At 62.0% G+C, this 43,559-nt stretch carries 36 protein-coding genes and 1 pseudogene; 14 read left to right on the top strand and 23 right to left on the bottom strand.

Annotated elements, in window-relative coordinates:
* Both ACMLHZ_RS10760 and ACMLHZ_RS10755 read left to right on the top strand, forming a co-directional pair.
* Positions 1-213, top strand: a pseudogene (locus ACMLHZ_RS10760) (3-deoxy-7-phosphoheptulonate synthase); the annotation flags it as partial.
* A gap of 232 nt (positions 214-445) precedes the next feature.
* Complete coding sequence (locus tag ACMLHZ_RS10755) at positions 446-1,822, top strand: SIR2 family protein (RefSeq protein WP_418667723.1); 1,377 nt, start codon at positions 446-448, stop codon at positions 1,820-1,822.
* Here the strand turns inward: ACMLHZ_RS10755 and ACMLHZ_RS10750 are convergent.
* The gene (locus tag ACMLHZ_RS10750; RefSeq protein ID WP_418667722.1) at positions 1,786-2,550 is read right to left on the bottom strand and encodes a toll/interleukin-1 receptor domain-containing protein; all 765 of its coding nucleotides are present in this window, start codon (positions 2,548-2,550) and stop codon (positions 1,786-1,788) included. The two genes, ACMLHZ_RS10755 and ACMLHZ_RS10750, sit on opposite strands and share 37 nt — an antisense overlap.
* A 374-nt stretch (positions 2,551-2,924) precedes the next feature.
* Here ACMLHZ_RS10750 and ACMLHZ_RS10745 point away from each other — a divergent pair, with 374 nt between their 5' ends.
* The 7 genes from ACMLHZ_RS10745 to ACMLHZ_RS10715 all read left to right on the top strand — a co-directional run bounded on the left by ACMLHZ_RS10745 (position 2,925) and on the right by ACMLHZ_RS10715 (position 10,704).
* On the top strand, positions 2,925-4,112 hold the full coding sequence (locus ACMLHZ_RS10745; RefSeq protein ID WP_418667721.1) for a GDSL-type esterase/lipase family protein: 1,188 nt from the start codon (positions 2,925-2,927) through the stop codon (positions 4,110-4,112).
* A complete protein-coding gene (locus ACMLHZ_RS10740) occupies positions 4,109-5,386 on the top strand; it encodes a hypothetical protein (RefSeq protein ID WP_418667720.1) in 1,278 nt (425 codons plus the stop codon). Before ACMLHZ_RS10745 ends, ACMLHZ_RS10740 begins: the two co-directional genes overlap by 4 nt.
* A complete protein-coding gene (locus ACMLHZ_RS10735; protein WP_418667719.1) occupies positions 5,373-6,032 on the top strand; it encodes a DUF6320 domain-containing protein in 660 nt (219 codons plus the stop codon). Before ACMLHZ_RS10740 ends, ACMLHZ_RS10735 begins: the two co-directional genes overlap by 14 nt.
* Before the next feature lie 146 nt (positions 6,033-6,178).
* Positions 6,179-6,586, top strand: a complete 408-nt coding sequence (locus tag ACMLHZ_RS10730) for a DUF3783 domain-containing protein (protein WP_418667718.1) — start codon at positions 6,179-6,181, stop codon at positions 6,584-6,586.
* A gap of 172 nt (positions 6,587-6,758) precedes the next feature.
* Positions 6,759-7,742 carry a hypothetical protein gene (locus ACMLHZ_RS10725; protein WP_418667717.1) on the top strand — a complete coding sequence of 328 codons (984 nt, stop codon included), beginning with the start codon at positions 6,759-6,761 and terminating at the stop codon, positions 7,740-7,742.
* 94 nt (positions 7,743-7,836) lie between these two features.
* Complete coding sequence (locus ACMLHZ_RS10720; RefSeq protein WP_418667716.1) at positions 7,837-8,919, top strand: FAD:protein FMN transferase; 1,083 nt, start codon at positions 7,837-7,839, stop codon at positions 8,917-8,919.
* Between the two features lie 63 nt (positions 8,920-8,982).
* Positions 8,983-10,704: a GGDEF domain-containing protein gene (locus ACMLHZ_RS10715; protein ID WP_418667715.1), complete on the top strand. Its 1,722-nt coding sequence runs from the start codon at positions 8,983-8,985 to the stop codon at positions 10,702-10,704.
* 49 nt (positions 10,705-10,753) lie between these two features.
* Here the strand turns inward: ACMLHZ_RS10715 and ACMLHZ_RS10710 are convergent, their stop codons facing one another.
* The 8 genes from ACMLHZ_RS10710 to ACMLHZ_RS10675 form a co-directional block, all read right to left on the bottom strand.
* Positions 10,754-11,560 carry an ABC transporter ATP-binding protein gene (locus ACMLHZ_RS10710; protein ID WP_418667714.1) on the bottom strand — a complete coding sequence of 269 codons (807 nt, stop codon included), beginning with the start codon at positions 11,558-11,560 and terminating at the stop codon, positions 10,754-10,756.
* The gene (locus ACMLHZ_RS10705) at positions 11,554-12,471 is read right to left on the bottom strand and encodes an ABC transporter permease (protein ID WP_418667713.1); all 918 of its coding nucleotides are present in this window, start codon (positions 12,469-12,471) and stop codon (positions 11,554-11,556) included. Before ACMLHZ_RS10705 ends, ACMLHZ_RS10710 begins: the two co-directional genes overlap by 7 nt.
* 87 nt (positions 12,472-12,558) lie before the next feature.
* Positions 12,559-13,581, bottom strand: a complete 1,023-nt coding sequence (locus ACMLHZ_RS10700; protein WP_418667712.1) for an ABC transporter substrate-binding protein — start codon at positions 13,579-13,581, stop codon at positions 12,559-12,561.
* A 529-nt stretch (positions 13,582-14,110) separates the two neighbouring features.
* A complete protein-coding gene (locus ACMLHZ_RS10695) occupies positions 14,111-14,440 on the bottom strand; it encodes a nucleotide pyrophosphohydrolase (RefSeq protein ID WP_418667711.1) in 330 nt (109 codons plus the stop codon).
* Between the two features lie 54 nt (positions 14,441-14,494).
* Positions 14,495-15,061: a hypothetical protein gene (locus ACMLHZ_RS10690; RefSeq protein WP_418667710.1), complete on the bottom strand. Its 567-nt coding sequence runs from the start codon at positions 15,059-15,061 to the stop codon at positions 14,495-14,497.
* Between the two features lie 41 nt (positions 15,062-15,102).
* A complete protein-coding gene (locus tag ACMLHZ_RS10685) occupies positions 15,103-15,657 on the bottom strand; it encodes a FumA C-terminus/TtdB family hydratase beta subunit (RefSeq protein ID WP_418667709.1) in 555 nt (184 codons plus the stop codon).
* A gap of 259 nt (positions 15,658-15,916) precedes the next feature.
* Positions 15,917-16,756 (bottom strand): fumarate hydratase, encoded by an 840-nt coding sequence (locus ACMLHZ_RS10680; protein ID WP_418667708.1) that lies wholly within the window; start codon positions 16,754-16,756, stop codon positions 15,917-15,919.
* The gene (locus tag ACMLHZ_RS10675) at positions 16,753-17,928 is read right to left on the bottom strand and encodes an NAD(P)-dependent malic enzyme (protein WP_418667707.1); all 1,176 of its coding nucleotides are present in this window, start codon (positions 17,926-17,928) and stop codon (positions 16,753-16,755) included. The genes ACMLHZ_RS10680 and ACMLHZ_RS10675 overlap by 4 nt, the downstream gene beginning before the upstream one ends.
* 250 nt (positions 17,929-18,178) lie before the next feature.
* Between ACMLHZ_RS10675 and ACMLHZ_RS10670 the strand changes: the two genes are divergently transcribed.
* On the top strand, positions 18,179-19,327 hold the full coding sequence (locus ACMLHZ_RS10670) for an FKBP-type peptidyl-prolyl cis-trans isomerase (RefSeq protein ID WP_418667706.1): 1,149 nt from the start codon (positions 18,179-18,181) through the stop codon (positions 19,325-19,327).
* Positions 19,328-19,433: 106 nt separating this feature from the next.
* Here ACMLHZ_RS10670 and metA read toward each other — a convergent pair whose 3' ends face one another.
* The gene (metA, locus tag ACMLHZ_RS10665; protein ID WP_418667705.1) at positions 19,434-20,366 is read right to left on the bottom strand and encodes a homoserine O-acetyltransferase MetA; all 933 of its coding nucleotides are present in this window, start codon (positions 20,364-20,366) and stop codon (positions 19,434-19,436) included.
* 46 nt (positions 20,367-20,412) lie between these two features.
* Positions 20,413-21,693, bottom strand: a complete 1,281-nt coding sequence (locus ACMLHZ_RS10660) for an O-acetylhomoserine aminocarboxypropyltransferase/cysteine synthase family protein (protein WP_418667704.1) — start codon at positions 21,691-21,693, stop codon at positions 20,413-20,415.
* Positions 21,694-22,104: 411 nt separating this feature from the next.
* Here ACMLHZ_RS10660 and clpB point away from each other — a divergent pair, with 411 nt between their 5' ends.
* Complete coding sequence (gene clpB, locus ACMLHZ_RS10655; protein ID WP_418667703.1) at positions 22,105-24,705, top strand: ATP-dependent chaperone ClpB; 2,601 nt, start codon at positions 22,105-22,107, stop codon at positions 24,703-24,705.
* 147 nt (positions 24,706-24,852) lie between these two features.
* Here the strand turns inward: clpB and ACMLHZ_RS10650 are convergent, their stop codons facing one another.
* The 9 genes from ACMLHZ_RS10650 to aguA all read right to left on the bottom strand — a co-directional run bounded on the left by ACMLHZ_RS10650 (position 24,853) and on the right by aguA (position 37,282).
* Positions 24,853-25,902, bottom strand: coding sequence for a galactose ABC transporter substrate-binding protein (locus tag ACMLHZ_RS10650; RefSeq protein WP_418667702.1), 1,050 nt, complete (start codon positions 25,900-25,902; stop codon positions 24,853-24,855).
* A 30-nt stretch (positions 25,903-25,932) separates the two neighbouring features.
* A complete protein-coding gene (locus ACMLHZ_RS10645) occupies positions 25,933-26,892 on the bottom strand; it encodes a substrate-binding domain-containing protein (RefSeq protein WP_418667701.1) in 960 nt (319 codons plus the stop codon).
* Positions 26,889-28,712 carry a sensor histidine kinase gene (locus ACMLHZ_RS10640; RefSeq protein WP_418667700.1) on the bottom strand — a complete coding sequence of 608 codons (1,824 nt, stop codon included), beginning with the start codon at positions 28,710-28,712 and terminating at the stop codon, positions 26,889-26,891. Before ACMLHZ_RS10640 ends, ACMLHZ_RS10645 begins: the two co-directional genes overlap by 4 nt.
* A 22-nt stretch (positions 28,713-28,734) precedes the next feature.
* On the bottom strand, positions 28,735-30,321 hold the full coding sequence (locus ACMLHZ_RS10635; protein WP_418667699.1) for a response regulator: 1,587 nt from the start codon (positions 30,319-30,321) through the stop codon (positions 28,735-28,737).
* A 104-nt stretch (positions 30,322-30,425) separates the two neighbouring features.
* Positions 30,426-31,475 carry a galactose/methyl galactoside ABC transporter permease MglC gene (locus ACMLHZ_RS10630; RefSeq protein WP_177564992.1) on the bottom strand — a complete coding sequence of 350 codons (1,050 nt, stop codon included), beginning with the start codon at positions 31,473-31,475 and terminating at the stop codon, positions 30,426-30,428.
* Positions 31,476-31,490: 15 nt separating this feature from the next.
* Complete coding sequence (locus tag ACMLHZ_RS10625) at positions 31,491-32,987, bottom strand: sugar ABC transporter ATP-binding protein (RefSeq protein WP_418667698.1); 1,497 nt, start codon at positions 32,985-32,987, stop codon at positions 31,491-31,493.
* Positions 32,988-33,185: 198 nt separating this feature from the next.
* A complete protein-coding gene (locus ACMLHZ_RS10620; RefSeq protein ID WP_418667697.1) occupies positions 33,186-34,334 on the bottom strand; it encodes a galactose ABC transporter substrate-binding protein in 1,149 nt (382 codons plus the stop codon).
* 353 nt (positions 34,335-34,687) lie between these two features.
* Positions 34,688-36,055, bottom strand: coding sequence for an APC family permease (locus ACMLHZ_RS10615; protein WP_418667696.1), 1,368 nt, complete (start codon positions 36,053-36,055; stop codon positions 34,688-34,690).
* A gap of 108 nt (positions 36,056-36,163) precedes the next feature.
* The gene (gene aguA, locus ACMLHZ_RS10610) at positions 36,164-37,282 is read right to left on the bottom strand and encodes an agmatine deiminase (RefSeq protein WP_418667695.1); all 1,119 of its coding nucleotides are present in this window, start codon (positions 37,280-37,282) and stop codon (positions 36,164-36,166) included.
* Positions 37,283-37,522: 240 nt separating this feature from the next.
* On the opposite strand from aguA, the gene ACMLHZ_RS10605 reads away from it, so the two are divergent.
* On the top strand, positions 37,523-38,314 hold the full coding sequence (locus ACMLHZ_RS10605; protein ID WP_418667694.1) for a helix-turn-helix transcriptional regulator: 792 nt from the start codon (positions 37,523-37,525) through the stop codon (positions 38,312-38,314).
* Positions 38,315-38,398: 84 nt separating this feature from the next.
* On the opposite strand, the gene ACMLHZ_RS10600 is transcribed toward ACMLHZ_RS10605, so the two are convergent.
* Positions 38,399-39,064, bottom strand: a complete 666-nt coding sequence (locus ACMLHZ_RS10600; RefSeq protein WP_418667693.1) for a YczE/YyaS/YitT family protein — start codon at positions 39,062-39,064, stop codon at positions 38,399-38,401.
* A 14-nt stretch (positions 39,065-39,078) separates the two neighbouring features.
* Positions 39,079-40,611 carry a hypothetical protein gene (locus tag ACMLHZ_RS10595; protein WP_418667692.1) on the bottom strand — a complete coding sequence of 511 codons (1,533 nt, stop codon included), beginning with the start codon at positions 40,609-40,611 and terminating at the stop codon, positions 39,079-39,081.
* A 228-nt stretch (positions 40,612-40,839) separates the two neighbouring features.
* Between ACMLHZ_RS10595 and ACMLHZ_RS10590 the strand changes: the two genes are divergently transcribed.
* A complete protein-coding gene (locus ACMLHZ_RS10590; RefSeq protein ID WP_418667691.1) occupies positions 40,840-42,183 on the top strand; it encodes an MATE family efflux transporter in 1,344 nt (447 codons plus the stop codon).
* 131 nt (positions 42,184-42,314) lie between these two features.
* Here the strand turns inward: ACMLHZ_RS10590 and ACMLHZ_RS10585 are convergent, their stop codons facing one another.
* A complete protein-coding gene (locus ACMLHZ_RS10585) occupies positions 42,315-42,662 on the bottom strand; it encodes a hypothetical protein (RefSeq protein ID WP_418667690.1) in 348 nt (115 codons plus the stop codon).
* A 230-nt stretch (positions 42,663-42,892) separates the two neighbouring features.
* Between ACMLHZ_RS10585 and ACMLHZ_RS10580 the strand changes: the two genes are divergently transcribed.
* Positions 42,893-43,559 (top strand): threonine/serine exporter family protein (locus tag ACMLHZ_RS10580; protein ID WP_418667689.1); only part of this gene is annotated, 667 nt, incomplete at its 3' end.

The raw sequence follows: 43,559 nt of genomic DNA, 5'->3' as shown, positions 1-43,559 counted from the left end.
GACCCCAGCCATGCTGCGGGCATCGCCTGGATGGTGGAGCCCCTGGCCCAGGCGGCGGTGGCCGCCGGCGCCGACGGCCTGATGATCGAAGTCCACAACGACCCCGCCCACGCCAAGTGCGACGGCGCCCAAAGCCTCACCCCGGACCAGTTCGCCGTTCTGATGGGCAAGATCGGCCCCGAGGCCGTATTTTTTGGCAAAACCTTAAATTAAACGAACCAGCAGCGTGGGCCCGGCAGTAAAATTACTGCCGGGCCCACGCTGCTGGTTCGTGCACTCCTTTCTTGCCTTCTTTGGAAAAATCGCTGTCCTTTTTTACAACATTTTGTGTACTATTTTTATAGAAAGCTTTGAGAAAATTTGATATCATTGTAAAAGAAACTGAGCGATAATATCTAATTATCTACGGTTTTTCTTTTTTAAACAGATTTAGGGGGTCAAAAGAATGCCCATTGATCAAAAGCAATTTATTTCACAGTTTGCGCAGCAGATCCTGGATGGTCGTACATCCCTTTTTCTTGGTGCTGGCGGCTCCCGTGATGCAGGTTATCCAGGATGGATGGATTTGTTTAAACCATTTGGAAAAGAACTTGATATTCCTGTTGATGAAAACACAGATTATTACAAGCTTGCACAGTATTATACCAACAACTTCGGCCAGGCGATGCTTCGGCAAAAAATCAACGAACGTATTAACCGAAACCAATTTAAAAGCCCTTTATTGGACGAACTCGCCGATATTGGTTTCAGCAATATATGGACTACGAACTTCGATAATGCAGTTGAACTTAATTATCAGAAACGCGGGGCTTTGATTAATAAAGTATTTAAGGATGTGGACTTTTCCAATGTTGACCTAAATAAACGTGTCAATATTTTCAAAATGAATGGCGATGTAACCAACTTGGACGGCATTATCGCCACACAAAGCGACTATGAAGCATATACCGACAGCCACCGTATCATGCTGATGTTTTTTAAGCGGGAACTTATCTCTAATACCTTTTTGTTTATTGGCTACAGTTTTAAAGATCACCTTGTTTTGGATTGCTTAAGCGAGATTTCAAGATATTTGGGCGGCACATCAAATTACCATTACACCATTATGAAAGACGATAAAGAAGACCCTTATTTCAGATATTTTGTAGACGATATAGAACAGCGCTATCACATCCGGGTGCTTTTGGTGGATAAGTTTGAGGATATTCCCGCGGTGTTGGCGAAATTAAATGAACGCGTCAGGGATAAACGCGTGTTTATCTCCGGAGCATTCAGTTCTTATGCAAAGAAAACGGAAGAATACTCTCATAATTTTTCTCGATATGCTACTTCGGCACTGCTTGGATTTGATTACCGTATCGTTAATGGGATCGGCAGACGGTTTGGAACACATCTCATTGGTTATGCCAATGAATATTTGGCTAAAGAAGGCGTGAAGGATATCGAGCGGCATTTGATCGTCAGACCTTTTGTGGGAAGAGAAGAGGGCTCGACTCAGAAGAAAAGGCTGGAACGGCAACGTATAATTGGTCAATGTGGTGCTGCAATTTTTCTTTTTGGTGAACATGGGGCGAATAAAAAGGCCCCAAAAAGCGGGGTAATGGAGGAGTTTGAAATTGCTCGCGATCAGCACAAAACCATTATCCCTATTGCTTATCCCGGCATGGTATCCGAGACCATATGGCGGCAAGTCAAGCAGAATTTAACGCAGTACCCTTATTTGGAAGGGAAAATAGATCTGCTTGTTTCTGACTACCCACTTGACAAACTCTCAAAGCTTCTTGTTCAAATACTGGATTCTGTATTATTGTCCAAGCAGTGACTTACCAAGATGCACATAACATTTTCCAACAACCAAAGTTCCCGGTAATCCACGCTAAGGTTCAACTGCGTTTCAGAAAACAGCCGTTCAAAAATTCGATGTACCAGCTCCATTACCGGGCTATGTGGCAGGACTGCTGAATGGATGATAGTAAGATAAGCAGCATAAAGCAGTGAAATTCTGCTGTTCAGATTGGCGCAGTCGACTTTCTGATAACTGCGCAAAATCGCATTGGCTGCCGATATAAAGACGGGTGTTGCCAGAACATCTGAAATTCGCTTACAGGAGCAATTTTCCAATAAATCCGAACTGATTTTGCAGGCAATGTGGTTGCATATTTCCCGGGTTCCTGAGCCTCTGTCCACTTCCTTGAAAATGATTTTTTTCACCCATTGCAGCTCCGTGGGTATCTCTTCCAGAGATAGTTCGTACAAAACAGGAAAAACCGTTACATCGCCACGCAAAAACCTATCTCTGATGATAAAAAATTCTTCCATGGCGCAAGGCGATGACGCAGTGTTTTTGCTAATTACGATACAGGCATATGCAGAAGATCCTGCACCTTCCTCCAAATTCTTTTTTCGTCGGTTATCGCCTAAAAGCAGAGCTTGCCGATCATACCAAGTATTTATACCATAATTTTTAAGATGGTACACAAGCGGCTCGGCAATTGTATAACGATCTTCTGCGGCAAAACCTACAAATAATTGGTGTGAACAACTTTTCACTGCCTTTTTGTTTCTCCTTATTTTAATTTACGGAAGTGAGGATAATTAGATATTATCCTCACTTCTATCTCCCACCCCTCGGCAGGGGCGTTCTTCCGTGAGCGCCCCTGCTTTCTTTATCCTCTGCTTCTAACTTTTTGGGGCCCTTCGAACTCCTCCCTGACCTTTTTCGCTGCTCCCCAAACCCAAAAACTCTTTTTCCTACGGCTCTGTTCACAATCCATGCCTTTTTCCCACCCAAAATCGTGGTATAATAACTGCAAAGCACCCATTTTGCCCCCCATGCCCTATTTCCCGGGCAACCCGGGCGCAATGCATCGCCACAGCATTTCCGATCGTTTATCCATTCCATTCATCGAGAGGAGGCGCATACCATGCCGCGCCGCGTATGCACGTTTGCCGTGGCTCACACCGATCTGTCGGGCCAGCCCTTCAACAATGCCGGGCGCACCCTGCGGGTGCTGGCCCCCAATAACCTGGGGGGCTGCGGGCTGTACGTGAAATTCAGCAACTATTACTCTGACCGGCCGGTCTGGGTAGGCAACGCCACCGTGGCCCTGGCGGACCCGCTGGGCAACCTTTTGCCCGGCACCCTGCGCCCTCTCACGGTGCACGGGGATTCCAGCTTTGCCCTGGTGCCCCGCCGCGACGTATACTCCGACCGGGTGGACCTTGCGGTAAAACCCGGCCAGACCATTGCCGTCAGCCTGTACTATCCCCTGCCGGACAGGGTGGTCTCGGGCAATTTTGTCAGCATCTTCGCCACCCGCTCGGTCAAGGGTGACTGGTGCGCCGAGCCGGAGCTCCCCAAAGCCCGCATCCTGAGCAGCCTTTCCCGCACCGTGCTCCCCTGGGATATTACCAGCGCCACCACCACCCTGTCCGAGATTCTGGTAGAGCAGCCAAGCGAGGCCGCCGCCCCCTGCGTGGTGGCCGCCTTCGGCGATTCCATCATGCAGCAGGGCGCCTGGCTCACCCCCTTCACCCAGCGGCTTTACAAGGCTTACCCCGGCCGGGTAAGCGTGTGCAATCTGGGCATCGGCGGCAACCGGCTGCTGCACGGCGCGCCCGCCGCCACTAAAGGCATGTACGGCCACGCGGGGGTCGAGCGCTTTCGCTACGACCTTTTGCCGGTGGAGGGGCTCACCCATGCCATTCTGGCGCTGGGCACCAACGACATCGGCCTGCCCGGCAAGGACGGCGCGCCCGAGGGCGAGCTCATCACGCTGATGGATTATCAGGCCGCCCTTGAGCCCATGGTGGATACGCTGCGCCGCCGGGGGATAAAGGTATTCGCGGGCCTTTTGCTTCCCCGCGAGATCAATCATATCTACACCGAACAGCGCGAGGGCCTGCGCCTTGCCATCAACCAATGGCTGGCGGGCTGCGGCCTGTTCGACGCAGTGCTGGACCTGGGCGCTCCCATCGCGGCGCCCGACGGCCCCGGCATGAAAAAGGAATACGCCCTGCCGGATGGGCTGCACCCCAATAAGCTCGGGGGGCAAAAGATCGCCCAGGGCATCGACCTTGGCCTGTTTGCACCGGGGGGTGACCGTTCTTGAGCCCTCCTTTTTCCTTTCGTTCCTGGCATAAGCTGGACAATACCGCCCATCTGTTCCCGGTGACCGCCAATCGCAAAACCCCCAATGTGTTCCGGCTCACGGCCATTCTGACCCAGCCGGTGGACCCTGCCCTTCTGCAGCGGGCCGCCGCCGAGGTGCTGCCTTATTTCCCCGCCTTTAATGTGCGGCTGCGCCACGGGCTGTTCTGGAATTACCTGGAAACCAACGACACGCCGGTCCCCGTGCGGCCCGAAACACAGAGCCCCTGCCGTTATCTGGACCCGCTGGAAACCGGGCGGTACCTGTTCCGCATCCTGTATTTCAAAAACCGGGTGCACCTGGAAACCTTTCATATTTTGACCGACGGTACCGGCGCCCTGCGCTTTTTAAAAGCCCTGTGCTACCGCTACTGGCAGCTGGCCCGCCCCGAGCTGGACGACGGGCGCCTGTACGGCCTGGAGGGCGCGGGCAACCTGCAGGACTGTTACCTCAAATACACCCGCCCCGCCGAAAAGAGCACGTATAGGGAACCCACCGCCTATCACCTGCACGCGCCCACGCGCACCGCGGGGGATGTAGGGGTGGTAACCCTGCTCATGCCGGCCTCCGGCCTCAAAGAGCTTTGCCGCGCCCAAAACGCCACGGTAGGCGTTTATCTCACCGCCGCGCTGCTGGCCGCCGCCCGCGAGGAATACATGTCCGCCGGGGGCTCCAAAAAGCCGCTGAACGCCTTTGTTCCGGTCAACCTGCGCCGCATTTTTGGGGGCGAAACCTCGCTGAACTTTTTCTCCGGCTTCACGGTGAGCGTTCCCTTTGGCCCAGGCCCCGCCGATTTCAGCGCCCTTTTGGCCGAGACCTCCCGCCAGTTTGCCGAAAAGTGCACCGAGGCCGCCTTTGCGGAAAAACTGGCCTATACCTCCCGTGGGCAGCTCAATCCCTTTGCCCGGGTGCTCCCTCTGCCGGTAAAGAACGCCGCGCTGCGGGCCATCTACGAGCGCTCGAATCACGGCGCCAGCTTTACCTTTTCAAATCTGGGGCCCGTGCCGGTGGACGCACCGTTTTCAGGTTGTTTTTCCGGCTTCCGCTTTTTGCTCTCGCCCGGCCGGGGCGAGCCGGTGAAATGCTCGGCCTGCACCTACGGCGGCACACTGGCTTTAAGCTTTACGGGCGTTTTGCAGGAAAACCGGCTGGCACGCCATGTGGCGCGTTTTTTGGCAGGCCAGGGTCTGCCGGTTACAGTGGAAAGCAATGGTGATGCTGATGAAACGATGTGAACAGTGCGGCGTGCAGGTAAACGGCCCTGGCAAGCTGTGCCCGCTGTGCGGCGCCCCTCTTTCGGGCGAGGGTGGGGGCCAAGCCGTCTATCCCGCCGTAGGGTTTGGCCGCGGTTACCACTTTGTCAAGCGGCTGCTGCTCTTTTTGTCCATCATGGCTGTGATTGTGTGCGCGGTGGTAAATCTTGCCACCATGCCGAACTTCTGGTGGTGGGCCATCGTGGCCACGGCGCTTGCCTACGCCTGGGCCGTGGGCAGCCACAGCCTGCGGCGGGGCGGCAACGGCGGAGGCAGGGTGCTGGTGCAGGTGGTGGCCGCCGCCGCGCTGGTGCTGCTGCTGGATTTCGAGACCGGCTGGCGCGGCTGGTCGGTGGATTTTGTGCTGCCTGCCATCTGTGGCGTGGGCATTGCGGCCATCCTGGTGCTCATCCTGTGCAATCTCACCAACTGGGCGCAGTATGTGCTGTATCAGGTGGCGCTCGCCTTGCTGGGCTTTGTGCCCATCGCGCTGTATTTTTTCCATGTCTCCCACGTGTTCTGGGCCGCCTCGATCCCTGCCGTTATGGCCCTGGCCAGCCTGGTGGCGCTGTTTTTGTTCGGTGACCGCAGCATCAAGAACGAATTTGTGCGCCGGCTGCATTTGTAAGCGGCGCGCCGGTCCATACTATATAAGGTATAAGGGGAACCGTTTTCTGTGCTCACCGCGGTCCGCCGGGCGCATTTGTATCTCCGGCCGGCGGCGCGGCGAGCCAGGCCCCGGCCACATTCCCTGCAACGAAAAGGAGTTCTGCCATGAAAGCCCGCATTCATCCCGCAGCCCCCGTCGCCCTGGTGTGGAATTTCACCCCCGAAACCTCTGGCTGGCCCGCGCTGGCCGCCGCCTGCAAGGAGGCCGGTCTCGAACTTAGGCAGGTGGGCAGCGCCGAGGCCGGGGTGAGCGTGGGCCGCCTGTGCGGCATCCCCGGTTCCCCCGACGCCGCCCTGCTTTTGCACCTGGATCCGGACGCCTATCCCCCCGCGCTGATTCTTTACGGCCTGGCCGAGCCTGCTCTCGACCGGCTGCTCGCCGCCCTGCGCGGGGGCGGGGTGCGCCTGCCGCTCAAGGCAGTGGTCACCCCCACCAACCAAAAGTGGCCGCTGTGCGAATTGCTGGCCGAGCTGACCGCCGAGCGGCAGGCGCTGGAAAAACCAGGCAGTTGACACCCGCCCGGCCGCGGCGGCTGGCCGTTTTGGGGCCTTTGGAACCAAAATGTCATATTTTATAGCCTTTTGAACATTGACAAACATCTATCATCTTTATATAATAATCATGCTGCCCGCCGTTTGAGAGCGGGCCGTGGATACGTGAAATGTTTGAGAGGAGTACGACACAATGAAAAAAGTTTTAGCATTGGTCATGGTCCTGGCTCTGGCTCTGAGCTTTGTCGCTTGCGGCGGCGGCTCTGCCACGGTCAAGACCGGTCTGGCTATCGTTTCCGGCACTTCCCCCAAAGACGCCACCGCCGATGAGGCAGGCCTCGCCCAGGTCGACAGCACCGTCGCCGCCGTCCTGGTGGACGCCAACGGCAAGATCGTTGCCTGCAAGCTGGACGTTGCCCAGAACAAGATCCCCGTGGCCGCCGACGGCACCTTCGACATGAACCTCACCTTCCAGTCCAAGCAGGAGCTGAAGGAAGGCTACAACATGAAGGGCGCCTCCCCCATCGGCAAAGAGTGGTACGAGCAGGCTGACGCCTTCGCCGCCTACGTGATCGGCAAGACCGCCGCTGAGGTGGAAGCCATTGCTGTGGCCGGCGATCACAGCGGCCCCGACGTGGCCGACCTGGCCGCCACCTGCACCATGAACGTGGTGGACTTCAAGGCCGCCATCGTGGAAGCCTGCAACAACGCGCAGGATCTGGGCGCCAAGGCCACCGATACCCTGGGCCTGGGCCTCTCCACCGAGATGAGCTCCTCCTCCAAGGCTCCTGATGCTGACGGCGACGGCCTGGTTCAGGCCGACACCACCTACGCCGCTGTGACCTACGGCAAGGACGGCAAGATCACCAGCGCCCGCGTGAACGCCACCCAGGCCAAGTTCGACGTCACCGCCGAGGGCAAAGTGACCGCCAAGGGCGAGATCGTGCCCAAGATGGAGCAGAAGGACGCCTACAACATGAAGGGCGCTTCCCCCATCGGCAAAGAGTGGTTCGAGCAGGCTGGCGCCTTCGAGGCTTACGCTGTGGGCAAGACCGCTGCCGAACTGGCCGCGCTGCCCGCTGGTGGCCACACCACCGAGCCCGCCGCCGACCTGGCTGCTACCTGCACCATGGACATTGCTGCGTTTACCGACGCGATCAGCCGCGCTGCTGCGTAAGTAAATTCCGCACGCGGATCACACCTGCATCAAAAAAGGGCTGGGCTTCGTGCCCGGCCCTTTTTTCTGATTCTCTCACAAAGGAGTTTTGCACATGGCAAAACGCATCGTCGCCGCCCTTCTCTGCCTGGGGCTGTGCCTCGGCCTTTTCACCGGGTGCGCCTCCGGGCAGGACCCCGCCATGAAAGGCTGGGAAAAGTACACCGCCTCCTGGTTTGATGTATTCGACACCGCCACCACCGTGATCGGCTACGCGGAGAGCCAGCAGGAGTGGGATCGCCAGATGAACGCCCTCCATGAGGATCTGCGCCAGTACCACCAGCTCTACGATATTTACAACCGCTATTCCGGCGTCACAAACCTGCGGGACGTAAACGAGCAGGCCGGTGCGGGGCCGGTCAGCGTGGACGCGCGCATCCTTTCCATGCTGGCGGAAGCCCAGGAGATGTACACGGTCACCCAGGGCAAGATGAACATCGCCTTCGGCTCCGTGCTGCGGCTGTGGCACAACTACCGCGAGGCGGCCGAGAGCGATCCCGCCGCGGCCCAGCTGCCGCCTATGGCCCAGCTGCAGGCCGCCGGTGAGCACTGCTCCATCAGCGATCTTATCCTCGACCAGGCGTCCGGCACCGTCGCCTTCGCCGACCCCGGGCTTCAGCTCGACGTGGGCAGCGTGGGCAAGGGCTACGCGGTGGAGATGGCCGCCCAGGCCGCCCAGGCCCGGGGGCTGAAAAGCGCCATCATCAGCGTGGGGGGCAACCTGCGCAGCATCGGTCATAAGCCGGACGGCAGCCTGTGGAGCGGCGGCATCCAAAACCCCTGGACCGCGGCCGACCTTCAGCTCGGGCAGGCGGACCCTTATCTCTGCGCGGTGGAACTGCAGGATATGTCGCTTGTCACCAGCGGCAATTATCAGCGCTATTACACGGTGGACGGCAAGCGCTATCATCACCTGATCGATCCCGACACCCTCATGCCCGCCGATCACTTCTCCGCCGTGGCCGTGCTGGGCCCGGACTCGGGCCTTGCCGACTGCCTCTCCACCGGGCTTTTCTGCATGGAGCTCGAAGAGGGCCGGGCCCTGGTGGAAAGCCTGGACGGGGTCGAGGCCATGTGGATGCTCCCGGACCAAAGCATCGTCTATTCCTCGGGCTTTGAACAGCATATAAAAAAATGACCGTCAGGGTTAGAGTTTCGACCTGCTTGTTCATACATTATATACAGAGAGGGGGCCTCGCCTTTGAAAAAACAAACGCCGCGCATGGCCCGGGGCCTCACGCTCGTTTTGTGCGTTCTGGCCGGTTTCTCCCTGCTGTTGATCCTCTGTCTTTTGATCATCAGCCCCGCCCGTTCCACCCTGCCCCAGGCAGGTCTCAACTTCGGCCAGGTAGAACCCCTCCCCCAGGGCTGGCAGCTCCTGGGGGAAGACGGGCAGTGGTCCGAACCGCGGGTCCTTCCTTCCCGGCTGCAAACCCGGCAGGGCGAGGCCGTGCTGCGCATCGCCCTGCCGCACGCCGTCCCTGCCGGAACAGTGCTCTCCCTCCACAACCAATACCAATCCGTGGAGGTGCTGGATCCTGCCGGCCGGCGGCTTTTCGAGTACGGGTTCACCGGCGCGCCGCCCTTCGGCCGGCTGCTGGCAAACCGCCTGTGCATGGTCGAGCTGCCCGCGCTGGAAGCGGGGCAGTCGGTCACCGTGCGCCTGGTGTCGCCCTACGGCGGCCGCGTCGCTCTATCTTCCATGGCGCTGGGTTCCAACGGCGCCCTGCTCATGGCCCAGCTCAGCGCCGGCCGGGGCACGCTTTTGGTCACGGCTGCACTGGTGCTGTTGAGCCTTTGCATGTTCACCGTCTTTTTCACGGATCGGCTGCGGGGCCGGGGGCGCCGCAACGGTGGCCTTTTGTGCCACGCCGGGCTCTTGTGCCTGCTCAGCGCGGTGTGGCTGTTCACCGATTCCTCCCTCAGCCAGCTGTTTTTTCATGACCCCGTGGTCATCTGCCTGCTCTCCTTCTTTTCTTTCATGCTGCTGCCTGTCTTTTTTCTGGGCTGTATCCACACGCTGTGCGGCAGCCATACCCGCCTGGTGCGCCTGCTTCAAGCGGCGCTGCTGGCAAATCTGGTGGGCCAGGGCCTTTTTCAGGCGGCGGGCGTGTTGGATCTGCCGCAGATGCTGCCCGCCACCCACGCCTTACTCGCCGTCAGCGTTCTCACCGGGCTGTACGTGTTGGTCGCCCGCCTCCGGCAGGTGCGCTCCCCCTTCCTGCTCTGGCTCACAGCCATTTATGGGCTCGTGGCGGTCGCGGGGCTCGCCGCGCTGGTGGACTTTTATCTGCGCCCCTATACCGACAACAGCCGCCTGTTCCGCGTGGGGCTGTACCTGGGGCTGGGTCTTTTGGCGCTCCTGGGGCTGCGGCAGCTGCTTTCCCTTGTGCGCACCAGCCGCCAGGCCCATATCTGGCACCGGCTGGCGCTGATAGATCCGCTCACCGGTCTCGGCAGCCGCGCCGCGCTGGAAGAAGCGCTGGACGCTCCCTTTCGCGGGCCGGGCCTTGTCTTCGTGATGGATCTGAACAACCTGAAGCTTGTAAACGACACCTTGGGGCATGCGGCGGGTGACGAGCTGCTGCGCGCGGCGGCCGGCTGTGTGCGCCAGACCTTCGAGCCCCTGGGGAAATGCTTCCGCATGGGGGGCGACGAGTTCGTCGCGCTGCTGCATGGCTGCCAGATCGACCCGCGGCGGCTGGATGAACAGCTTGCGGGCGTGCTGCAGGCCTACAATGCACAGCAGGTGTTGGCCGTCTCCCTGGCCCGGGGCTGGGCGGAATATCCCTCTCTGCCCCAAGGCGATGCGGATCTGCGGCAGGCCTTGCGGCTCGCCGACCAGGCCATGTACGCCGATAAGCAGCGTTACCGCCGGCACACCGCCGCTCTGGCGCGCCGGGCGCAGGAACCCCCGCAATAAAAGCAAACCGGCCGCCGGGCCTTTAAAAGCCCGGCGGCCGGTTTTTGCTTTATTCCACGGTGGAAAGCAGGATCCGGTCGTTGGTGAGCGCCTTGCCCGCCCCCTCCCGGAACTTGGCAAGCAGGTCCTCCACCGTCATCCCTTCCCGCTCGGGGCCCTTTACGTCCAGCACGATGCGCCCGGCATCCATCATCAGGGTGCGGTTGCCAAGGCTCAGGGCGCTCTGCATGTTGTGGGTGATCATCAGGCAGGTCAGGCCGTGCTCGGCCACGATCTCGGTGGTGAGCGCCAGCACCTTTTCGGCCGTGGCCGGGTCCAGCGCGGCGGTGTGCTCGTCCAGCAGCAAAAGCTTTGGCGGCACCAGCGTGGCCATCAAAAGGGTCAGGGCCTGCCGCTGCCCGCCCGAGAGCAGGCCCACCGGCTGGTCCATCCGGTCCTCCAGCCCCAGCCCCAGCCGGGCCAGCCGCTCTTTAAAATACGCCCTGTCCCTGGCGCTCACCCGCGAAAAACCGGCGCCGCGCTTTGCGGTGCGCAGGTAGGCCAGCGCCAGGTTCTCCTCAATGGTCATGTGGGGCGCGGTGCCCCGCAGCGGGTCCTGGAACAGCCGCCCGATCATCCGGCTGCGCCTGTGCTCGGGCAAAAAGGTGATGTCCTGCCCGTCCAGGGTCACGCTGCCCTCGTCCGGCCAAAAGCCGCCGGCGATCGCTCCGAACAGGGTCGATTTCCCCGCCCCGTTGGAACCCACGATCGCCGCAAAGTCGCCCGCCTCCAGCTCCAGGTCGATGTGCTGCAGCGCCCGCTTCTCGTTCACGGTGCCGGGCGCGAAGGTCTTGCACACGTTTTGCAGCTTCAGCATTTGTCCGCGCCCCCTTTCCCGCCGCGCGCCGCCGCGCGCTTGCGCCGTTTCAGCCACACCCAGCCGGCCAGCGCGGGGTAGCTGATGGCCAGCGCCACGATCACGGCGCTCACCAGCTTCATGTTGCTGGGCGAGGCGCTGTTTTTCAGCGCCAGCACCATCAGGATGCGATACAGGATCGCCCCCAGGATCGCGCCCGCCACGCCGCGCACAACGCCCCCCCGGCGCAGCACCACCTCGCCGATGATCAGGCTCGCCAGCCCGATCACCACCACCCCGGTGCCCAGGCTCACGCTGCTGGACATCTGGTACTGGGCCAGCACCGCGCCAGCCAGGGCCGTGCAGCCGTTCGCCAGGCACAGCCCCACCGTGATGGTGAACGCCGGGTCGATCGAGCTGGCGGCCACCATATCCCGGTTGTCGCCGGTGGCCCGGATCGACAGCCCCAATTGCGTCTTGAGAAACAGGATCAGCAGCACCGCCGCCGCAAGCGTGATCAGCGCCACGGTCACAAGCTTGCCGTACGCGGCGCCGAACACCGCCTGGGTGTAGGTAAAGATCGTGTCCACCTTCAGCAGCGGCAGGTCCGCCCGGCCGCCCATGGCCCACAGGTTGATGGTGTACAGCCCGGTCATGGTAATGATGCCCGCCAAAATAGCCTGCACCTTCATGCGGGTGTGCAGAAAGGCGGTCACGAACCCCGCCGCCATGCCCGCCAGCATCCCCGCGAAAAGGCCCAGTATCGGGCGGCCCTGGGTGGCACAGGTGGCCGACACGGCACACCCCAGCACAAACGAGCCGTCGGTGGTAAGGTCCGCGATATCCAAAATGCGGTACGACAGATAGAGCGCCAGCGCCACCAGCGCGTAAATAAAGCCCTGTTCCACCGCGCCCTGCATCAGCATCAGCATAAAAAGCGATCTTCCTTTCTTAAAACCCTCCACAGCGGGCGCGCGGGCGGGCCGTCTCTGCGGCGGCCCGCCCATTGCCCGATCCTCTTACTCTACGGCCACGTAGCCCTCGCCCCCGTCGAACACGTCCGGGTCGATGCCCAGGGCCTTCGCGGTGGTGGTGTTCACGGTCACGATCCCGTCGTTCAGCACCTGCACCGGCATGGCGGCCGGGTCCTGTTTGTTGTACAGCACGTCGAACACCATCTGCGCGGTCATCTCGCCCAGGCGGGTGTAGTTCACGCCCGTGGTGGCAAGGCCGCCGTCCCGCACCATGCTGTCGGCGGCGGTGTACACCGGCACGCCCGCCTTGACGGCCTCGTCGGCCAAAACGCTCATGGCGCTGGCCACCGTGTTGTCGATGGGCACAAAGATCGCCTCGGCCCCCTCACTGATCAGCTTCTGGGCCGCCATCTGCACCTCGCCGGGGGTGGTCACGGTGCTCTCCACATACCCGATCTCCCTTGCGTCCAGGTTGGGCTTTAGCTTGTCGATGGTGGCCACGCTGTTGGGCTCGCCCAGGTTGTAGATCAGGCCCAGCTTCTTCAGTTCGGGGTTTTGGGCGGTGGCGAGCTTCAGAATCAGGTCGGTGTCGATGTAATCAGAGGTCCCGGTGATCAAGCCGCCGGGGGCGTCCATGCTCTCCACCAGCTGGGCCGCCACCGGGTCGGTCACCGCGCTGAACACCAGCGGGATATCGGTGCCCTGGGTGGCCGCCGCCGCGCTGGTGGCCGCCGGCGTGGCGATGGGAACGATCAGGTCCACCTTGTCGGCCACGAACAGGCTGCAGATGTCGTTGATGGTGGGCGCGTCGCCCTGGCCGTTTTTCACGATCACATTCAGCTTTACCCCGGTGGTATTGGCCAGGAGCTCCAGCTCCCTCTGCAAAGCCTCGCAGATCTCGTCCAAGCTCGAGTGCTGGGTATATTGCACAATGCCGATGGTAAAGTCGGCTTCGGCCGGGGCCGCGCCGCCCGAAGCCGCAGGCCCGGAGGCCGGGGTCGGGCCGCCGCAGGCGGCCAGGGCAAGGGCGGCAGCGGTCACGGTGCAAAGCATTTTTTTCAGTTTCATAACTGGTACCTCATTTCAGTTCAAAGGGTGGATGGCGGGCAAGGTTCTCAACGCCATCGGCGCCATCGTGTGGAAAACTGGTTCTGCCTGATGTGAACTGTGGGCCGCATTTCCGGCGCCTCCCTTCCTCCTGATAAAACAAAAAGACCTGTCCCTTGTATCGTACAAGGGCAGGTCCTGAATCAGCGTTCAAAACTTGCGGTGCCACCTTGCTTGCCCCTCTGTTCAAAAGGGGGCCGCTCATGAGGGCGCTGACACGCCCCGCGCTCTGTAACGGGAGTTCCCGGCGCAGCTACTGGGGCCCAAAGCCCGTTCACCTTGCCCTTGGCGGCCCATTTGTCTGCCCCGCTCTCCGCCCGTTTCCACCCTCCGGGCTCTCTATCGGCGCGCTGTGCAGTTTTATCTCCGCCTCATCGGTTTAACGTTATTAAACCACAAGCCGCCCCGCTTGTCAAGCAAAACTTTTTACCAAATTAAAGCGTCAAAGCCAGGCGGTTTGCACAAAATCGGGTTGCATGCCGCGGCGTTTTTACAGCGCCGGGTATTTTTCCCCGTTCTTTACCGTTTTGTCCTCCACAGCTTTGGCCAGGTCGATCTCAAAATGCCCGCAGATCCGGCACAAATACCAAAACACATCGGCCAATTCTTCCCGCAAATGCTCAAATTCTTTCGGGTCCTGCCGGATCTCATCCACTTTGTCCGAGTGCGTCCACATAAATATCTCAGCAAGCTCGGCCGCTTCCACCGTGAGAGCCATCACCAGATCCTTGGCGTTCTGGTCTTTATACCAGCCCCGTGTATCCGAAAAATCCTGAATGTGCTTTTTCAATTCGCTCACGGTTACAGTCTCATCGTTCAAGTCCTGTTTCCTCCTTGCGCCCCTTCTTTTTGCCGGGGCCTCTTTCTTCGCCCTTTATTCCCGGTCTTCTGCCGCCGTCAGCCCGCCGCACAGCGCCAGGATCTTTTGTTCCAGCGCCTCGGCGGCGCCCGGCTCTGCGTATTTCAGGCTGTGCCCCGTGCCCGGCACGATCAGGCAGGGGATGCCCCGCCCGGCGCAAAAGGCCTGCAGCGCCTCTGCGGTCATAAACCGGTCCTGGGTGCCGATCACCATTCCCGCCACCCGCGAGGTTTCGCGGATGCAGTCCAGGGTCTCGGGCAGCGGCGTGAGATACAGCTGGTGGACGGGCATTCCCCACTCCTCTTCCAGCCGGCCCGCGCACACGGTCCCCAGGCTTTTCGAAACAAACACGGTCTGCCGGTAGGCGTGGCGGTCGATCCCCCCGAGCTGCTCCAAAACAAGGGGCCTCACCCGCCCGGCCGCCTCTTCCAGGCCCGCCAGCTCGGCAAAGGGCACAGCCGAAAAATCCAGCCGCACCACCTCGTACCCGGCCTTCAAAAAGTGCTCCGCGATCTTTTGCATCAGGGGCTCGCCGCAGGTATACCCCGTTCCGGGGAACAGCACCGCCAGTTTCTTTTCCACTTTCCTCTCCCCTTTCTCTTTGCGGCCCTCGGCCGCACGGCTCAAAGGCTTTGCAGGTAGGCCGCCGGGCCGCTCTCGTACAGGTCGCCCCCCACCGGGTCCAGCACCACGGTCAGGGGCATGTCCCGCACGGTCAGGCGGCGCACCGCCTCACACCCCAGGTCCGGCCAGGCCACCAGCTCCGCCTGCCGGATGCTGGCGGCCAGCAGTGCGCCCGCGCCGCCCAGTGCCGCCAGATACACCGCGCCGCACTCCTTCACGGCCCGCTTCACCGCCTCGCTCCGCGCCCCTTTGCCGATCATCACCAGCTGCCCCAGCCGGATCAGCCGGGGGCTGTAGGCGTCCATGCGGCCGCTGGTGGTAGGGCCCGCCGAGCCCACCACCTGGCCCGGGCGCCCGGGCGTGGGCCCCACATAGTACACCGCGCTGCCCAAAAGCGGAAAGGGCGGCTCGCCGCCCGCGTCCAGCAGCTCCATCATGCGTTTGTGGGCCGCGTCCCGGGCGGTGTACACCGTGCCCGAAAGCAGCACCGTGTCGCCCGCGCGCAGGGCCGCCAGGTCCTGCCGGGCGCAGGGGGTGGAAAGAATATGCTGCATGATTTTCTCCTTGCCGCGATCACGGGGCAGGCGCGCGATCGCTCGTATCATATTTTTTCGCGTTTGTCAATCGCTTTGCACAAGTGCAGGGTCTTTTTGCGCAAGTGCAGGGTTTTCGCCTTCCGCGTCGCGTATCAGGTATACGCAGGGCGGGCAAAATGTCCGCCGCGCCCAAAATGGGATGCCGGGCGGGCTTTCTTGCGAGCGCCGCGTATCAGGGTATACGCAAGACGAGCAAAAAGCCCGCCCGGCGCCCATTTTACAGTTCCGCCGTGGCCCGGCGGGTCGCATGGCAGCTAACATTCACCGCCACCGGCAGGCCCGCCACATGGGTGGGGGCCGTCTCAATGGCAAGGCCCAGGGCCGTTGTGGCCCCGCCGAAGCCCTGTGGGCCGGTGCCCAGGGCATTCACGCCCGCCAAAAGGCGGGCTTCCATTTCCGCGTAATAGGGGTCCGGGTTCGGCGCGGCCAGGGGGCGCAGCAGGGCTTTTTTTGCCAGGCAGGCCACCTTGTCAAAGCTGCCGCCAATGCCCACGCCCAGCACCATGGGTGGGCAGGGGTTCGGGCCGGCAAGGCGCGCCGTTTCCAGCACAAAGCGCTCCACGCCCTCGGCGCCGTCGCTGGGCTTCAGCATGGCAAGGCGGCTCATGTTCTCGCTGCCAAAGCCCTTGGGGGCCACCGTAATGCGCAGGCCGCTGCCCGGCACCAGGCGCAGCGTCAGGGCCGCGGGGGTGTTGTCGCCGGTGTTGGCGCGGCGCAGGGGGTCGGCCACAATGCTCTTGCGCAGAAAGCCCTCGCCGTAGCCCCGGCGCACCCCCTCGTTCACCGCGGCCTCAAAATCGCCCGCAATATGCACCTCCTGGCCCAGCTCCACAAACACACAGGCCATGCCGGTGTCCTGGCAGATGGGCAGGTCCTGTTCCAGCGCAAGGTCCAGGTTGCGGCGCAAAAGGCCCAAAGTCTCCCGGGCCAGGGGCCAGGGCTCGGTTTTCTGCGCCTTTTCCAGCGCGGCCTGCACATCCGGGGGCAAGTGGTTGTTGGCCCGCACGCACAGGGCGGCCACGGCCTCGGTCACCGCCTGGGCTTTGATCTCCCTCACAGCCAGGCCACCCCGCTCTCGCGCGCGGCAGCGGCCACTGCGGCCGCCACCGCATCTGCCACGCGCAGGTCAAAGGCGCCGGGAATGATGTAATCCTCCCGCAGCTCCTCCGCGCTCACCAGCCCCGCAATAGCCCGGGCCGCGGCCACCTTCATGGCGCTGTTGATGCTGCGGGCGCGCACCGCCAGCGCGCCCTTGAACACGCCCGGAAACGCCAGCACATTGTTGATCTGATTTGCAAAGTCGCTGCGGCCGGTGCCCACCACCCGCACGCCCGCAGCCCTGGCCTCATCCGGCAGAATTTCCGGGGTGGGGTTGGCCATGGCGAACACCACCGCGTCCTCCGCCATGGCCGCCGCCATTTCCGGCTTCAATGCCCCCGGCACCGAAACGCCGATGAATACATCCGCACCCTGCACCGCCTCGGCCAAGCCGCCGGTGAGGCGCCGGGGGTTGGTCTCGGCGGCAAGGGCCGCCTTGTGCCCCGCAAGGCCCGCCGGCCGGCCGGGGTACAAAATACCGTGCTCGTCCACTGCGGTCACATCCACCGCGCCCGCGGCAGCCAGCATGTGAACGATAGCCGTACCCGCTGCCCCGGGGCCGTTCAGCACGATCCTCACCTGGTCCAGCTGTTTTCCCACCAGCCGCAGCGCATTCAGCAGCGCCGCCGTCACCACGATGGCGGTGCCGTGCTGGTCGTCGTGGAACACCGGGATGTCCAGCCGTTCCTCCAGCACCCGCTCGATCTCAAAGCATTCCGGGCTGCGGATGTCCTCCAAATTTATCCCGCCGAAGCCCGGGGCAATCAGTTCCACCGCCCGGATCACCTCAGCCGGGTCCTTGGTGTCCAGGCAGATGGGGAAAGCGTCCACCCCGCCGAACTCTTTGAACAGGATCGCCTTGCCCTCCATCACCGGCAGGGCCGCCTTGGGCCCAATATCCCCCAGCCCCAGCACCGCCGTGCCGTTGGTCACCACTGCTACCAAATTACCCTTGGCGGTGTAATCGTACACAGCGCTTTCGCTTTGATGGATGCGCCGGCAGGGTTCCGCCACGCCCGGCGTATACGCGGTGGAAAGGTCGTCCCGGCATTTTACCGGCACCTTGCTTTTCACCTCCAGCTTGCCCTTATGCGCGGCATGCAGTTCCAGCGCCGCCTTGTTATAATCCATTCCCATTCTTTTCCCCTTTCCCGAAAAGGCCTTGCCTGTGGCCTGTAATACCTCGATTATACTGAAATTCGCTGGTATTTTCCAGCGCATTCCCAGTATAAAAATCAAAAATATATACCTTTTGTATATATTTAAAGACAGATTTGTGAATTTTTCTTTCAAACCATCCCTCTTGGCCTGTTTGAGTGGTATAATGGGGGCTGATCTTGCGCGGCGGTATTTGCCGCGTTCTTTAGGAGGAACAAATATTTTGAAACAGACCATGATCCGTATCTGCGCCCTCGCGGCCACTGTGGCCCTGGCCGCCGGCCTTGCCGCCTGCGGCGGCGCCGCTTCTTCCGGCAGCGCCGCCTCTTCCCCTGCCTCCGGCTCCACCAGTGAGCCCTCTTCGGGCGGCAGCGCGCTGGACTACAGCAAGGGCATCACCGACGACGGCTTTTGGGAGGGCGTGAAAGCGCTCGATTACATCACTCTGCCCGAATACAAGGGCGTTGCGATCCCCGCCGACGAGATCGCCCCCTCCGCCGAGGACATCCAGAAATTGAAGGACAGCCTGGTGGAGTCCTTCGGCGAAAAGACCAAAATCACCGACCGCGCCGTGGAAGACGGCGACCAGGTAAACATCGACTACGTGGGCAGCGTGGACGGGGTCGAATTCACCGGCGGTTCCACCGGCGGTGCCGGCACCACCGTCACCGCGGGCGCCGCCAATTACATCGACGATTTCCTGACCCAGATCATCGGCCACAAGCCCGGCGAGACCATGAACGTGGTGGTCACCTTCCCCGAGGGCTACAACGACTCCACCGACAAGGACGGCAACACTCTGGAGCTGCAAAACAAGGAGGCCGTGTTCGTCACCACCATCAACTACATCGAGGGCGAGATGGAATACCCCGAGCTCACCGACGCCTTCATCGCCGAAAACCTGAAGGCCGATTACGGCTGGTCCACCCTGGCCGAGCTGGACGCCGCCGTGGAACAGCAGGTGCAGGAGAACAACAAATACAACTGGCTGCTCAGCTACCTCACCGAGAACGCCGCGATCACCGAGGTACCCCAGAGCATCATCGACACCATGGTGGAAATGAACATTGCCAGCGTGACCGGCAGCGCCGCCCAGAACGGCATGGACCTGGCCACCTTCCTGCCCCTGATGGGCTTTGAAAGCGAGGATGCCTTCCGCACCGAGATGGCCGGTCAGGCCGAAGAGACCGCCCGCCAGCTGCTGATCTTCCAGGCCATCGCCGAGTCCGAGGGCATGGGTGTCAGCGACGACGACGTCACCGAGACCTTCGGCGAGCAGGGCGGCACCCTGGTCGAGTTTTACGGCAAGGGCTACCTGAAAATGCAGATGCTCATGGGCAACATCCAGGACTTTCTCATGGCCCAAAACTAAACTCTCATAAAAAACAGCAGCGCGCCCGCGGAACAAGGTTTTGTAAACCGTTCCGCGGGCGCGCTTTTTACTGTTCTGGCCTGGCCCTGCCGGCGTGGCCGGTGCGCTAGCCCTCTTCCAGGCCCTGCAAGCGGCGCAGATCGTACGGGGTGTTCTGGTAAACGTAATAGTTCAGCCAGTTGGTGTACAGCAAAAAGGCGTGGGCCCGCCAGCGGTAGAGCGGCTCGCGGGCCGGGTCGTCCTGCGGGTAATAATTTTTCGGCGGCCCAATGGGCAGCCCCTTTGCCGCGTCCCGCCGGTATTCGGCGTCCAGGGTGAGCTTTTCGTATTCCGGGTGGCCGGTCACAAAGATCTGGCGGCCGCTCTCGGTGCTCATCAGGTAGATCCCCGCCTCGTCGCTCTCGGCCAGCACCCGCAGCGCGCCGCAGGCGTCCACCTGGTCCCGGCGCACGCCGGTGTGGCGGGAATGGGGCGCCCAGAACACCTCGTCGAAGCCCCGCACCAGGGGATTTGCCGGCCGCAGCACCCGGTGCCGGAACACGCCGAACATCTTTTGGGGCAGCAGCTCCTTTTCAATGCCGAAATGGTGGTACAGCGCGGCCTGGGCCCCCCAGCACACGTGCAGGGTGGAAAACACATTGGTCTTGGAAAATTCCAGGATGCGGCACAGCTCGGGCCAGTAATCCACCGCCTCAAAGGGCAGCTGCTCCACCGGCGCACCGGTGATGATCATGCCGTCAAACCGCTGGCCGCACACCTCGTCAAAGGTCTTGTAAAAGGCCTCCATGTGCCCGCCGGGCACATGGGTCGCCTCGTGGCTGGCGGTGTGCAGAAGGGTCAGCTGCACCTGCAGCGGGCTGTTGGCCAAAAGGCGCGCCAGCTGGGTCTCGGTGGCGATCTTGGTGGGCATCAGGTTGAGCGCCAGAATGCGCAGCGGCCGGATCTGCTGGGTTTCGGCCCGGCGCTTGTGCATCACAAACACGTTTTCCTTGCCCAGCTCGGCATAGGCGGGCAGGGTCTTCGGCAGGATCAAGGGCATGGCGTTCCTCCCCTTCCATGGGTTTTACCGGCGCGGGGCCGGGGGGTTATACCTGTTCCAGTGCCTGGGCGATATCCGCGATCAAATCCCGGCTGTCCTCCAGCCCGCAGGAAAAGCGCACCAGGTCCGGCCCCACGCCTGCGGCCTCCAGCTCGGCGTCGTTCATCTGCCGGTGGGTGGCACTGGCGGGGTGCAAACAGCAGGTGCGGGCGTCCGCCACATGGGTCTCAATGGCGGCCAGCCTGAGGTGCTTCATAAAGGTTTCGGCATTGGCGCGGCCGCCCTTCACGCCAAAGCTCACCACGCCGCAGCTGCCGCCGGGCAGGTATTTTTGGGCCAGCCCGTAGTATTTGTTGCCGGGCAGCCCGCAGTAGTTCACCCAGGCCACCTTGGGGTGGCTCTGCAAAAATTCGGCCACGGCCTGGCCGTTCTCGCAGTGGCGCTTCATGCGCACATGCAGGCTTTCCAGCCCCAGGTTCAGCAAAAATGCGTCCTGCGGGCTCTGCACGCTGCCGAAATCCCGCATCAGCTGGGCGGTGGCCTTGGTGATATAGGCGCCTGCCAGGCCAAAGCGCTCGGTGTAGGTCACGCCATGGTAGCTGTCGTCCGGGGTGCACAGGCCCGGGAATTTTTCGGGGTACCGGGTCCAGTCGAATTTGCCCGAGTCCACAATGCAGCCGCCCACCGCCGCGCCGTGGCCGTCCATGTACTTGGTGGTGGAGTGGGTCACAATGTCCGCCCCCCACTCAAAGGGCCGGCAGTTCACCGGGGTGGCGAAGGTGTTGTCGATGATCAGGGGCACGCCGTGGGCGTGGGCTGCCCTTGCAAACTTTTCAATGTCCAGCACGGTGAGGGCCGGGTTTGCAATGGTCTCGCCGAACACGGCCTTGGTGTTCGGGCGGAACGCGGCGGCCAGCTCCTCCTCGGTGCAGTCGGGCGAAACAAAGGTGAACTCAATGCCCATGCGCTTCATGGTCACGGCGAACAGGTTGTAGGTGCCGCCGTAAATGGTGCTGCTGCTCACCACATGGTCGCCGCAGGAGGCGATGTTGAAGACCGAATAAAAGCTGGCCGCCTGGCCGGAGCTGGTCAGCATGGCGGCGGTGCCACCCTCCAGCGCGCAGATCTTGGCCGCCACGGAGTCACAGGTGGGGTTTTGCAGCCGGCTGTAAAAATAGCCGCTGGCCTCCAGGTCGAACAGCCTGCCCATGTCCTCGCTGGTGGCGTATTTAAAGGTCGTGCTCTGCACAATGGGGATCTGCCGGGGCTCGCCGTTGCCCGGCGTATACCCCCCTTGTACACAAACACTGTTGATATGTAGATCCATCTTCTTCCCCGCTTTCTTTTTTGAGCGCGGCCCTGCAAGGGCCGTTTGTCTTTGTTCGTTACAGTCTATTTTACTGTAGAAAAGCGCCGCTTGCAAGAAATATTAAAGCTCCGCGGCTAATTTCCCCTTCAGGGGCGGTATCACAAAACCCTCCCTTTGTCAAGGCTTTTGCGCAAGTGCAGGGCGTTTCAGCGCAAGTGCAGGTTTTTTGCCCTTTTTCAGCTGCTTGGGGCCAAAAAGAGGGCATGCTAATTCCGCAGCCTTTTTGACCCGCCAGTTGTAAAAAAATTGTGAAAGGGGATTGACTTTCCATTCAGAGCGTCATACAATATTAGCAGTCGATACAATAGAGTGCTAAAACTAAGAAACATTTTTATTTTGAGTTGGTTCCAAGGAAAGGGGAGTTGCCCAATGAATACCAACAAATTCACCCAAAAAACCCTGGAGGCTTTGCAGAGCGCCCAAAGCCTTGCCATTGAATACCAAAACCAGGCGCTGGAACCCGAGCACCTGTTGGCCGCGATTGCCAGCCAGGAGGGCGGGCTCATCCCGCAGCTGCTGCAAAAGCTGGGGGCCGAGCCGGGCAGCTTTGCCGCGGCAGCCGGCCAAAAGGTGGCGGCCCTGCCCCATGTGACCGGTTCCGGCCGCGAGCCGGATAAGATCTATATCTCCCAGGCCACCGACAAGGTGCTGGCAGCCGCCGAAAAAAGCGCCGCCGCCATGAAGGACGAGTACGTGAGCGTGGAACACGTATTTCTCGGCCTCATCGAACAGCCGAACGCCGCCGTGAGCGAGGTGCTGCGCAGCTTCGGCATCCAAAAGAACGCGTTCCTGGAGCAGCTCGCCACCGTGCGGGGCAGCCAGCGGGTCACCAGCGACCACCCCGAAGACACCTACGACGTATTGAAAAAGTACGGCCAGGACCTGGTGGAGCTGGCGCGCCAGCAAAAGCTGGACCCGGTGATCGGCCGCGATCAGGAGATCCGCAACGTCGTGCGCATCCTGTCCCGCAAGCGCAAAAACAACCCCTGCCTGATCGGCGAGGCCGGCGTGGGCAAAACAGCCATCGCCGAGGGGCTTGCACAGCGCATCGTGCGGGGCGACGTGCCCGAAAACCTGAAGGACCGCACCATCTTCAGCCTGGACATGGGCGCCCTTGTGGCGGGTGCCAAATACCGGGGCGAATTTGAGGAACGGCTCAAAAGCGTGCTGCAGGAGGTCAAAAAAAGCGAGGGCCAGATCATCCTGTTCATCGACGAGCTGCACACCATTGTGGGCGCCGGCAAGACCGACGGCGCCATGGACGCAGGCAACCTGCTCAAGCCCCTTCTGGCCCGGGGCGAGCTGCATTGCATCGGCGCCACCACCCTGGACGAATACCGCCAGTACATCGAAAAGGACCCTGCGCTGGAACGCCGCTTCCAGCCGGTGCTGGTGGACCAGCCCACCGTCGAGGACACCATCTCCATCCTGCGCGGGCTCAAGGAGCGCTATGAGGTGTTCCATGGGGTCAAGATCCAGGACAGCGCCCTCATCGCCGCCGCCACCCTGTCCGACCGGTATATCTCCGACCGCTTTTTGCCGGACAAAGCCATCGATCTGGTGGACGAGGCCTGCGCCATGATCCGCACCGAGATGGACTCCATGCCCGCCGAGCTGGACGATCTGCGCCGCAAGATCATGCAGCACGAAATCGAGGAGGCCGCCCTGAAAAAGGAGACCGACTCCCTGAGCGCCCAGCGCCTCTCGGCCATTCAAAAAGAACTGGCCGAAATGCGCGAACAGTACAACGCCATGAAAGCCCGGTGGGACAACGAGAAAAGCAGCATCGGCAGCCTGCAGTCCATCCGGGAGCAGATCGAGCAGACGGGCGCCGCCATCGAAAAGGCCGAGCGGGAATACGACCTCAATAAGGCCGCCGAGCTGAAATACGGCCGCCTGCCCGAGCTGCAAAAGCAGCTGGCCGAGCTGGAGCAAAAGGCCGAGACCTCCGGCTCCGCGCAGGACAACCTTCTTCGCGACCGGGTCACCGACGAGGAGATCGCCCGCATTGTGGCCCGCTGGACCGGCATCCCGGTGGAAAAGCTGGTGGAGGGCGAGCGCGAAAAGCTGCTGGGTCTCGAGGGCATCCTGCACCAGCGGGTCATCGGGCAGCAGGAGGCCGTGCAGAAGGTGTGCGAGGCCATCCTGCGCAGCCGGGCGGGCATTGCGAACCCCGGGCGGCCCATCGGCAGCTTTTTGTTCCTGGGCCCCACGGGCGTGGGCAAAACTGAGCTGGCAAAGGCGCTGGCCCAGGCCCTGTTCGACAGCGAAAAGAACATGATCCGCATCGACATGACCGAATACATGGAAAAGTTCAGCGTCAGCCGGCTCATCGGCGCGCCTCCGGGCTACGTGGGCTACGAGGAGGGCGGCCAGCTCACCGAGGCGGTGCGCCGCCACCCCTACAGCGTGGTTCTGTTCGACGAGGTGGAAAAGGCCCATCCGGATGTGTTCAACATCCTTTTGCAGGTGCTGGACGACGGCCGCATCACCGACAGCCAGGGCCGTCAGGTGGATTTCAAAAACACCATCATCATCCTCACCTCCAACCTGGGCAGCCAGTATATCCTGGAAGGCATCGGCCCGGGCGGCCAGATCAGCGCCGAAGCCCGCGGGGCGGTGGAGGGCCTGCTCAAAACCCAGTTCCGGCCGGAATTTTTAAACCGGCTCGACGAGATCGTATTCTACAAGCCCCTCACCAAGGCCGAGATCGGCGGCATTGTGGATCTGCAGCTGGCCGATCTGCGCGTCCGCCTGGCCCAAAAGCAGCTGAACTTGGCCGTCACCGACGCCGCCAAGGCCTTTATCATCGACGAAGGCTACGACCCCGTCTACGGCGCCCGGCCGCTCAAACGCTTTATCCAAAGCCGGGTCGAAACCCTGATTGCCCGCGAGATCATCGGCGGGCAGCACCTGCCGGGCGATACCCTCACGGTGGACCTGGTGGGCGGCCAGCTGGCGCTGGCCTGAGCGCTTTATCCCCGCCCAGCTGCTGATACAAAAACATGCCGGCCCTAAAAGGGCCGGCATGTTTTGTTTGTCTTTTGTACCGTGCTTTTGCGCTCCCTCTTTTTCCCCCTGCGGCTGCCGAAAGGCTCTCCATGCGGCCTTTCCCGCTCAGGCAGGCGGCAAAAACGCCTCCAAATTCTCCTTTGTCACGGTGGTGTAGGGCAGCCACACATACTTGCCGTCCGTCAGCTCCACCGCGTCGCCGGGTGCGGCGCCCCCGGCCAGGGCGCAGGCAAGCTCCAGCATCGCCCGCGCCTGGCCCGCAGCGTCGTTCTGAACAGTGCCCTTCAGGGTGCCCGCCTCCACCGCCTCCAGCGCGGGCGGGGTGGCGTCCACTCCCACAATGAAAGGCAGCTCCTCTTCCGAAAGCCCTGCGGCAAAACACGCGTCAATGGCGCCCAGGGCCATGTCGTCGTTGTTGCAGAATACCGCCTCGATCCCGCCGTCGAATTGCTCCAACCACTGGGCCATTTTTGTGGTGGCCTGGCCCCGCTGCCAGTTTGCGGTGTCGCTGGCCAGCTTTTCGGTGGGCACTCCGGCCTGGGCCAGCACCTTCAGGCTGTTTTCGGTGCGCAGCAGCGCATCCTGGTGGCCCGGCTCCCCCTCCAGCATCACATATTGCAGCACGCCGTCGCCGCTGCGATCCAATGCTTCAGGGTCCTGCCGCCAGGCGTCCAGCACGATCCCGCCCTGCAAAAGGCCCGACTGTGCTCCATCCAGGCCCACATAATAGGCGCCCTCCCAGCGCATCAGGTCCTCCTCCACCGGTTCCCGGTTGAAAAAGATCACCGGCACCCCCGCGGCCTGCGCTTTGTCAATGATCACGGCCGCCGCCGTGCGGTCCACGATGTTCACACAGATCACGTCGTATCCCTGGGCAAGAAATCGGTCCACCTGCTCGTTCTGGGCGGCCTGGCTGCCGCGGCCGTCGGCCATGTTCAGGTTCAGCTTGATGCCCCGGGCCTGTTCCTCCCCCTTGGCGATCTGCTCCAGGTGCTGCGCCACAGTGGAGATAAAGGTGTCGTCCTGCTGGTACAGGGCAACGCCGATGCGCACGGTCACCGGATCCGCCCGGCCCGCGCCGGCGCAGCCTCCCAGGGCCAAAAGAAGCAAGGGCGCAAGCAGCCCGGCGGCGCTCCGCCACACACGATATTTCATGGTTCCTCCTTTTCTGCGCCGCGGCCGCCCTCAGCGTGTCACCGGGAAAAGCAGCTTTTCGTTTTCAGCCTCGTACATCTCCTGCCGCCGGATCAACGAAAATTCCATGGGCGCAATGTTTGTAAGCGCTTCGCCCCGCGCCGCCCCCACCGCGGCCTGCAACGCCAGGTAGCCGGCGGCGAATTCGTTCTGCGCGGCAATCAGGGAAATGCCGCCCCGCTCCAAATACGAGGCGATGGTGCTGGTGGCGCCCATGCCGTAAAGCGGGGGCGCGTTTTCCACGTTTTGAAGCGCGCGCGCCGTCAATTCCAGCGCGGTGGGCTCAAAGGCCGCCACCGCGCCCGGGTTCTGGGCGGGCAGGGCCTCGCTCAGCAGCTCGGCCAGCGTTTGCCCCGGGGCGGGCGTGCGGCGGTACACCGGGCAGCCGCCCTCCTCCAGCATCCGGGCCGCTTCGTCCAGCCGCAGCCCCACACCGGTATTTCCCGGGGTAAGATCCACCAGCAGCACCCCACTGCCCTGCGGGATATCCCTGAGAATCTGTTTTGCAAGGGCCGTGCCCAGCGCGGCGTTGTCCACTGTGATGCACGCCTTCGCGCCGCTGGCCGCCAGGTCCGACTCCATCGTCACCACCGCGGCGCCCGCCGCCGCCCCTGCAACGTCGGGCCCCAGGGCCTGCGCGTCTGCGGGCACAAGCACCACCGCGTCGGCGCCGCCCTCCACCTCGCGGGCCAGCAGGCTGCGCTGTTCCTCCACGCTGTCCGGCTCGCTCAGGGTCAGAAAGCGCAGCTCTGCCCCCAGATCCGCCGCAGCCTGCTCCATCCCCTGCCTCGCAGCGGACCAGCCCGTATTGTCGGCATCGCGGATGATGACCGACACCTCCAAAAGCTCCGGGTCCCGCCGGCCGGCCTGGTCAAAGGTCATCAGGGAAAAAAGCACCCCCATACCCAGCAGCACCAAAACGCCAAGCTGCAGGATCGTTCTGCGCTTCATGGGGCCACCTCCTTTCGGTAGGGGGCCGCGGCCGCCCCGTCCAGGGCGGGCAGGCGCACCCGCACCCTGGTGCCCGCATCCGGCTCGCTGTGGATCGAAAGCCCGTACCCCCCGCCGAAGGTCAGGCGGATGCGCTGGTGCACATTGCGCAGCCCAATGCCCGAGCCCTTGGGGCCGGGCGCGGCGGTATAGGCCGGGTCCAGCAGGCGCGCCACGGTTCCGGCGGGCATGCCCGGGCCGTTGTCGGTCACGTCGATCAGCACATCGCCCCCTTCGCGGAAGGCATGCACCGTGATCCTTCCGTCCCCGTCGGCGTAGGCCATACCGTGATAGATCGCATTTTCCAAAATGGGCTGAACGATCAGTTTGATGGTGTAGAGGGTCTCTACACCATCTTCCGCCTCTATAGAGGCGGAGAATTTGTTTTTATACCGCATTTTTTGAATGGTCAGGTAGTGCCGTGCGTGTTCCAGCTCGTCGGCGATGGAAATGATATTGCTGCCCCGGCTCAGCGAGATGCGAAAAAACCGAGCCAGCGAGGTCACCATAAGAATGGCCTCGTCCGTGCGGCCGTTCTCGGTCATCCACACCACCGAGTCCAGCGTGTTGTAAAGGAAATGGGGGTTGATCTGGGCCTGCAGCACGTCCAGCTCACTGCGCCGCTTCTGCGTCTCCTGCTCAATGATGTCGTCCATCAAATGGCGCAGGGTCGACACCATCGACCGGATCGAGTGCCCCAGATGCTCGATCTCATAGGGGCCGCCCACCTCGAATTCCTCCAGCTCGCACCCGGCCTCCAGCCTTTTTACCGACCGGTCCAGCGCCTTGATGGGCACCGAAATGCGCTCCGAGAGATGCAGGTTCACAAAGATCAGCAAAAACACCGAAAACAACACCACGAACAAAAAGAACAGCAGCAGCTGGCCGTAGTTGTCCCAGATGTTGTCCGCCGGCACCACGCCCACCAGCTTCCAGCCGGTGTAGCCCACGGTTTTTACCGTTACCTGCCGGCGCTCACCGCCGAAGGTTTCCTCGTAGCTGCCGTCCTCGTAGGCCGCGGCGGCCAGGTTGTTCTCCTGCAAAAGGCCGGCGTAAATGAGCTGCTGGCGCGGGTGATAGATGATCTCGCCGTCCCCGTCGATCAGGTATAGGTACCCCCCAGAGGCCGACAGCTCCACGTCCTTGCAGATCTGCTCAATGCCGCCGAAGCTCATGTCCACCAGCAAAACGCCCCCTTCAATGGCGCCGGCCCTCGTCAGCTCCACCTGGCGGCTCAGCGACACCACCCAGCGGTAGCGGTAATCCGGGTCCTCGAACAGGTTCTGCACATGCGGGGTGGAAAAGTGCAGGTTCTCGATCTTTCCCGCCGCGGCGATGAACCAGTCCTGCCGCTGGGGGGCGGCGTCCTTTTTCAGCGGCGCCAGCGGCGCGGCCGACACAAGCTCTCCCCTCTGCGAAAAAACCGCGATGGACACCAGCATGTCCCGGTTGCTCTCGTACAGCAGGCTCATCCGGTCGTCCAGGCTGTCGGCGGCCAGGTCTGTGTTTTTGATGACCCGGTAATACATCGCGTCCGACACCCGCATCATGCTGCGCAGGTACGCGTCCAGGTTCAGGTTCACCTGGGCCAGCACCCGCTGGCTGGTCTTTGCCGCCTGGGCGTTGTTCGAGGCCGAAAAGCGCAAAAACAGCGTCAGCCCCAAAAACACCATGCCTGTCACCGCCACGGCTGTGAACGAGAGCGAAAGGATCATCTGGATGCTGGAGCGGCGGTAAAACTCGCGCCAGCGCCCCATCACAGAACCAAAAAACCTGCCCATCGCCGCCTCCTTCTGGCCGCCCTCACCCCGCCCGGAACCTGGTGGGCGAGATGCCGAAGTGCTTTTTGAATACATAGCTGAAATAGTTCGGGTCCAGATACCCGGTCTTTTCCGCGATCAGGTAGGTCTTATCCTCGGTGGTGCGCAAAAGCTCGGCCGCGCGCTCCATGCGCACTACCGTCACATAGGCGGTAAAGCTCATGCCGGTCTCCCGCTTGAACAGGGTAGAAAAATAGGCCGGACTCAGGTGCAGGTATTCGCACAGCATCTCCACCGAGAGCTCGCACTCGGCATAGTGGGCGGCAATGAACTCCTTGGCCTTTTCCACCGTGCGCCAGGCGGAATCGGTGCGCTGGCGCCCAATGAGCTCCTGAATGCGCAGGCAGCGCTCCAGGCACCAGTCGCCCATCTCGTCCACCGAGCTGAAGGCGGTGAACTGCACCGCGCCGGTGAACCCCTCGCCGAACACCGCTTCCAGGTCCAGCTCCGCGCTCCGGGCCAGCTTCAGCAGACAGGTGAGCAGCTCCAAAAAGAACAGGTGGCAATGGGGCAGCGCCAGGCCCGCCCGGCGAACCTTGTCCGCCAGGCGGCCCACCACAGCGCGGATGTCCTCCTCGCTTCCCAGCTTGATCGCGCCGGTCAGCTCCCGCTCGTCGCTCTCCTCAAAAGCGAGCCTGGCTGCGCCGCCCGGCTCCAGATCGCCGATGTAGATCGCGCGCCCGGTGCCCACCAGCACCCGGTAATCCAGGGCGCTGCGCGCGCCAGCGGCCGACCGGGCCACCTCCTCCGGCTCAAGGCAGGGCGCTCCCACCCCCACGGTAAGGGTCAGGCCCAGGTAGCTGCCCGCCAATTTGCAGATCCGGTCAATTTCCTCGATCAATTCATAAATGGGGGCGGGGGCCCGCTCAAAGCTGGCCAGAATCGCCACCGACTCGTTGTATAAAAACACTTTGGCGCAGCACAGCCCGGGCCGCAGGTTCTCCTCAAAGAGCTGCTGCACCGAGAGTGCGCGCAGCTCACTGCCCGCGCCCGCGCCATGCAGGTGTGCCAGGGCGGCCACCCAAGCCGCGCCCGAAAGATCGATCTCATAGCGGGCCGCCCGCTCGGCCGCCTGGCCGGGCGGGACGCGGCCCTCCAGCAGCTGGGTGTAGAACAGCTCCCGCAATACGGGCAGGTTCTCCTCATAGCGGCGGCGCAGCATCTCCATATTCCGCCCTTGGGCGCGCTCGGCGTCCAGCTGGCTTTTCAGCTTGCGCAGCACCTCGCTCAGCTCAGGGGCATTGATGGGCTTTAGTATGTATTCCGACACGTTCATCCGAATGGCCTGCTTTGCATATTCAAACTCGTCGAACCCCGAGAACACCACGAACTTTGCGGCGGGCAGCCGCTGGGTCAGGATGCGGCACAGCTCCAGCCCGTCCATAAAGGGCATTTTAATGTCGGTCAGAACCACGTCCGGCTTGAGCTGCTCGGCCAGCTCCAGCGCCTCCTGGCCGTTTTCCGCCTCGCCCACCAGGGCAAAGCCCAGTCCCTCCCAGTCCATCTTCCGGCTGATCCCCACCCGGATATCCTCCTCGTCGTCCACCAAAAGCACACGGTAGAGATCCATACGGTCCCCTCCTTTGCCTCATTCTCAGTATACCATAAAATTCCAGCGATACAAAGAGCGCGCATCCCGGGGGAGGCGCGCCCTTTGCCGCTGTGTGCGGGGCCTTATTTTTTGACCAGATACTTGCGCATATCCAACGCGCAGGCGAACAGGATGATCCCGCCCTTGATCAGGTACTGCAGGTTCGGGTCGATGGACATCATGCTCAGGCCGATAAAGATCAGCCGCAGCATCAATACGCCCACGATCACGCCGCGGATCTTGCCGATGCCGCCCACAAAGCTCACGCCGCCGATCACGCAGGCCGCAATGGCGTCCAGCTCATAGTTGAACCCGGTGTTTGCGGTGTTCGAGCCGATGCGCGCGCCCTCAATAAACCCGGTAAAGCCGTACATGGCGCCCGCCAGGGCGAAGACCAGGATGGTGGTCAGGAACACGTTCACGCCCGAGACCCGCGCCGCCTCCTCGTTGGCGCCCAGGGCGAACATGTTCTTGCCGAAGGTGGTCTTGTTCCAGATAAACCACATCAGCACGGCCAGGATCACGGCGAACAGCACGTACCGGGGCACCGCGGTGCCCCCCACGTTGAACAGTTCGCCCTTTACAAAATCGGTATAGCTCTTGTCCAGGTTGGAGATGGCCATGCCGTTGTTGTTGCCCATCTGCACATAGAGCAGCAGCAGCGTGTACACGATCAGCTGGGTACCAAGGGTCACAATGAAAGGGTGCAGCTTGAACTTGGCCACGAAAAAGCCGTTGAACGCGCCGAATGCCGCGCCGATCACCATGGCGGCGGGAATGACCACCCAGATGGGCAGGGTACCGATCTGGGGCCACATTTTGTTGGCCACATTGGCCGCGTTCTGCAAAAGCGAAGCCGAGATGCAGGCCGTCAGGCCCACAATGCGCCCCGCCGAAAGGTCGGTGCCGGTGAGCACGATGCACCCGCCGATGCCCAGCGCCGCGGGCAGATAGGCCGCCGTCTGGGACAAAATGTTGATGATCGACGCCGGCTGGATGAACCGGGGGTTTTTAATGGCGATGTACACAATGGCGATGCCCATCAGGATGAACAAGGCGTTGTTGAGCAGCAAGTTGCCCACCCGCTTTGCGTCCCAGGCCGGTTTCTGCAATGTTTTAGTCGCGTTACTCATTGCGGCTTCCTCCCTTTACACGTACTTGGCGGCCAGGGTAAGGATCTCTTCCTGGCTGGTGTTTCTGGCGTCCACTTCGCCGGCAAGCTGCCCGCCGGACATCACCAGAATGCGGTCGCAGACGCCCAGCAGTTCGGGCATCTCCGAGGATACCATGATCACACCCTTGCCGTCGTTGGCCAGGTCAATCATGAGCTGGTAGATCTCGTACTTGGCGCCCACATCGATGCCGCGGGTGGGTTCGTCCAGCAGCAGCACCTCGGGCTTGGTGAGCAGCCAGCGGCCGATGATGACCTTCTGCTGGTTGCCGCCCGAGAGCGAGCGGATCTGGGTCTTTTGGCTGGGGGTCTTGATGTGCATGGCCTGGATGGCCCAGTCCGTATCCTCTTTCATTTTTTTGTCGCTCAGGCACACGCCGCCCAAAAGGTAGCTTTTCAGGTTCGAGATGACCGTATTGTCCCGGATGTCCCGGATGCCAAAGATACCGGTGGCCCGGCGCTCCTCGGTCAAAAGCGCAAACCCGTTTTTAATGGCCTCCCGGGGAGAGGCGTTGCGGATGGCCTTTCCGTGCAGGCGGATCTCGCCGCCGCCCCGGGTCATGGCGCCGAACAAATTCTCCAGCACCTCGGTGCGGCCCGAGCCGTCCAGGCCCGCAATGCCCAGGATCTCGCCCTTTTTCAGCTGGAACGAGGCGTCCTTCAGCCGGGTATATCTGCCCGACAGGTGCTCCACCTGCAGGATCACCTCGCCCGGCTCGTTGGTCTTGGGGGGGAAGCGGTTTGTGAGCTCGCGCCCCACCATCAGGCGGATGATCTCCTCCATGGTGAGCTCGGCCGCGGGCCGGGTGGCCACCCAGGCGCCGTCGCGCATGATGGTCACCTCGTCCGAAATGCGCAGGATCTCCTCCATCTTGTGGCTGATGTAAATGATGCCGCAGCCCTTGGCCTTGAGCATGTTGATGATGCGGAACAAATGCTCCACCTCCACCTCGGTGAGCGAAGAGGTGGGCTCGTCGAACACAATGATCTTTGCGTTGTAGGAAACCGCCTTGGCGATTTCCACCATCTGCCGCTGGGAAACCGGCATGGTGGACATGATGGTGCTGGGGTTCACCTTGACCTCCAGCTCGTCAAAGATCTCCTTGGTGCGGGTGCGCATGAGCCGTTCGCTCACCACAAGGCCGGCCACCCTGGGGTAACGCCCCAGCCATAAATTATCCTGCACGCTGCGGGTCAGGGCCTGGTTGAGCTCCTGGTGCACCATAGCCACGCCGTTTTCCAGCGCCTCCTTGGAGCTTTTGAAATCGACCTCCCTGCCGTCCAGAACAATGGTGCCGCTGTCTTTCGCGTAAATGCCGAACAGGCATTTCATCAGGGTCGATTTTCCAGCGCCGTTCTCGCCCATCAAAGCGTGCACCGTGCCCGGCCGCACCGCCAGCGACACATTGTCCAGCGCTTTTACGCCCGGGAACTCCTTGCTGATGTTTTTCAGTTCCAGTATCGGCTGATCCATATGCTTCCTCCTCTCCACGACGCCCCGCAAAACGCCTGTTTGCAAAGCCGCCGCGCCCGCCGCCCGGCCTTTTCCGGCAGGCGCTGCGCGCCGCGGCTTTACGGGCAGAGCGGGGCTGCCATTCGGCAGCCCCGCTTCGTCCGTTCACGCTTTTGGTTGGGGCGCTACGCACTGTTCTTGTATGGTTCGGGTCCCGGCTTATTTCGCGGTGTACACGCCGTAGGGAACACGGATCTTGTCCACGCCCTCATCCACGTTCATGCTTTCAGTGTTGGCCATCAGCTCGGCGCCGCTCTGCACGTTGCCCACCAGTGCGGTGATGGTCTTGGCCATACCCACGGCGTCCTGCATGATGGTACCGGTCATCTTGCCCTCGTCGATGGCCTGCTTGGCCGAGTCGATGGCGTCCACGCCGAACACGGGGATCACGGTGGAGGTGGGCTTGCCGTCCTCGTCGTTGCCCAGGTTATAGCCGGCGGTCTGCAGCGAGGCCACGGCGCCCAGGGCCATGTCGTCGTTGTTGGCAATCACCAGCTCGATCATGTTCTTGTTGGCCTCCGAGTACTCGGCCAGGATGGTGTCCATGTAGTTGGTGGCCGCAGCGGCAGACCAGGAACCATTCTGGTCCACCAGGTACTTGGCGGAGTTGTTGGCGTCGTAGAACGCCAGGGCGGGCTTGCCGGCAGCGGTCAGCAGCGCATCGGCGTCCTCCACGCCGAACTGGGTGCGGGCCTCGGCCTCGGCGTTGCCCTCCTGGCCCTTGAACATCACGTAGGAGATGGTACCGTCGCCGTTCAGATCCAGCGCGTCGTAGTTATCCAGCAGGTACTGGCCGATCAGCGCGCCCTGCATGTGGCCGGCCTCGGGGGCGTCGGTGCCCACGAACGCGCACTTGTCGTAGCTGTTCACCACATCATCCTGCACCTCGCGGTTGAAGAAGATGATGGGAATGCCAGCGCCACGGGCCGCCTCTACGGCGTTCTGCGCCGCGTCGGGGGACGAGGTTTCCACAATGTTCACGATCAGCAGGTTGGCGCCGTTGGTAATGGCGGTGTTGATCTGGTCGGTCTGCTGGGCCTGGTTGCCCGCGCCGTCGTAGTTGTCGTATTTCACGCCCATGCCCTTCAGCATCTCGTCCATGTTGTTGCGCACGCTGGAAATGTACACGTCGGAATAGTTGTAATAGAACACGGCCGCGTTCAGATCACTGGCCGGCGCCGCGGGCTCGCCGCCCGTGGAAACGGGGTTGGAGGCGGCCGGGGTGCTGGGGGCGGGGGTGCCGCCGCAGCCTGCCAGAACGGCCAGCATCAAAGCCGCTGCCAGAACAAGTGCAAGTTTCTTTTTCATTGTTTTTCCTCCCTGTCAATGGTGTGCGGGCCGGGATCCCGACCCTTGCTTTTGGAAAACTTTGGTTTCCGAGCAATTTTATTGTACCGGCAGGCAGGCCAAAACGCGATAGAAAATTCTTCTCTGTTCTATCAAATAACTTTGCTCCTTGAACAAGTTCCGCTGTATTTGTTCAGCCAAATTATAATTTTTGCACAAAAACCGCTCTCAAAAATTGGAGCATCTTCCCTTTGCGTCCCCCAGCACGGCTCCTCCAAGCGGCACGAAAAAGCGCTGGGCCTGCCCCTGGAAAGGGCAGACCCAGCGTTTTTAAAATTTTGGTTCGGCCGCCGGGTTTTCCCGGGCCCGCCGCGCTATTTTGCCTCGCCTGCGCGCCGCTTTGCCCCCTGGGCCACCAGGATTTCCTGGATCACCACCGACACCAGGATCCCCACGCACAGCGGGATCTTGGTGTTCAGCTCCTCGGGGCTGGTGTTCATGGGCACCACCGTAAAGATCAGCGATACCACGATCAGCGCCATGGGCACATAGGCCATCAGCTTTAAAAACAGCCCCTTGCCGCCCACCCTGAAGGGCCTCTCCCGGTCCGGGTCGATGCGGCGCAGCTTCAAAAACGCGGGGAACATGGGCACATACGATACCATCAGCGTGAACACGCCCACACTGAAAAAGCTCCAGAACACATCCTGGTTGGGCAAAAAGGGCGCCACAACCACCAGCACCGAGGCGATGATACCGTTCAGAAGGGGCGATTTGTCCGGCACGCCCTCGCTGTTGGCCGAGGCAAAAACGCGGGGCATGTCGTAGTTTTCAGCCGCGTATTTTGCCACATACAGCGAGCCGTAGGCCCAGGAAACAAGGTTTGCAAAGAAAGTGAACATCACCATCAGGCCCACGATCAGCACCAGCGTGCCGTCGCCCGCCAGGTAGATCAGGCTGTCCAGCAGCCCGGTGGAGGTGGAAAGCTCGCTCACCGGAATGGCCACTCCAATTCCGAACGAGGCGAACATGTAGAACAGCGAAATAATGATTCCGCCCAGCAGCAGTGCCTGGGGAATCTGCTTTTTGGGTTTTTCCATATCCGAGGCCAGGGTGGTCACGATCTCAAAGCCCACAAAGTTGTAAATGATGATGGACACAAAGGACAAGCTGCTCAGGTCCATGCTGGGGAACAGCGAGCGGAAGGTGAACTGGGTGGCCATGCCGCGGGTCGCGGCCACCCAAATGCCCAGCCCGCCGATCAGCAGCATGATAAACACCTTGAACACCGCCGCCGTGTTGATCAGCCACTTGCTCTCGCTGATCCTGCCCTTGCCCATCAGGATGACCACCCAGATAAAGGCCAGCTGAATGGCAATGCTGGCCCACACCGGCAGATCCCAGCCGGTGATCTGGGTCAGGGTGTCGTTGAACAGCACCGCCAGGCTGGCGATCCACAGGGCCACGTTGATCCAGTAGTTCCAGGCGATGCGGCAGCCCCACTTGTTTCCGTAGGCAAGGCGCACCCAGTCGTAAATGCCACCCTCGCCCAGATATGTGGTGCCCAGCTCGGCGCTGATCAGGCCATAGGGCACGAAAAACAGGATCAGCATGCTGATCCACCAAAAATACTGCGAGTTGCCCACCGCGGCGGCCGGCGCGGCCGACTCCACCGTCAGGATGATGCACACCGAGGCCAGCACCGCGTCGAACAGGCGGAACTTTTTCTTTTTGGCCGGCATGGGGGTCTCTCCTCCTTTTTCATCAGGGTCCCACTCTCAAAGAAGCCGGGGCAGCGCGCCGGGGCACTGGGGCTCGGGCGCGCCGCCCCGAAAGGTGGAACGAAGGCGTTATTTCTTCAGGGCGGCAATGGCCGCCGGATCCGGCTGCTGCAGGGCCATGCAGTGGATGTTTCCGCCGCACAGCGACCATTCGCGGGTGTAGATCTTAATGATCTCGCGCTCGGGCATCAGTTCCCCGAACAGCTGGCAGGCCACCTCGTCCATGGGGTCGCCGTACTGGGGTACCAGCAGGCCGCCGTTCACAAAATAGCAGTTGATGTAGGTCACGGCCAGCGGCAGGCCGCCCTCGCGGGAGGCTGCGCTCTCGCAGATATCCACGCCGGCGCTCTCCTCCTCGGAAATATGCATCACGGCGGGAATGGGGATCTTGTGGATCTCCAGCTTGCGGCCCTTGGCGTCGGTTTGGCCGTTCAGGGTGTCGTAGGCCGCTTTCAGGTTGGGGTACTGGGGATTTTCAGGATCGTCGGTCCAGGAAAGGGCGATCACGCCGGGCCGCACAAAGAAACACACGTCGTCGATGTGGCCGTCGGTCTCGTCAAAGGCCATGCCATCCTTCAACCAGATCACCTTCTCCAGGCCCATATACTCTTTAAAATAGTTCTCGACCTCTTCCTTGGTCAGGTCCGGGTTGCGGTTGTGGTTCAGCACGCTGTTCTCGGTCACGATCAGGGTTCCCTCGCCGTCGATCTGCATGGCGCCACCCTCAAACACCACCCTGCGGGCGTCGTAGCGGTCGTAGTTTTCCAGGTCCAGCAGCTTGGTGGCAAATTCCTGGTCGCGCTTCCAGGGGAAGTACAGGCCTCCCTCCAGGCCACCGTAGCAGTTCCAGCCCCAGGTCACGCCCCGCATCTCGCCCTCGTCGTTCACCACATAGAAGGGTCCCTTGTCCTGCGCCCAGGCGTCGTCAACGGTCATTTCCACCACCCGCACCTCTTCAGGCAGGCGGGCGCGGGCGTTCTCGTACTGGTCGGCCGAACAGAACACGGTGAGCGGTTCGTGCTTCACGATCTCCTTTGCCACCTCCACCAGCACCTTCTGCGCCGGCTTTCCGCCCATGCGCCAGGTGTCCTGCCGCTCGGGCCAGATCAAAAAGTCCTGTTTGCGGGGCAAAAATTCCGCGGGCATGTAAAAGCCGTCTTTCTTGGGGGTACTCTGGATCGTCCTCATTGTTCTGCGCTCCTTTTCAAAAAGTTTTGTGCGCCGCTCTGCGGCCGCTCTTTCTGTTTTCATTGTAGCCCAAACAGCGCCCGCTCCGCCATTACCCGGGGGCACCGTTCTGCAGGGTGGTACCCGCGGGTACCACCGGCGTGCCAAACGTGCCAATCCGCCTTTCTCCCGTTTACTATTTTTATGCGTTATGCTACAATGGAGGCATCAAAATCTCCCCGTGAAAAGGAGGCGTTCGCCATGCCGCATCTGCCGGGCGAAGTGTGGGAGGCCCTGGACCCAGCGATCCTGGAGCTTCACACCCAGGCCGACCCCCAGCAGCTCCAAAACTGCTTTCTGCGCCGGCTGGAGGAGCTGATCCCCCATCGCCGCTCCTTTTTTGACCTGTGCGCGCCCCAGGCCGGGCGGCTGGTGTTTTTCAGCCCGGTTTCCCTGAACATGAGCGAAGCCGAACTCGCCGCCTACTACCAGGAGTACCAGTATTCCGACTATGTGGCCTGGAGCTTTGCCAGCGACCAGCCCACCGTCTACCGCGATTCCAATATGATCAGCCCCGCCGCGCGGGAGAGCGCGGCGATTTATAAGCAGTGGATGCAGCCCATGGGGGTCTATTGGAGCATGGGCAGCACGGTCATGGGCGCCGCTCACCTGCTGGGCTCGGTCACCCTGTTCCGCAGCAGAGAAGACGGGGACTTTACCGATCAGGAGGTGGAGCTGCTGCGGGTGCTCAACCGGCACCTGTCCGCCCACTTCGCCTTTTTATGGCCGCAGGGCGTCGCGCCGGCCCAGGAAGGCCGGGCCGGCACGTTGGCCTCCCGCTTCGGCCTCAGCGAGCGGGAGCGGCAGATCGCCGAGCTCGTGGCCGCCGGCCGTTCCAACGCCGAAATCGGCGCCGAGCTGTTCATCAGCGAAAACACAGTCAAAAAACACGCGGGCAGCCTGTACCGCAAGCTCGGCATCACCAGCCGCACCCAGCTGCTGCGCCTGGTGTTCGATTGCCCGTCGGTGGTGGTGGCACCCCCTGGTAGGTAAAAGGCGCCGCCGGAGCGCCCGGGGGGCAATGATCCATTACAAAAGCAGGGAGGCACTTGTACAAGTGCCTCCCCGCTTTGCTTGTTATTCTGCCGTGCCTTGCCCGCAGGCCTCCGGCACAAACGCCAGCCGCCCCATGGCGGGCAGGCACAGGCGGTTGAACAGCGCCATCACCCGGCCCACCCCCAGCATGGCAAGCACCGTGCCCAGGCCGATGCCGCACAGCGGATGCCCCATCACCAGGCCGAACACCAGGGTAATGCCCACGTTCGCGGTATCGAACCAGTTTTTTGTAAAGCCAAGCTCCCGCCCGGTGCGCTGTGCAATGGCCGCCACAATGCCGTCGCCGGGGTTCGGCACCAGCTTCATATCCACGCTCATGGCCGCCCCCACACCGGTGCACAGAATAGCTGCCGCCAGCAGGCACAGTCTGGCGGGCATCCCCTGCGGCGCTGCCGGCACTGCGCCGTCCAGCAGGTTCAGCACCCGGGTGAACACCAGGCTCAAAGGCAGCTGAAGCAGGTCGGCCCAGCGCACAGGTTTTCCCTTTAGTAAAAATTGTATTGCAACAAACAAACAGTACGCCACTAAGGTGGCGTCCCCGAAATTAAACCCAAATACCTGCGCAATGCTGTAGGGCACCGAGATGATGGGCGTTACCCCCAGGCCGGTCTTGGTATTCAGGGTCAGGCCCAGGGCCAGGATCAACAGGCCGGCCAGATAAAAAATCCAGCGGTAGAACTGCCGCATCTCCCGCTTCCTCCTCATTCCTTCAGCCGGTATAATGTATAACCGGCATATTCCTCAAACCACACCGGCTCGCTTGCCGGCTCGTATCGCTCTTTCAAAAGCGCCGCCACGGCGGCGTTTCCCACGTCTCCCGCGGCCACCCATTTGGGCGGCTCCCCCCGCAGCAGCCTCTCGATCTCGGCCTGCATGGCGGGGTCCGCGGCAGCCTGCCAGTCCTGGTGGATAAAATATTTCTGGCAGGGCGCAATATCCGCCGCCAGGTAAAACTGCGCGTCCACGTTGTAGGCCAGCACCGAATCCCGCTCGTCTGCGGGGATCAGCCCGGCCATCTGCCGGGCCACGGTGTTGTAGTGCTGCACCTCGGCCGGGTATTTTGCCATAAAGCTGTCGGCGCCCCAGCGGGGCAGCCGCACCGCCAGGCTGCACACATACACACAGCACAGCGCGGCGCAGCTCAAAGCGGCGGCCCCGCGCCGGCGCCCCCCTTTGCGGCCCCGCCAAAGCTCCGCCGCAAGGCATGCGGCCAGCGGCAGCAGCGGCGCCACGATCATGTAATAGTGCACGTAAGGCCGGTTTGAAAACAGCAGGTACATGCTGCCCGCCGCGCTCAGCAGGCCGCCCCAGGCCAGCGCGGAGCGGGGCTTTTGCGCCAGTGCCGCAAGGCAGAGCACCGCCAGCAGGAACAGGGGTGCGCCAAAATCCAAAAAAACCCGCCGCAGCGTGCTGGCCGCCCAGGGGTTGCCTGCGTAATAGTCCCGGATGGAAAAGCGGGTGGCATAAAACACATTGTACCAAAGCGTGCCGTACAGCGCCTCCCCCAGCGCCCCCTTTGCGGCAAAATAGATCGCAAAGGGCCCGGTGGCCGCTGCAAAGCCGCCCGCAAAGCCCAGGGCGTTCGCCCCCAGGTTCTTCCACTGGCGGGCGGCCGCCAGCCGGATGCAGATCACCAGCACAAAACAGCACAGGCTCACCGCACTGGTGACCCGCAGCATCAAAATCGCACCGAACGACAGGCCGTACACCGCCGCGTACCGCCACGGGTGCCGCACCGCGCCGCCAGCTTCCTGCGCGCGGCGGCAGTACCGCGCCGCCAGCCACAGGCTCACCGCCAAAAAGGGCAGGCTGTACTCCTCGGTCATGTTGCCCTCGTCAAAGGTGCGTGCCAGATACACCAGCGCCAGGCCCGCGGCCCCCAGCGCCCAGGGGCGGGGCAGATATTCCCGCCCCAACCGGTACAGCCCCCAGGCGGTCACCGCAAGGCTCAGGGTCTGCACCACCAGGATGCCCGCCCTGCCATGGATCAGCCAGCCCAGCATGTCGATGAAAAAGATCAGCGGCCCCTTGTGGTCGAACAGCCCGGCATAGGGCACCGTTCCCCCGGCCCAGGCCCTGCCGATGAATTGAAAGATGGCGGAGTCGTATCCGTAATAACCGGGCCACACAAAGCTGGTAGAGTAGGAAAAACGCAGCACAAACGCGGCGCTGCCCGCCAGCACTGCCAGCGCTGCGGCGCACTGCCAGACCCGGCGTTTCGCCCCTGCCTTCATCCTCCCTTTCCCCCTTTCGCACAGCATAAACGCACAGAATTCTTTTAAAAGAGTACCACAAACCGCTGCAAAAGTAAATCAGAGGGCATTTTTCACAAAAACAAGTGTATCATTTTGTGAATCTCGTCATTTTCCCATCTGTGAAACCCCTGCCGCCGGGTGTATAATTTCGGTGATTTCAGGGAATACGCCCTTTGCGGGCGCCCCTGGGGAAAGGGACAACGCCTTATGCAAACCGAACGCCTGCAGCCGCAATTTTCTCTGCTGCGCATGACCTGGCCCATCTTTGTGGAGCTGCTGCTCCAAATGCTGGTGGGCAACATCGACCAGATCATGCTCAGCCGCTACAACGGCACCGCCGTGGCCGCGGTGGGCAACGCCAATCAGATCATGACCACCCTTATCCTGACCTTCAGCGTCATCAGCCTTGCCGCCACCATTCTGCTGAGCCAGTACCTGGGCGCCCGGGAGCAGGGCAAGGTGCAGCAGATCTACACCCTGGCCGTGGGGCTGAACCTTGTGCTGAGCCTGTTCATCACCGCCGGGCTCCTGTGGGGGGCGGACGGGCTGTTCGCGCTGATGCGCCTGCCCGCAGAGGCCCTGCCGGAGGCCCGCAGCTACCTTAGGATCGCGGCCGTCAGCCTGCCCTGCCAGGCAATGATGCTTACCTTCAGCGCTTTTTTGCGGGCCCACGCCCGCATGCTGGTGATCATGTTCAGCACCGGCTGCATCAACCTTGTAAATATTCTGGGCAACACCGCGCTCATCTATGGCGCGGGGCCGCTGCCGCGCCTTGGGGCCGCGGGCGCCGCCTTTTCCACCAGCATCTGCCGCACCCTGGGCATGGTCCTTCTCATGGCCGCCTTTTTTCGCAGCGTCCAGGGCGCACGGGTGGATGTGCGCCTGCTGCGCCCCTTCCCCGGGGAGCTGTTCCGGCGCCTTTTGGGCATCGGCCTGCCCGCCGGGGGCGAGGGGCTCTCCTATAACCTGAGCCAGTCCACAAGCCTGGTGTTCGTGAACATGATCGGCACCTATGCGGTGACTGCCCGCATGTACATGAACATGTTCGCACAGATCTGCTACATGCTGGTAAGCGCGGTCAGCCAGGCGGCCGCCATCCTGATCGGCTACTGCATCGGCGCAAAGGATTACGAGGGGGCCGACCGGCAAAACTGGCGGGTGCTGCGGTTTTCGGCCCCGGTCACGGTGGGCACCGCCCTGCTGCTGGCCCTTTTTGCCGAGCCTCTGTTCGGGCTGTTCAGCAGCGACCCGCAGGTCATTGCCCTGGGCAGGCAGGTGATGTGGGTGGAGGTGGCTCTGGAAGTGGGCCGCAGCCTGAACATCGTGCTGGTGCGCAACCTTCAGGCGGTGGGCGACGTAAAATATCCGGTGCTGCTGGGCGTGTGCAGCCAATGGGCCGTGGGGGTCGGCCTCGCTTATCTTCTGGGCGTTCAGCTGGGCTGGGGGCTGGCAGGCATCTGGGCCGCCTTCGCTCTGGACGAAAACCTGCGGGGCATTCTGTTCGTGCTGCGCTGGAAGCGCGGCAAATGGCGCGGCATCAAAACCGTTTGAACAAGGTCACAGCCGCCCGGGTCTGCCAGCTGGCAGACCCGGGCGGCTGTGTATCATCATTTTTCCCCTTGTCAAGCCTTTTGCGCAAGTGCAGGGTGTTTCGGCGCAGGTGCGGGGTCCCGCCGCCTTTTTTACTCCTGCGGCGGCTCCGGCGCAGGCGGGGTGTAGGGCTCGGTCGTGAAAAAGCCGTCCCTTGCCTCAATCTCAGCCCGGGGGTGGGCGTCGAATTCCTCCTGCAGCCAGGCAATGGCCTGGTCCACGCTTTCCTGCTGCTCCTGTTCCTGCTTGTCAGGAAAGGCAAAGCGCCGCTCCTTCACGTCCTTTGTTTTTTCCATGCACCAAACGCCCATCCAGCACCAGGCGGCCAGTTCGCCCCCCTGGCGCAGCACCTTGTAATTAAACTGCCCCGCATTGCCGGACACCGGGTTTGCATTCCGGTACCACTGCAAAGGGTAGTGGGGGTAATTGAAATGGATCATAGGGCGTCCGCCTCCCATTCGCTTTTTTTGCGGCTGTTCCCGGCCTTTTGGTATTTTTTTAATTATAATGGCTTACGCCGCAAAAGTCCACCCGGGCCGCCGGGGCCCGGCCTGCGGCGCCTTGGCCTGCCGCAAAGTTTTGCGGCGCCGTCTTGCGCTGCCCTGCGCGCGTGCTATAATAAGGCGTGAACTGAAATGAAACAGTTTTTTTGGCTGCGGAGGGGCGGTATATGGACGGGCCGGAAAAGGAAACCGTATTCGAAACGGCGGCGCTGGCGGGCGAGATCCTGCTTGCCAGCGGGGCCGAGATCTTTCGGGTGGATGAAACCATGTGCCGCATCGCCCGGGCATACCAGTGCAGGGGGCTGGAGCCCTTTGTGCTGAGCAACGGCATTTTTTTGACCTCCGGCGGCGCGGAGGGCGAGCATTACCGCGCCAAGGTGCGGCACATCCCCCTGGGCGGCAGCCGGCTGGACCGCATCGACGCGGTGAACCAGCTCTCCCGCGAGATCGAGCAGGGGCTGCACACCCCCGCCCAGGCGCTGGAGGAGCTGCGGCGCATCCGCACCTCGCCCCAAAAGCCCGCCTGGCTTCAGGTGCTGGCCAGCGGCCTGGGCAGCGGCGCGTTCTGCTTTTTGTTCGGGGGCAGCCTTGCCGACGCGGCCGCGGCATTTTTGGCGGGGCTTACGCTTTACAGCTACTTTTTGTTCGTGGTGCGGGGGCGGCTGTCCAAGATCGCGCTGAACATCAGCGGGGGCGCCCTTGTAACCCTGCTCTCCATCCTGCTGGTAAAGCTGGGCCTCGGCGCCCGGCTGGACATGGTCACCGTGGGGGCCATCATCCCCCTGCTCCCCGGCGTGGCGTTCACCAACGCCATCCGCGACATTGCCGACGAGG

It is taken from the genome of Allofournierella sp., from assembly GCF_048388525.1.
GTDB lineage: Bacteria > Bacillota > Clostridia > Oscillospirales > Ruminococcaceae > BQOK01.
Note: the sequence above shows the minus strand (reverse complement) of the source record. Positions and strands in the feature narration are given on the sequence as shown.

What these genes read in the sequence shown, in the direction of transcription:
- ACMLHZ_RS10660 (WP_418667704.1), bottom strand. Translation starts at nt 21,693, where the DNA reads ATGGATCTACATATCAACAGTGTTTGTGTACAAGGGGGGTATACGCCG.
- ACMLHZ_RS10600 (WP_418667693.1), bottom strand. Translation starts at nt 39,064, where the DNA reads ATGCGGCAGTTCTACCGCTGGATTTTTTATCTGGCCGGCCTGTTGATC.
- aguA (WP_418667695.1), bottom strand. Translation starts at nt 37,282, where the DNA reads ATGAGGACGATCCAGAGTACCCCCAAGAAAGACGGCTTTTACATGCCC.
- metA (WP_418667705.1), bottom strand. Translation starts at nt 20,366, where the DNA reads ATGCCCTTGATCCTGCCGAAGACCCTGCCCGCCTATGCCGAGCTGGGC.
- ACMLHZ_RS10700 (WP_418667712.1), bottom strand. Translation starts at nt 13,581, where the DNA reads ATGAAACTGAAAAAAATGCTTTGCACCGTGACCGCTGCCGCCCTTGCC.
- ACMLHZ_RS10640 (WP_418667700.1), bottom strand. Translation starts at nt 28,712, where the DNA reads ATGGGCAGGTTTTTTGGTTCTGTGATGGGGCGCTGGCGCGAGTTTTAC.
- ACMLHZ_RS10730 (WP_418667718.1), top strand. Translation starts at nt 6,179, where the DNA reads ATGAAAGCCCGCATTCATCCCGCAGCCCCCGTCGCCCTGGTGTGGAAT.
- ACMLHZ_RS10710 (WP_418667714.1), bottom strand. Translation starts at nt 11,560, where the DNA reads ATGCTGAAGCTGCAAAACGTGTGCAAGACCTTCGCGCCCGGCACCGTG.
- ACMLHZ_RS10675 (WP_418667707.1), bottom strand. Translation starts at nt 17,928, where the DNA reads ATGGATTATAACAAGGCGGCGCTGGAACTGCATGCCGCGCATAAGGGC.
- ACMLHZ_RS10720 (WP_418667716.1), top strand. Translation starts at nt 7,837, where the DNA reads ATGGCAAAACGCATCGTCGCCGCCCTTCTCTGCCTGGGGCTGTGCCTC.
- ACMLHZ_RS10605 (WP_418667694.1), top strand. Translation starts at nt 37,523, where the DNA reads ATGCCGCATCTGCCGGGCGAAGTGTGGGAGGCCCTGGACCCAGCGATC.
- ACMLHZ_RS10745 (WP_418667721.1), top strand. Translation starts at nt 2,925, where the DNA reads ATGCCGCGCCGCGTATGCACGTTTGCCGTGGCTCACACCGATCTGTCG.
- ACMLHZ_RS10685 (WP_418667709.1), bottom strand. Translation starts at nt 15,657, where the DNA reads ATGCAGCATATTCTTTCCACCCCCTGCGCCCGGCAGGACCTGGCGGCC.
- ACMLHZ_RS10625 (WP_418667698.1), bottom strand. Translation starts at nt 32,987, where the DNA reads ATGGATCAGCCGATACTGGAACTGAAAAACATCAGCAAGGAGTTCCCG.
- ACMLHZ_RS10585 (WP_418667690.1), bottom strand. Translation starts at nt 42,662, where the DNA reads ATGATCCATTTCAATTACCCCCACTACCCTTTGCAGTGGTACCGGAAT.
- clpB (WP_418667703.1), top strand. Translation starts at nt 22,105, where the DNA reads ATGAATACCAACAAATTCACCCAAAAAACCCTGGAGGCTTTGCAGAGC.
- ACMLHZ_RS10590 (WP_418667691.1), top strand. Translation starts at nt 40,840, where the DNA reads ATGCAAACCGAACGCCTGCAGCCGCAATTTTCTCTGCTGCGCATGACC.
- ACMLHZ_RS10705 (WP_418667713.1), bottom strand. Translation starts at nt 12,471, where the DNA reads ATGCTGATGCTGATGCAGGGCGCGGTGGAACAGGGCTTTATTTACGCG.
- ACMLHZ_RS10735 (WP_418667719.1), top strand. Translation starts at nt 5,373, where the DNA reads ATGAAACGATGTGAACAGTGCGGCGTGCAGGTAAACGGCCCTGGCAAG.
- ACMLHZ_RS10635 (WP_418667699.1), bottom strand. Translation starts at nt 30,321, where the DNA reads ATGGATCTCTACCGTGTGCTTTTGGTGGACGACGAGGAGGATATCCGG.
- ACMLHZ_RS10630 (WP_177564992.1), bottom strand. Translation starts at nt 31,475, where the DNA reads ATGAGTAACGCGACTAAAACATTGCAGAAACCGGCCTGGGACGCAAAG.
- ACMLHZ_RS10650 (WP_418667702.1), bottom strand. Translation starts at nt 25,902, where the DNA reads ATGAAATATCGTGTGTGGCGGAGCGCCGCCGGGCTGCTTGCGCCCTTG.
- ACMLHZ_RS10645 (WP_418667701.1), bottom strand. Translation starts at nt 26,892, where the DNA reads ATGAAGCGCAGAACGATCCTGCAGCTTGGCGTTTTGGTGCTGCTGGGT.
- ACMLHZ_RS10615 (WP_418667696.1), bottom strand. Translation starts at nt 36,055, where the DNA reads ATGCCGGCCAAAAAGAAAAAGTTCCGCCTGTTCGACGCGGTGCTGGCC.
- ACMLHZ_RS10755 (WP_418667723.1), top strand. Translation starts at nt 446, where the DNA reads ATGCCCATTGATCAAAAGCAATTTATTTCACAGTTTGCGCAGCAGATC.
- ACMLHZ_RS10595 (WP_418667692.1), bottom strand. Translation starts at nt 40,611, where the DNA reads ATGAAGGCAGGGGCGAAACGCCGGGTCTGGCAGTGCGCCGCAGCGCTG.
- ACMLHZ_RS10725 (WP_418667717.1), top strand. Translation starts at nt 6,759, where the DNA reads ATGAAAAAAGTTTTAGCATTGGTCATGGTCCTGGCTCTGGCTCTGAGC.
- ACMLHZ_RS10620 (WP_418667697.1), bottom strand. Translation starts at nt 34,334, where the DNA reads ATGAAAAAGAAACTTGCACTTGTTCTGGCAGCGGCTTTGATGCTGGCC.